The sequence below is a fragment of the Bifidobacterium bohemicum DSM 22767 genome (genome assembly GCF_000741525.1).
In the GTDB taxonomy this organism is placed as follows: domain Bacteria; phylum Actinomycetota; class Actinomycetes; order Actinomycetales; family Bifidobacteriaceae; genus Bifidobacterium; species Bifidobacterium bohemicum.
In genome coordinates, this window is the sequence record NZ_JGYP01000002.1 from 1 (window position 1) to 57,671 (window position 57,671).

Genomic DNA, 57,671 nt, shown 5'->3' on the forward strand with positions numbered 1-57,671 from the left:
GGCCTCAGCATAACGGACCTACATCAGGAAGCGGAATTCACCCGCCATTGTCACTCCGTAGGAATGTCAGAATTATCCGCATCTTGGCCGCCGGCATTTTGTGCGGGATCCTCGGCACCTTGATCGGCTTCGGATTCCAATTGTCCCGATTCGCCCGAAGCTGTGTCCGAGGACGCCGATCCGGAGGCTGGCTGCACAGAACCGGACAATGCCACGTCATGAGCATCATCGGAATCGGCGGATACCGTGGCAGTACCTCCATCCGTTGGGAAGGCTTCTTCGAAGGGCTCACCCTTGAAGGTGAACTCACCCAAAATACCCTCACCTTCGGCGTCGACGGTCACCTTCTCGCCGCTGTTAAGCTCCCCCATCAGAATCTTCTCGGAGACGGCGTCCTCGATATCGCGCGTGATGACACGGCGCAACGGACGAGCACCAAGCAACGGGTCAAAGCCCTTTTCGGCGAGAAGATCCTTGGCGGCATCGGTCAGTTGAAGCGACATATGACGCTCGAACAGCCGATTGTTGAGCTGCTTGAGGTCCAAATCGACGATCTGACGCACTTCCGGTTCGGTGAGCTGCCGGAAGACGATGATGTCGTCCAAACGGTTCAGGAACTCCGGCCGGAACTGCTGCTTGAGTTCACTGGTGACCTGCCCCTTCATCCGCTCATAGCTTGTCTCGGTGTCGGTGCCGGAGCTGAAGCCGGTGTTGGCCGCCTTGGCGATATCCTTGGTACCGAGGTTGGTGGTCAGGATGATGATGGTGTTCTTGAAATCCACCTTACGACCCTGACCGTCCGTCAGATGGCCGTCATCCAGAACCTGCAACAGCGTGTTGAAGATATCCGGATGGGCTTTCTCGATCTCATCGAAAAGCACCACGGAGAACGGCTTGCGGCGCACTTTTTCCGTGAGCTCTCCACCCTCTTCGTAACCGACGTACCCCGGAGGGGCTCCGAACAGGCGCGAGGCCGCGAACTTCTCCGAGAACTCGGACATATCCACGCGAATCAGGGCGTCCTCATCGTCAAAGAGGAACTGGGCCAAGGCTTTGGCGAGCTCGGTCTTGCCCACACCGGTCGGACCCGCAAAGATGAAGGAGCCTGCAGGCCGCTTCGGGTCTTTCAAACCAACACGTGTACGACGAATGGAACGGGACAACGCCGAAACGGCTTCATCCTGTCCGATGATGCGCGTATGCAGCTCAGACTCCATACTCAGCAGCTTCTTGGACTCGGCCTGCGTAAGCTTGAAGACGGGAATGCCCGTAGTCGAAGAGACAACCTCGGCAATCGTATCCTCGTCAACGACCATTTTGACATCACTGCCACCCTCGCGCCAGGTCTTCTCCCTTTCGGTGCGCTCGGCTTGCAGCTTATCCTCCTGATCACGCAATTCGGCGGCCTTTTCGAAGTCCTGGTCTTTGATGGCCTTGTCCTTCTGGTCGGAGATCTTGGCGATCTTGACATCCAAATCCTTGAGCTCTGGCGGGGCGGTCAGTCTCTTGATACGCAGCCTCGCTCCGGCCTCATCAATCAGATCAATGGCCTTGTCCGGCAGGTTCCGATCCTGAATGTAACGGGACGAAAGCTCGGCGGCGGCCTGCAACGCTCCGTCCGTAATGGTCACTTTGTGGTGGTTCTCGTAACGGCTGCGCAGACCCTTCAAAATCTCGATGGTGTCGGCGATCGAAGGCTCCTCCACCTGAATCGGTTGGAATCGCCGTTCAAGGGCGGCGTCCTTCTCGATATACTTACGGTACTCCTCTGTGGTGGTGGCGCCGATGGTCTGTAGTTCACCACGTGCAAGCATCGGCTTCAGGATATCGGAAGCGCCAAGCGCTCCGTCAGCGGAGCCCGCACCCACGATATTGTGAATCTCGTCAATGAACAGCACGATATCGCCCCGGGTCTTGATCTCCTTCAAGACCTTTTTGAGACGCTCCTCAAAGTCGCCACGATACCGCGAACCAGCCACCATGGAAGCCAAATCAAGCGAATACACTTGCTTGTCCTTCAAGGTCTCCGGTACGTCACCGGAGTGAATCTTCTGCGCCAAACCCTCGACCACGGCGGTCTTGCCTACACCTGGTTCGCCGATCAGCACCGGGTTGTTTTTGGTACGGCGAGAAAGCACGACCATCACGCGTTGGATTTCCTTGGCCCGCCCGATCACCGGATCAAGCTTGCCATCAGCCGCCTCAGCCGTAAGATTGCGGCCGAACTGGTCGAGGATGGCGGAACCTGACTTGTTGGACTTTTCCTGCACGCCGCCGGCATTGGCCAATTCGCCCTTACCATTGCCGTCACCGTTTGCGGAGTTGCCACGGATAAGGTCGATTGTGGAGCTACGCAGATCACCCAGGTCCACACCCATCTTGATGAGCACTTGCGTGCCGACGCCTTCGCCTTCGCGGATCAGGCCCAAGAGAATGTGCTCGGTGCCGATATAACTGTGTCCCAACTGCAGTGCCTCGCGCAGGCTCAGCTCAAGTACTTGGCGGGCATGAGGCGTAAACGGCTTATGACCGTCGGGGGCAGAGTTGCCTTTGCCGATCATCTCCTCGACCTGTTTACGCGTGTCCTCGAGTGTGACGCCCTTGGCAGCCAGTGCTTTGGCGGCAATGCCTTCACCCTCGCTGATCAAACCAAGCAATAGGTGCTCAGTGCCGATATAATTGTGTTGAAGGGACTTGGCTTCTTCCTGCGCCAATACGATTACGCGTCGGGCACGGTCGGTAAACCGTTCGAACATACTGATCCTTCCATTTAAGATAATCCCCTGTATTCTACCGATTTACAGTGACGTTTATGCCAAACGACAGGCCGATTGCGCTCTGGACGCAACGAGGGCGAACAACCCATGCACTGCCTGAGACAATCCTATCAGCCGTCTGACCTGGACGACAAAGACGATTCGGTCTCGGTCTCGGTCTCAGCATCAAGTTCTGACGATGCTTCAAGCTGAGCCGAATTCTCAATGCCGTCGGCGTTATCAACATCCTCAGTGCCGTTATTATCCTCAGATTCTTCAACATCCTCGGACTGCTCGATGAGCTCGACTGGACCTCGCACTTCGCGCGGACTCTGCTTAATCACATCGATGTTCAAATCATCAAAAGCCGGGTCCGACTGCACCCACAGATGGCTGGGTTCGGGCTGCTCAATCTCTGAATGCTCACCACAACCATGGTCAATCGAGACCACCCTGCCATCGTCCAGGCTCCACCGGTTGGCACACACTCCGAACATCGTTCCAAGCTGACCCTTAAGGCCGATGAAGAAGGCACATGAAGAACACAGATTACCATCGGCGGCCTTGGTGGAAAGGGACTTCGGACCATGCTGGCCTTGATACCAACGTTTTGCGGTCTCTTCGCGACCGATTGCGCTCATGACATGGCAACGCGACAAATCGAACTCGTCCACGGCTGCATTCACGTCCGTTGCCTCGACCTGCTTGGCCGACGCGTCCACATCAACGGCAGCGTCCTGTTCGGCCACCGCCAAGGGTTCCGACGCCCCTTCAGGTTTGACGGTTGAGCCGGTCTCATCAGCTTCGGCTTTATTGGATAGGGAACGTTCACCGGATGCCTCGGCATCGATCAGAGATGCGGATTCATCCGATTGATGATCCTGCGAGGTCCAGGCAGAAGACCGATCCGCCTGAACGACAGGAACGGGCTGCTTCGACCGAACGCCGTTCTCCATCCGTTTGTCGTTAGGATCCGTGCCAATCACGTCCGTCACGGACAAATCGGAGGCGAGCAGTCTGTCCTTCCACGGCACCCAATCTGGAGCCAACAGGGCGTCCTTGGTGGGCACAAGCGACGATTCGTTGACGGTCCAACGTTCTTCGGCCTCATCCCGATACAACGTGACGGCCCACTGCCAGCCTTCATAACCAACCTTCCGACTAACGAAGCGAAAATCACTCACATTGTCGCCAAGGTCGATTATCTCAACAAAGTCACCGACCTCTTGCGGGTCGTCAGCTGACGCCTCGGCCACTGAACGAGCCAGCCGCCTGGGATCCTGCCGAACCTGGAGATCCTTGGTATTCTGCGAATCCTCTTGCAATTGCCCAATTCGAATATCTGCCATGGGTATGATTAATCCTCAACATCGAAATCGTCCGCGACCGCACGTAGCAGAGTCGCCAGTTTTTTACTCTCCGCCCCGCGGGGATAGTGATGGCGGCGCAGTGAATTGCCAGCCGAGTCAAGCAATTTGATCAAATCCTCGACAATGGCCGCCATATCGTCCGGAGCCGGTCTGGTCGCGCGAATGACCGACGGCGCCGGTCCCGGCACAACCACATCCATCGCCTGTGGACCCTTGCGCCCATCAGCGACCGCAAACTGCACCTTCGTGCCCTTACGAAGATTCGAGACGCCCTGAGGCAATGCCGAAGCGGGCAAAAACACATCAGACCCGTCATCTCCAGTCAAAAAACCATAGCCCTTTTTCTGGTCAAACCAACGTACTTTTCCGCTGGGCATCTGCCACCTCACTGCCTCTTCTGCGCCAACCGTCACAAGCACGGTCGAACGCCCCATTACTCCGTAGAACCTATTCTAGTCCAACGGCGAGATGGGAAGAATGACCGTGAGCGTAAGTCCCCCGCCCTCCTGCGTGGTTCCGGCCGCGATGAAGCCATGATGGGCACGCACCACGGACTGTGCAATGGACATACCAAGACCGGTACCGCCTTTCAGGCGCGCACGCGAGGGGTCGGCCGTATAGAACCGTTCAAAGATCTGTGACTGGCGTTCTACCGGCACACCTGGGCCGTGGTCGATGAAGGTGAATACCGCATAGTCCACCCCCGCTTGTGTTGAACGCGCCACCTCCACTGCTTCAAGGAAATGATGCAACGACTGGGATGCCGCAGGCTTACGTTGCAAGGACTGCGGACTGATGGAGGCGGACATCTTTTCAAGACCGACTTCCACCGGCGAATCGGAGGGAGTGTAACGGTGAATGTTGCCAACGATATTGGTGATGACCTGCCGCAGACGCGAGATATCCCCCTTGAGCCTGACCTGGGGCAGGCGCCCATCGACAAACATTAACCGGCCGGGGACTTTGGGATTTTCGGAGCCCGCAATCGCAAGCCTTCCCTGCTGGATCATGCGATTCGGGTCCAGCGCATGCAGATCATCTACGGCATCCTCCAACAGCTGGTCGAGATTCACGTCCTGTGTCAGATCGATGCCACGGCCCTCGTCAAGCCGCGCCAAAGAGAGCAGATCCTCGACCAACAACGTCATGCGTGAACTCGAGGCTTCAATATGCGCGATTGATTCATCGGCACGTTCAAGCGCCCCAGGCAGATCTCGTTGCATCGTATACAATTCGGAATAGCCATGAATCGTCGCCAGCGGCGTGCGTAGCTCATGACTGGCGTCAGAGACAAAACGCTTCATCTTTTCGGTCGTCTCCTCTTGCTCTTGGAAGCTGGATTCTATTCGGGCGAGCATGGAGTTGAGCGACGCGGCCAAAGAACCGACCTCCGTGTTTTCGGGGGCCGGAGGGACACGCTGACTGAGATCCCCCGCGGCAATTTTGGCTGCGGTTTTTTCGATGCGTTTGAGAGGAAGCAGGGTGCGTTGGATAATGAAAGTCGCCACAATGGCGCCCAGCACCACTATGATGATACTGACAAACACCGAATATTGCGTCAGCTTTTGGATCAGGTCGATCTGGTCGCCCATTGACACGCCGATATATACGATCAGTTTGGTGACATTGGTGCCGTCCGGACCGCGTTCCTTGCCTTCGAGGGCCAACACACGCCACGGTGCGTTTGCCATTTCTATCGTGCGTTTGTCGGCGCCGGACGCGTTGGCGACGGTACGCACCTTCGCCGTTGTCGTAAACGGCTCGCCAAGCTTGACGCCATCCATCGAACCACTGGCGGGAAGAACAGGCTCAGAAACGACGCTATTGCGCAATACCGGCACCAGAGGAGTACTGATGATGTGATTGTCGACATCTCGAAATTGCATGAAGTAATCGTTAAAGCCGATGTTCGCTTCGGAGTTATCCCGACTGCTCAGGTAATCGACGTTGCTATATACCAACGGCGCCTGGTCGCGCAGCTGTTCGTCCATCCTGTCAAGCAGGTAATCCCCCACGAGTTGCCGAATGGTCAAGGATATGCCCACGGTGCCGATCATCAGCAATACGATGGTACAAGCCACGAGTTTTGTGGTCAGCGGAACCGCGTCAAGTCCAGCAAGCAACTGTCGTTTCCAGGGGTTGGACCGCCGAACGTCTTTGGTCGAGGAATCATCCCCATGAGACGGTGAAACCCGCACGTATGCTTCAGGTGCACCGTGAGTCTTGCCCGATAGTCGATCCGAGGCCTCGGACTGAGCCTGTTCGCTCCGATTCATTGATCCGAGGCCGTTTTGGGTTCGCGGATCATGTAGCCGATACCGCGCTTTGTTTCAATCAGAGGAATCACCTTGTGCCGCTTACCGTCGTCGCCCATAAACTCGATTCCGTCGATTTTCTTACGAAGATAGGAGATGTAGGATTCGACGATGGCCGCGTCCCCACCCCAGTCATATTGCCAAACATGATCGAGAATCTGTGCCTTCGACAGAACCCGGCCCTCGTTATCCATAAGATACCGTAGGAGTTTATATTCAGTGGGACTGAGTTCTATTGTCTGTCCTGCCCTGGAGACGTCGTGTGAATCCTCGTTGATTTCGAGATCACCGACACGGATGACAGGGTCATCTTCAACCTGTTCCCTGGTTCGACGCAGGATGGCACGAATCCGAGCCACGACCTCCTCCAAGCTGAAAGGTTTCGTGACGTAATCGTCGCCGCCTACGGTCAATCCCATGATCTTGTCCTGTGTATCGTCACGTGCGGTCAAGAAAAGAACCGGGGCGTCGATACCTTCCTGCCGGATACGGCGGGTTACAGTAAATCCGTCGATATCCGGCAACATCACGTCAAGAACGATGAGATCAGGCACCACCTTTTCGATGACTTCTATGGCCTCCGAACCGGAAGCCGCAGTCGACACCTCGAATCCCGCAAAATGCAGGGACGCAACCAAAAGATCACGAATCGAGGGCTCATCGTCCACTACCACAATGGATGCTTCTATTGGTTTTGTCATGGCTCCATTCTCGCTTCATCGTCTGTGTATTTCCTGAACATTCTCTGATTGTCATCAGCACACAACAGTAAGACCAGTACGCTTACTTCCTGCTGCGGTTAACACTGTGGCGGCCACGACCGTTCCTTCGGCTCCTGCTAACGAGCAATCTGCCGGCAATCACCCCGACAAGGAGAATCACGGCCAGACACACTACAATGATGATGATCCGACGGGTAGTCTGCCGTTGATGATGAATCGTCTGAATCTCTTCCATAAATGCAATTGCACAGCCAGGCCAATCCGGGGACTTGTCTTTTTGCAAGGGATTCAAAGCCGCCTGCGACATCTGATCGACGTACTTTTGATTCTGCAGCCATCGATCGGAATTTTCCGATACGGCGACCACCAGTCGACCGTCATTCGAGGCAACGGCAAGCATGACCGTATTAGGGTTGGGTTTGGTCGACTGAAGCACGTCAGCAACCCACCGATCCGGATTCTTCGCACCCTCGAAACTGGCTAGAAATAGCAGACGGACATGCACACCCGTCTGCTGGTAGGTAGAGGATATCTCATCACTTATCCTCCCGGATTGCCCCCCCAGCACATTCTGAGTGTCGGTTACGCTCCCATTGGTCATATTCCCATAGGCGGAAGCGGCATAGGCGGGCCGGTCAGGCGGCACAATAAAAGCTAGCAATAGTATAAAAAGTATGATAAACAAGCCAATAACCTTGTTTATTCCACGCCCCCTGGAGGACACACGGCAAAGTTCTACGAGCTTCTGCGTTTCCAGTCCAAATCGCGATTCCAACGACTTGTCGTTGTCATAATGTGTGAGCATCACATCATCCTTCATTCATCTACATGAACAAAACCCAGTCTACCGCCAAACCACACCGGGAGCACCAATGCGCACGATTCCTCCAACCGACGCCCTCGAGGCCTTTGTGAATGCCAACGATAAGCAATGATTGTACATACAACTGCATTCACCGGACATCACCGTCAGCAATGCAAGGCTGTCCACGGACAGGCTAATCCGGAACGGTTTGCAGATTTTCGCACACAAATCAAACAACCAAACCACAAGCGCAGGCCGGGTTCGGCATGCGCAAACGATCAAACCAAATCCCAGCTGAGCCGGATTCATCGTTGGCGGCAAGACATGCATGAATATTCACATCAACTTTGACATCATTACGCGTCAAGAATGATCAGGAACGACCAACAGTCCACAAAAGACCAACCATCGGCAATGAGAATCACACGAACCGAGTTCGCACAACCAAATCTCATCAACCTTGATCTTGCGTATGGAACGCTGTTGGACATGGACGCTACGGATGAATTCCTCATGAACGACAATGGTCGTTGTCGGAGGTTTGACCCCGACAACGACCATTGCTTTATGAATGGACGGGAATCATCCTTGGCCCGATCTCACCTCTGAATCGGTGACGAGCGGTGATGAACATTGATATCATTGGCCTTCCCGAAGTCACTGACCGCCGGGTTCCGATTACGACGATATATGACGTATGTCGTTTCCAGAGCGGCAGCGATTACCACAACCAAAAGAAGGAGGTACGATAACGGTGCCATACTACGATTGATGGCTGAAGCACTATCTACGGCAACGGTTTTTTCACTGGAGCATGGACTATATATCGGTTCAATCCGCCCTCTTGCGATGTCCGGGTCGGCACTGAAATCAGAAATCACACTGTCATTGCCAACAGTAACCCAAGCGGCGCAATGATTAGAACCGTTGCTGCCCTCATTCTTCGAGCCACCCTTAACATCATGGGAATCAACGGCTAAATCAGACGGAGTCGCCATACCCTCTTGAGTATTTGCGGCACTGGAAGACATTCTCATCGAATGGCGACCAGCAGCGATGCCGTTTGCGGGCGCCGCAATGCTCACGGACATCGGGGAGAAGACCCTGAACCGAATGTTGTTTCCATCGTTCGCAGACCCACTTTGTGTTTGCACCTGTTGATTGGTACCGGTTTTAGCGGACGATGCCTCACTTTTCGAGGTTCCGTTTGCTTTATGGGAATCGGTCGCTTTACCGGAAGCAGCAGATTTACCCGAGCTACTCGCCTTACTGGAATCGGTAGATTTTGCGGAATCAGTCGATTTACCAGAATCATCGGTTGCGGCAGCTTTATGTTTCATACTTACCGTAATTACTCGGTCAGTGGAACCGACCCGGCCAGACAATTCGGCGCCAGAGCACTTATCGAGAACATCCGTTGAAGGGTTAGAAATGCAACCAACGAATTCCCAGCCCTCGCCTGGAGTGACTGTGAAAGAGTTTTCAGCAGCATTAGCGTCTATGACGCCCTGCTTACTGAACTTGTAGGCCGGCAATCCCTGCACAGCAATAATGCCGGGGGAAATCGCGCGACCCGTATCAGCATCGATGTACTCGAAACTCACCATGGCAGCAGCCTTCTCATAGGTGACGTTTTCTGTACGCGACGCCTTTGAAGAATCAAACAAATCGTTGATATTCTTAGTCATATACTGCTTTAGAGGAGTAACTTGATGCCAAGTTCCAGGCATATTCGCCAACTGCGCAGAGTCAAGGTACGTCTTAGAACCCAAAGTCAAGGAAGAAACGCCCTGTAATCCGCCATCTGCGATTTGCGTGACGTTCTTGCCACTAAAGTTCCAATTCGAAAGATCCAAAGCACCGTTAACCGTCGAGTACACGAACATCTGATACATGTTGACTGCGGGGTTCATATATTCACCCCAGCCGCTCAGATTCAGGGCGCCAGAGAACTGACCATACGCAAACATATCGCCCATATCAGCGACGTTACGGGTGTCCCAACCACTCAAATTGACTGCACCTGAAGCATGTACCCCTAGGAACATGCACGACATGGTCGTCACTTTGCCTGTATTCCAAGAACTCAAATTCAATGAATTAATTGACACGTCGTCTACAAAAACTTTAGACATATCGACGACGTTACCAGTCTTCCAGTTATCCATGCCGGATATGGTCGCAAGTTTCGGATCACGGGCAAACGCTTCGGACAAAGTATTCAACTCGGAGACGTCGATATTCTCCAAACCAGTCACCTGCACCAACTGATCCATGTAACCCAACGCGAATCTGTCGCTCGAGGCCAAAGTGATAGGCTGATCGACGGAAATCGCCACGATCCTCTTCATGTAACCGGTCGGTCCATCACCATAATTTGTGCTGATCAGACCTTCCTTACCGCTGACGTGCCCTACGAGACCAACGCCGGGTTGATCAGCAACACACCAGCCTTGACCGGAAGCGACCGCGGTTACCCCGGCGCATACACCTGTCGCCGAAGCCGAATCCCCTTGGGATGAAATACGGGAACCGGAATCAGAGCCAGACTCCGAAGCTTGAGTCTGCTTTTTGCCCGCAGTAGACTTGGCGTTGACATCGCTTGACGACGGTCCAAAGTCACCGTTTTTTGCCTGGTTTTTGACGCCTGTCGAACCTAAATCACCGCTTGTCGAATTCTTTACCAAAGTGTTGTCTGGATTAGTTGAGTTTCCCTCGTCCGCAGAGGCTGGAATCGATGCAAGCAAACCTGCCAGCAACGCCAGAGCTCCGACAGAGGCTAAAGCAGTGCAGGAATAACGCCACTTCTTTGATTGACAGCGTATCATTGACCCATCCTTCCTAGTTTCTTACATTGTAGCATTTGCCAGGAACCAATGTCCCACATGCATTGCTACTAGTGGCGAAATAAACTTAATGAACAACCACCAGCAACTATTGTTGCCCGCCTGACCGATTTGAGTTGCAAATGGCGCACGCACCTTCCATTTTCCGAGACATTCCCTGAGGGCACAACGATATGTATCCCATGGACGGCTTAGCCACTCGCCGACGCCATGCCTCCTCTATCCGCCGAAATCTCATAAAAAACGTTGTCGACACATTCAAAGGAACGAATCGACAACGTTTTATAGACTTACGGCACGTACAGCACCGTTGTTATCAGCTATCAGCTAATGATCAGTAGCCCATATCAGCGCTCTGGCCAGCACCAGCCGCAGCCGGCGGCTCAGGCTTGTTGGCCACAACTGCTTCCGTCGTCAAGAACAGGCCGGCGATGGAGGCAGCGTTCTGCAGTGCGGAACGAGTCACCTTCAGCGGATCGGCCACACCTGCGGCCAACAAATCCTCATACTCATTGGTGGCGGCGTTGAAGCCCTGCCCATCAGGGAGCTCACGAACCTTGTTGAACACGACGTCTCCCGAAACACCGGAGTTCTCGGCAATCTGCTTGATCGGAGCCTCGACGGCGCGGAAGACGATGGCCGCGCCAGTGGCTTCCTCACCCGACAAAGCCTTGACGGCTTCAGAGTCCTCGGCCTTCTTCGCTGCCTGAACGAGCGCCACGCCACCTCCAGGCAACAGACCCTCCTCAATGGCGGCCTTGGCGTTACGCACTGCGTCTTCAATGCGGTGCTTGCGCTCCTTGGCCTCGACCTCGGTCGCGGCACCTACCTTGATGACGGCGACACCACCGGCCAACTTGGCCAAGCGCTCCTGCAGCTTCTCGCGATCATAGTCGGAATCAGTGTTGTCGATCTCGGCACGAATCTGAGACACCCGTGCATCCACGTCTTCCTTGGATCCGCCACCGGAAACGATGGTGGTCTCTTCCTTGGAAACGATGACCTTCTTAGCGGTGCCGAGCACCGACTGATCGACGGAGTTGAGCTTGAGACCCAAGTCATCGGAAACGACCTGTGCACCAGTCAGAATCGCGATATCCTGCAGCATGGCCTTGCGACGGTCGCCGAAACCTGGAGCCTTGACGGCGCAGGAGTTGAAGGTGCCACGAATCTTGTTGAGAATCAGTGTGGGCAGAGCCTCGCCATCGACATCCTCAGCGATAATCAGCAGCGGCTTGCCGGTCTTCATCACAAGTTCGGCAATGTGAACCACGTCCTCCTGGCTGGACAGCTTGCCGCTGGTCAACAGGATGTACGGATCGTCAAGCACGGCGGTCTGCTCATCGTTGTTGGTCACGAAGTACGGGGAAATGTAACCCTTGTCGAAGCGCATGCCTTCGGTGAAATCAAGATCAAGACCGAAACGGTTGTTGTCCTCGACTGTCACAACACCATCCTGACCAACCTTGTCAAGCGCCTCGGCGATCTTCTCGCCAATCTCAGGATCCGCAGCGGAAATCGTTGCAGTCGCCGCAATCTGATCCTTGGTTTCGACGTCCTTGGCGACCTTGACCAACTCGTCCACCACTGCTTGCGAAGCCTTCTCGATGCCACGACGCAGCGCGATCGGGTTGGAGCCCGCAACCACGTTCTTCAAACCTTCATGCACCAAAGACTGGGCGAGCACGGTTGCGGTTGTGGTACCATCACCTGCCACATCATCCGTCTTCTTCGCCACTTCCTTGACCAGTTCCGCGCCGATACGCTCGTAGGGATCCTCAAGATCGATTTCCTTGGCGATGGAAACACCATCATTGGTGATGGTGGGGGCGCCGTACGACTTATCAAGCACCACATTACGACCCTTGGGGCCAAGCGTGACCTTGACGGTGTTGGCGAGCTCATCGAGCCCTGCGAGCATTCCTTGACGAGCTTCCTCGTCGTATGCAATCATCTTTGCCATTGTTCCTCCACATATGGCTCTACGACTATTATCCTGTGACTCACGACCCAAGCGGAACCGGCCGTCAGCTGCAGGTTATCACTCTCAGGTCTAGAGTGCTAAATACCAGATTAGCACTCTGACGGCGAGAGTGCCAAAAACTCGTAAATTGCGCTGATGGCTTGAAAGTTCCAAAACAAAAAGGTTCACTCAATAGAGTGAACCCCTCGCAACGATATCGCGCACAAGACGCGAACAGAATCTCTCAGAGCTTCGTCACAGTCGTGGCTTGCAGACCCTTGGGACCCTGCTCGAACTCATATTCGACCTTGTCGCCATCATCAAGCTTCTTGAAGCCATCGCTCTGAATCACCGAATAATGAACGAACACATCTTCACTCCCGTCATCGGGGCTGATGAATCCATAGCCTTTACCGGCGTTAAAGAATTTCACGGTACCTTGTGCCATAATAACCATTCTCTCTGTTAGCTATGTGAAGTCATATGAGGAATCCGGCCAATTCCGGATACCACACCACACAACTTATTACCATTATAAGCTTGACCACAGTCAAACGGAATACAACACGCCGACAAAGTCAAAAACTTCCGACCGATTCAGTACCGGAAGAAATGGAACTCAATTCTTAAGCACGACAACAATCGGGTGCGCAATGCCGGTCTGCTGCTCGACCTTGCCGATGCCAAGGCTGGTGGCTATATCCTGAGCGGTGGCCTTGTCGGCCTCGCCCCCGTACCACACGACGCTTTCATCGGGAACCTGGCCGGAAGGATTATCGGCCGAAACGTTCGTGTAACCCGCCTGGTTCAGTTGCGTTTTCTTTTCAGCGGCATACCCATTGATACCTGAAGCGTTGACGACCTGTACATCCGTCTGCTTATTGACGGTCGCAACAGGTGTCTGTTGCTGGGTCTGGTTGGAATCAGCCGACGCGTCGTTCTTGTCGGTGCCCTTCTCGTTGCCTCCCTTCTCTTTCTTGGCAGAATCCTTCTTTTCAGATTTAGGCTCTTCCCTCTTCCTAGCAACCGTCTGCGATGACGCTTCAGGCCGGACAAACACCTTCGAGAGCTCACCAGAATAGAATCCCCACACAAGCAAACCCGCCAGAACGGACACGATCAAAAGCACAATGAAAGGAATCGCCTGACGCAACAGCGAGGGGGAACCACGATGTACTCCAATAGGCCCCTCAGGAGGATTATCAAAGATGTCTTCCTGAGAAAAATCACCTAAATCTCGCTTATTCTGTGTCATGCCGGTTCCTCTCCTGACGATTGCCGCCACACAATCGATTGCTTCGATTGTATGCAATACTATGATAACAAAATGTCTAAACCTATTACATATAGGCCAGAACTTAAGGTAACAACCATGAACACAACGACAGTCAAACCATTGAAGGAACTCATCGACCCGGGCTGGGCCCGAGCGTTATCCGCCGTGGAGCCGGACATTCACCGCATGGGCGACTTTCTACGGGCCGAGCATCGCGCAGGGCGACAATATCTGCCAGCCAGTCACAACATTCTCCGGGCTTTCACCATACCTTTCGCCTCCATCAAGGTCCTTATTGTCGGACAGGACCCTTATCCGACCCCGGGGCATCCCGTCGGCCTCAGCTTCTGCGTGGCCAAGGACGTGCAGCCGGTGCCACGCAGCCTACAGAACATCTATCAGGAGCTGCATGACGATCTCGGTGTGCCGATTCCCAGCAACGGAGACCTCACTCCTTGGTGCAGCCAAGGTGTCATGCTGCTCAACCGCTGCCTGACCGTTGGAGTCGGCCGACCGAACAGCCATCAGGGCAAGGGCTGGGAAAAAGTCACGGACGCGGCCATTTCGGCCCTGAACGACCGCAGGGACGCCAGTGGACGACCACTGCCGCTGGTGGCCATTCTTTGGGGTCGCAACGCACAAAGTCTGGAGCCGAGATTGGGCAATGCCTTCATCATCAAATCGCCGCATCCTAGTCCCCTTTCCGCTTCTCGTGGATTCTTCGGTTCCCGTCCCTTCTCAAGGACCAACGAGGCGTTGAGGCGCATGGGGACAGACCCGATCAACTGGACGCTGGAAGCAAATTCGACGGCACCGGACACTACAATGCCTTTAGAGCAACGATAACAGCAAACCACCAACAAGAACGAAGCTTATGACGAACCTACCCCTTCCACCACAGGCCCCACAACAGGCCGCAACATCCGCAGGAGCACCACTGAGCGATGCCGGACGAGCCAAGGTCCTGACAGACCGAATTCGAGCCCGATTCGGGGCAACGCTCATCGGACAGGACATGCTACGCGAGGCACTGATCACCACAATGATTGCAGGCGGTCATATTCTCATAGAATCCGTGCCTGGATTGGCAAAAACAACTGCGGCACAGACGCTGGCGACCTCCGTTTCAGGCAGTTTCAAAAGGATTCAATGCACATCGGATCTGATGCCGTCCGATCTTGTCGGCACACAGGTCTTTGACTTCGCCCATCAGCGTTTTACCACGCAAATCGGTCCGATTCATGCAAATTTTGTGTTGCTTGACGAAATCAACCGCTCGAACGCCAAAACCCAATCGGCCACGCTTGAAGCCATGGCCGAAGGAGCCACCACCATCGGCGGACAACGCATCGCGCTTCCCAAACCTTTTATGGTGATAGCTACACAGAACCCGATCGAGCAGGAGGGCACATTCCCGCTTCCCGAGGCACAGATGGACCGGTTCATGCTCAAGGCGGTGATGACGTATCCTTCCGCGGAAGAAGAGCAGCGCATGCTCGCACTGTTGTCCAGACGAGGTACCGATGCCATCGATCCGTCAACCATGGGGCAAGGAAGAATTTCGATCGCGGACGTGGAATTCCTGCGCGACGCGGCCAGACGTGTACACGTCTCGGACTCGATCATGAACTACGCCGTCGATCTGGTCGCAACCTCACGTGGGGCCGGTCGTCGACCGCTTCCGGCTCTGGCTTCACAGGTGAGGCTCGGCGCCAGCCCGCGTGCCTCGATCTCTTTGATTCGCATCGGTCAGGCACAGGCGTTGATCAACGGCCGTGACTATGTGATTCCCGAGGACGTGAAGGCTTTTGTGCACGAAGTGCTGCGTCACCGCATTCTGTTGACCTTCGAGGCCCAGGCCGACGGCGTAACGGCCGACCAGATAATCGACTCCATCGTTCAGACGGTTCCGGTGCCATGAGTTCTTCCACAACCGGCGCCGCAGCGGTTCGCAGGAAGATCGAGTCGCTTTCGACAATGCTGAATCTGCCGACCGCACGGCGTGCGCTCGGTCTGATGGAGGGCGAACACCGCACCGCACGGCGCGGCGGTGACGACGACCCAATGAGCATCCGGGATTACACCGCAGAGGACGAATCACGACTGATTGATTGGAAAGCCAGTGCCCGTAACGGCAGACCTATGGTGCTTGAACGCGAACATCTTTCGACATCCCGCATTTATCTGATGCTGAATGTCGGAGTATCAATGAACGGAACATGCGAAAACGGAGAGACCGCAGGTGAAGTAGCGGCCAATGCCTTGTGCACGTTCGCCGCTCTGAGCGCAAGACGACACGATGAGATCCATTTGGTCTTCGCCGATGGCGTAACCATTGCCTCAAAGCCGTTCAGAGGCGGGTTGGGAACCTTCGAGCGAGAGTTGGACGGCAGACTAGACCAGGGCTTCACCGGCTCCGACAACATCGCGGCGCTTTTCGACTACGCAAAAACGTTGAATGACCACGGGTCAATCGTCGTGATCGCGACCGAGGAACACGAGCTGGACTCTGTCGAACCCACTGCAATACGGCGTGTCGCAGCTGATCACCCACTGGTGGTGGTCAGCGTGTCCACGCTCAATCCTTTCCGTCGCCACCACCTCGGAGCCGTGACGGACGGGTCGAGCGGGAGACGTGTCCCGGCGTTCCTTATCAACGAACAATCAGCAACGGCACACGACGCCCATCGGGAATATCTGGCCAGGCGACTGGAAGGCGAGTTGAAACGAAACGGTGCCAGACTCATCCGTGCAGGTTCCAGTCAGGCCATGCTATCGAGCTTCGTAACTACTCTTTCCAAGGCTTCAAACTGGGGCGGAACAGGTCTGGAGCGGAACGCATGAACCTAACCAGTCTCCAAACAAGGTCCATCATGGCTCAGCCGGAACAGCCAATGGGAACCCTCCCCGTTCCGACCGTGCTCATCGCTTTGCTCATTGTCTCAGTCGCCTTGACGTTGGCAATGATTGTTCTGACCATTTTCCTCTCACGCCCCCGAAAGCGGCGTGAATCTTATTCGCACGGCATGCACACGGACATTAACGCAAGGCATGAGTGGCTCGAACGCGTGCAACGCACCGTCGACCGTTTTTCTCAAGGGGTTATCACACGCGACGAGGCCTTTGCCGAACTTGCCCGCACGGCGCGAGACTACGCCGGCGAACGAACCGGCAAAGATTTAAGCACTCGTACGCTTACCGACCTGAATCGGGGGGATGGAGCCGACGGCGACACAAAGGCACTGGCACTGCTCCGGCAAACGATCTCCGCGCTCTACCCTCCTGAATTCGCCGACGTCACACGGAATATGCAGGCCCGGGACACTACGGTTGCGGAGGCCGGAGAGTGGGTTTCGAAGCTGATTGAAAGGTGGCGACGATGACATTGACATGGCATTGGCCATGGGCCGGTTTGGCGGCGCTGGCCGTTACGCTGGCAATCGTTGCGCTCTGCATGTTCTTAAGCGCACGTGGCGGAACCCAACGCCACGGATTGCCCGTCTATGGTCTAGACTCCGACCTGAACACCGAACAAATAGACGAAAGTCTCCACCGTTTCCGGGTCTACAACAGATTCGCCACAACGCTACTTGTCCTGGCGCTGATCACGGCGATGACCTTGGTGGCACGCCCCTCGGTCGTCGATGAGAACGACGAGAGAACCAATCCGCGAGACATCGTTCTGTGTTTGGACGTCTCCGCATCAATGCTCGCCTACGACCACGAGGTGCTCAGCACTTATCAGCAGCTCATATCCGGATTCAAGGGGGAACGCATTGCGTTGAGCCTGTTCAACTCGACTTCTCGCACTCTTTTCCCTTTGACGGACGACTACGACCTAGCATCAGGCCAACTGAAGAAAGCCAGTGAAATCCTGCGCAAGGTTTCAACTCAGGATCGCATCGACAAACTCAGCGATCGGACGGCTCAGGATTTTACCGATCTGATCGAGGGCACGCAGAATCGAACCGACAAAACTAGCCTGATTGGCGACGGCTTAGTCAGCTGTGCCGCAATGCTCCCCGGATTCATATATGGCAAACCCTCTAAACCCGGCAAGGCCTCGATCATGCTGGCAACGGACAATGTCTCGGGAACATCCAGTTACACACTTGGATCGGCTCTGGACCTCACCAGCAAGGCGAATATCAGCGTGGACGGCCTATACGACGGACCCATGGGCTCAGAAAACGATAAGACCACAATCGAAATGCGCCAAGAAATCGAAAAGCACGGCGGCACATATTCTTCGGCCCATTCAGGCCAGTCCGTCGACAAAATGATGCGCTCCCTTGAAAAACGAAAGTCGGAGCAGGACGAGCACAATCGCCTGTCATCATTGATCGACGCTCCCGGATGGTTTACGTTGATCGCAGCTGCGTTCCTAGGGCTTTGGATCGCCGTGGCATGGAGGATTCAACGATGAAGACATTACGATTATCCCCTGCACTGGGCTGGCCGGCAGGCATGGCTCTGGCATTCGTCATGACGATTTTGGCCGCGGCGATCGTCATCGTTCACATCCGTCGGGCACAAGGAGTCAACGGTACCGACGAAACACTCATCTCTTGTATACGTCGTTCGGTATGTTGCCTCATCATAGCGGTAATGGCTTTGACGCCGAGTGTCGCGGAGATGACCACTTCAAAAGCCGTGAACGCGACCGACGTGGTCGTAGCCACCGACGTAACGGGTTCCATGGCGGTCGCCGATGCGCAGTATGGTTCCGATACGGTCATAACCAGAATCGATGCCGCGAAAAAAGCCGTGAACGACCTTACGGAAATATATAGTGGCTCCAGTTTTGCAGCGGTCAGCTTCGGTGCCGGCGGGCGACTTGACGTTCCGTTGACCCCCGATATCGGCGCGATACGCAACTGGTCCCAGGCTTTGGTGCCCGAGCCCACCAAGGTGTCTTCGGGCTCAAATCTTGACGCCCCGCTTGACGCATTGCTACGCGAGCTCAAAGCAATTCGAACGGCACACCCTCAAGACACCATCGTCCTGTATATCATCACCGACGGGGAGCAGACCGCTCGTGAAACACGACGCACTTTTTCATCTCTGCGGCAATACCTTAACGATGCCTTCACCATCGGAGTGGGTTCGGACAAGGGAGGCACCATTCCGGAATCGGGCGCCGGGACAAATGCGCAGGACGAAAACACCTCCAACGAAAGCAAATGGGTGATTGATCCGAGTACTGGACAACCCGGCATCTCAAGAATGGACAAGAAAAACCTGACCGAGATAGCCGATGAAATGGGTGGCAAAGCGCTCATTGTAAATGCTTCTGAAACGTTGAAGACATCCGATCTGGCTAAGGCTTCAAAACGCTGGCGAGTAGCCAACGGGCCACGTTCCCGCGAACGTGTCGCTCCTGTAGTCTGGCCGTTGGCAATCGTATTGGTTGCCTTACTGGCATGGGAACTGGGCGCGTGGATTGTGATGGACAGGAGACTTCTGTGATCTGGAACCCTACCGTGAAAACCGACCAAACCAAGCCGGAAGACATGGTCGATCTGCCCCGGGCAAAGCCACATCGCCGCGCAATCGCCCCACTCTGGCTGAGAATCATCTGCATAGCGATGGCTGTAGTCTTCCTTGTGACGGCGGCCATAACAGGATTGAACCTCTACGCGATCAATTCCTATAACGAGGCCACAGCGACACTGAACGAAACCATTAAGCTGGCAAAGAAGCCGGGAACCGACCCGAAGACAATCGAACTACGTCAACGCCAGACCGACGAACTGTTTGACCGGGTGGGTAAGCTCAGCCCCGTACTCGTAGGCAGCGTCAGGCACGCCATCTCAACGAACACCAAAGTTTCGACCAAGCTCACGACAAAGACTCGACAACGAATCGCGACTATTGAAGAAGCCCGACATAAGGGAGCTTTGGCAACAAAAGCACGGTCTTCGAACCAAGCGGACGGAGACGGAGCCGGCCTGACCGACGAACAGCGCCACGCCGTTGAGCAGACGTTGAAAGCCAATCAACCCTCCTCATCGAACTCGCAAAACCAAAACAAGGACGAGTCAAGTGACACACAGCATAAAGACATCAAGCCTTGGTAGGCCGTATCGCGGACAGCGACCGGTTTACGGCAGGAAGTAGGGTTAGGTATATGCAGCTGACCAACATCACTCCCCCGATTGCCTTAAGCCCACTGGATGGGCGTTACCATTCACAGACCGCGCCATTGGTCGAATTTTTGAGCGAACCTGCCCTTAATCATGAACGCATCGTAGTCGAGATCGAGTGGATGATCATGCTTGCCAACGGCTATGGCGAGCATAGAGGCCAATCACTGATCGATGGGGTCAGACCTCTTTCCGATGCGGAAATCTCCTATCTTCACGCCATCCCGAAGGATTTCGGAAGCGAAGGAATCGCCCGTCACGCCGCCTATGAGGCTCAGACCCACCACGACGTCAAGGCGGTGGAATACTACATCGACGACAAGCTTGATGAAGGCATAGAGCGTCTCGGACGGGACACAGAGCTGCCGCATCTGAAAACCTTGGTTCATTTCGCATGCACGTCGGAGGACATCAACAACCTTTCGATAGCCCGTTGCGTCAAACACGCGGTTGAACAGGTCTGGCTGCCCGGCGTGCGTCAGGTCAACGACTATCTGTGTGATAAAGCCGAGGAGTTCAAGGATCTGCCGATGCTTGCCCTGACGCACGGGCAACCGGCCACACCCACAACACTAGGCAAGGAATTGGCCGTCTTCGCCTACCGATTGAACCGCCAGCTTGATCATATCGAGCATCAGGAGTATCTGGGCAAAATCAACGGAGCCACAGGAACATTTGGCGCGCACACCGTCGCCTGTCCTGACGTCGACTGGCTTAAGGTCTCGCGTGTGTTCGTCACCGAACGTATGGGACTTACCTGGAACCCGCTGACCACGCAGATCGAAAGTCACGACTGGCAGGCCGAGCTCTATGGCGCCATCAGTCATACGAACAGAATCCTCCACAATCTTTCCGTTGACATGTGGATGTACATCTCACGGGGCGTTTTCGCCCAAGTGCCCGTCAAGGGCGCCACCGGCTCCTCGACGATGCCTCATAAAGTCAACCCGATCCGTTTTGAAAACGCAGAGGCGAATCTCGAATTATCATGCGCATTGCTTGACACATTGGCTTCGACACTTGTGGAAAGCCGTTGGCAACGCGACCTGACCGATTCGACAACCCAACGCAACATCGGCTCAGCACTCGGCTATTCATTGCTGGCCATCAACAACCTTCTGGCCGGACTGAAATCCGTACACCCCAACGAGCAGGCGATGCAGGAGGAGCTCGACGAAAACTGGGAGGTTCTCGGCGAGCCGATCCAAACAGCCATGAGAGCCCAGGAGCTCGCGGGCAGGCCAGGCATGGGCCGCCCATACGAAAAGGTCAAGGAACTGATGCGCGGACACAGTATTTCCAAGAAGGATATCGAAAGGTTCATCGATGACCTCGATTTTGACGAGGCAACCGCAGCAAGACTGAAAGCCCTGACCCCCGCCACCTATATAGGCCAAGCCGGGATGTTGGCGGAATTCGATCGACGATGACCACGTCCAAGAGCATTCAACCAACCAGTGCCTCCACAACGCCGAACAACGGGAAGGTCGGCGCCGTCTCCGAACCGCGCATTAACGATATTGCGCCGCGCCGCACACGTAACTTCAACGATTTACTGCATGCCGTCATAGCGCTCATCGTCGGAATCATAGTCATTCTTTCCGCGGTCTACCTCAACGGACTGACCAGCGGAGTCGAGGCCGATGCCCACAACGCAGGTCAGTTGATGAACTGGCTATACGACGTTCCCGCATCGATGCTGCAGCAACTGGCAAGCTTCTTCATTGTCATCAGCGTCTTGGTCCAACTTATGGTCAACCGTGAATGGCTGCAATCGGCGGCTTCGGTAATCGCCCTTTTTCTGGGATACACCGCGGTGTTGTTCATCTCGCTGATGATCGTACGCGTGGACATGCCGGTGCTGACCGCCACGATCCGCTCCCCTGGAGCCGGAGCCGGAGCGTCCCTGGTGCCCGATGTCTACGCCGGAATCGCGGCCTTCCTGACGGTAGCAGGACCAAGACGCACGCGTTCGACCGTGAAGTGGGGTTGGAACATCGTATGGACCGTGGCGATCGTCTTCGTTATCGTTTCGTGGCATTCCGTAACCGGTGCCATCGTCTCATTCACTCTTGGTCGCATCATCGGCCTATTAGTCCGATTCACGGTCGGTACACAAAACCAGGGACTTTGGGGCAATGGCATCGTCCAAACGCTCAAAGGAATCGGTCTGAACCTCACCGAGCTGTCACGGCATCCATCCGCCCCGGTCGTCTCGGGCGTGCTTGAAGCCGTTCTCGAGGACGATCTGGTTGAAAGTTCACGCGTCTACGAAGCCACCAACGAGGACGGCTCACGCTACATCGTTTCCGTGCTTGATTCGCAACCGCATTCCGCCGGATATCTCAATCAGATCTGGCAGGCTCTGCGATTCACAGGCGTGACCATGCGTCGTGACCGCTCCGCCAGTGACGCGACACATCATCATTACACCATGTTGCTGGGGCTGGAATCGTGTGGTTTGCACACCGTCGAACCTTACGGGGTCGCGGACAGCGAAGAGTCCTCGGTCCTCGTCTTCGATACTTCGAGCACGCTGAGCCGGTACGATTCCACGAATCCCACGGACCAGGACCTAGCGGATTTCATGCGGTATCTTGATACGGCAAATCACCGTGGATACACGCATCGACGCATCACACCGGACACGCTCGCAACGCTGAACGGAACCGACCCGAAAACCGGTAAACCAACCGCGATACGACTGATTGCAGGCTGGCAGAACGGCGATTGCGCAAGCCTGCAGGCCAATGTTGCGATGGACAAAGTGCAACTGTTAGTATTGCTGGCCACGCTAACAAGCCCTTCACGGGCCATCCGAGTGGCCCGTCAGGTGTGGGGAACCGAAACCCTGACCGCTTTGACACCGTTCGTCCAGAAAGTCGCCATCCCTTCGGCCACGCGCACTTTACCGGGGTGGAACAAGCAGCTGCTTGGCAAAGTACGCGACGGGCTGACGGCCCTGACCTCCGAAGACGAAGATGCACAGAACGAACCAGTGACTTTGGCTCGTTTCAATTTCAAATCATTCTTCTCGTTAACCCTCGCCATCGTCGCAGTAGCCGTGATTTTCACTCAGCTCAGACCGGATGAAGTCATCGCTGCCGTGCGTAACGCCAAACCGGGGTGGGCTTTGGCCTGCATGGGATTCTCGCTGGCGGCTTGGGCCGGTGCCGCACTGGTGTTGGGCTCGTTTATGGACAAGGACAAACGTAATCCCTTCGCACTGTTCTGCTCGCAGGCCGCTTCCGGCTTTACCGCCGTCTCGATGCCTGCCGGCGTAGGGCCCGCCTTCGTCGATCTGCAGTTCCTTCGTAAAAACGGATACCGCAGCACTGCGGCCACCGCCATCACAACGGCCAGCTGGGGAGTTCAGAGTATCGGCACGGTTGTCATCATTTTGTTGTTGGGGCTGATCACCGGAAGAACGACCTTCTCCGGGATGATTCCGACCAATACGCTTGTCGTGGTCATCGGTGCCATTGTTTTGGCGCTCTGCATTTGCATGGCGATTGGCCCATTGCGCCGTCTATTGATTGACAAATACCTGCCGCTGGTACGCTCCTATGCGCGACAGCTTGTGGAGGTTCTCGCCCAGCCGACCAAACTGACCGGTGGGGTGATCGGATCAACCACACTCAACATAGCCACGGCTTTGGGTTTTTGGGTCGCGCTTCTGGCTTTTGGTCACACGTCAAACCCAATTGAAACCGTCTTTGTCTTTTTGCTGGCCAATACCTTAGGCAGCGCCGCCCCGACACCCGGTGGCCTCGGGGCGATCGAAGCGGCCCTTACCTTCGCCTTCACTTCCATCGGAGTGCCACCTGCGGTCGCTCTTTCAGCGACGCTGCTGTATCGTGTCTGTTTCTATTGGTTGCGTATTCCGCTCGGCGCACTGGCTATGAAATGGTTAGATCGACACAATCTGATGTAATACCTGCGCAATCACCTGCACTCCGTTTCCTTGTCGTTTCAGGCTTTGCGGCTAAGTCCAAATGTGACCAAAATGTGACGAACGGGCGAAAAACATTGGAAACACGCGAAACTTGGCTGGATGATGGGGTATCATGTGTCTTGAAGATGGCTTACACAGTAAACGTGAAGCCCCTGAAACAAAGGATTGCTTATGGCATACAACAAGTCTGATCTCGTTTCGAAGATCGCTCAGAAGTCCAATCTGACTAAGGCCCAGGCCGAGGCTGCCGTCAACGCCTTCCAGGACGTCTTCGTCGAGGCTATGCAGTCTGGTGAAGGCCTGAAGCTCACTGGCTTGTTCTCCGCTGAACGCGTTCGTCGTGCCGCCCGCACGGGCCGCAACCCACGCACCGGCGAGACCATCAAGATTCCTGCGTCCTACGGCGTTCGCATCTCGGCCGGCTCACTGCTCAAGAAGGCCGTCGCCTCCAAGTAAGGCAGTCAACTCGATTCAAGGTCTCCGTTCGCTATTACGACCGGGGACCTTTTTATTAACACCTGTCTAAAGTAATACCGGTACCAAGTGCAGAAACCTTGGCAACAAGGCCGGACGTTAAAGAATGGAAAAGCCCGATGACTACGAACACCCGCGAATTGGCGTTGAAGGTGGCACAGGTCACGCAGGACGCTGGCCGGCACGCTCTGCATGACCAGATCAATCCGCATAACCTTGAAGGCTTCTTCATTCCCTCCACCAGCATGCAGCTTTCAAGCAATATAGACGACAAATTGGTGGCGTTCATCGAAAATCGCATCAAGTACCTCGAACCGTTCAACGGACTGTGGCGAAACCGTCCTGAGGACGCCAAGCCGGGTGAGCGCTACTGGTGCGTGGGCTCGATAGACGGCGTGATTAATTTCGTGCGCAATATGTCGGAATGGACCATCACCGTCTCGTTGTTCGAATTCAACGAAGAGGGCTCTGCGCAACCGATACTCGGAGTCGTGCACGCCCCGGCTTTGGGATTGACCTACCTTGCCGCTCAGGATCAGGGCGCAATCCGGATCCAGCAGACTCCGGTCGGCGAAAGGCGCATTAAAGTGATGCCTTCCACGACCATGGAACTCGAGGGGTCAATCGTCAGTTTCGGCATGTCACACGTGGCATCCGAATCCGAGCGGGCGTTCCATGTGTTGGGCGACATCGCCGGCCGCCCCGCGGATGTCAAACGAATCGGCCCGGTCTCCTTGGACTTGTGCAAAGTCGCGGACGGCACCTATGACGCCTACTTCGAGCCTCACCTGCATCGCTGGGACATTCCCGCGGTTTCGGCGGGGGCCATCGTGGTTCGTGAAGCCCACGGCAAAGTGACACGGTGGAACGGCGAGGAGATTCACTGGCGCAGTGAGAACGATGTGGTCGCCACCAACGGACTGGTGATCGATCAGCTGCAGCCGTATTTAGTCAGTGCGGGAGTCTAAACGGACATGGTGCGACCTCACACCGTTGTTTACGGCAACAACCTCATCGTAAGGCCTACCACCACTGACACGTATCCGCCGAATAATCGACCGGGCAACGGCAACGCCCGCTACCGACTTGCAACAAAGGAGACCGACCATGCCGCAACAATTCATTCAACCACAGCAGAACCACGAAACCGTGACCGACCCGATTAACCGAGGACAGACAGGGGTCGGAACCGAACCGCTCACCGATGTCCTCGATGCCGTACTCGACGACATTTCCACCGCCCTCGATGAAAATGCGGAAGAGTACGTCTCCAGCTTCGTGCAAAAGGGCGGGCAGTGATGCCCCAACTACGCGACAGCTCCAGCGAAAGACTCCGCGACGAAGGTGAGGTCTGTCCAGGTTACAACTCATTCGATCGTATTTGCGGGCTCGAAACCGAGTATGGACTTGCTGCTACTGGCACAAGGCGACACTGCGAAGCCAGCGAGGCGGCCATGGCAATGTTCCGCCCTGTGGTGATGAAGGCTCGCTCGACTAACACGTACTTGGAAAATGGCGCACGGCTCTACCTTGACGTCGGTTCACACCCTGAATACGCCACAGCCGAGGCACGCGACCCGATGGACGCGCTCAAGCAGGATCTGGCGGGCGAAGCGATTATGCGCAATCTTGCCTCTTCGGCGCAACAAGAGCTGAGGACTTCATACGGTGCAGGCACGACCGTACACGTGTTCAAGAACAATGCGGACTCTTCGGGGCACTCCTTCGGCTGTCATGAGAATTATCTGGTTCGCCGTTATGTCCCGCTTTCTGCAATCAAGTCGCAATTGCTGCCTTTCCTGATTACCCGACAACTGTTCACCGGGGCCGGCTGCGTGACTTCTGACGGTTTCGAAATCACCCAGCGTGCCCGCTTCGTTGAAGATGGCGTCTCCTCGGCCACCACACGCGTGCGTCCTATGGTCAACACCCGTGATGAGCCACACGCCGATCCGAATGAATTCCGTCGTCTGCACGTGATCATCGGCGATTCCAACCGATCCCAATGGGCGACGTTCATGAAACTGGCAACCACGCATCTGGTCTTGTGCGTTATTGAGGAAGCCGCCAGAACCGGCAAACGCTCGGGGTTGGAGGATTGCGCATTGAACAATCCCGGCGCCGCCAATCGCGCACTGAGCGCAGACCTCACCCTCCACGCCGCCGATATGGATCCGACCGACGCTGACGCTTTTCTCTCCGGCATCGACCGGTTCGACAATGCTACGCATCCCACCCATCATAGCGGTTCGGAAATTCACGACGTCAACCATCACACAACCGGCAGGAAAATAACCGCACTGGAAATCCAATACCGATACTGGTCCGTGGCTTCACGGTTCGTGAACACCCACCGACAGGCCATGACACAGTCACTGCCGCACTCCGACTGTGACGAGGTGCTCGCCGACTGGAAAATGACGTTGGACGCTTTGCAATCCGGGGACTTGAGTTTCCTGCGTTCGAAAGTTGATTGGATCGCCAAATACGAATTGCTTTCCGAGCTACGCAACCGCGGTTCGGACATATCCTATGCACGCCTCAGGCAGCTCGATATGGACTATCATGACATCAGCGCGGGCGTGACCTATCCCTCGCTTTGCCGGCATGGTGTCATCCACACGCTCGTGAGTGCCGACGCCGTCCGATCATCGGTACAGACACCACCGAACGACACCCGCGCGGCACTGCGTGGCGCCTTTATCACCGCGGCGAACGCGTGTGGAGGCGAATATGCCTGCGATTGGACGGATCTCAAGACAAGCAGACCCCAACGCTTGGAAGCACAACTGATTGATCCGTTCAGCACCGAGCCTCCGGCGGATTATCAAAGGCTGATAAATAGCCTGCATGTTCGACCGTCGCACCGGTCATGACCAGCACGGTCACTCCGACCCGGCGCAATCGATCGCAGTCAAACCCGCATATTGCTCGAAACCACCTATTGCCCACCGAGCCGACTCAATCGACCCAAAGTTTGAGCCGCACTCAGCCCCTCCTCTACCGCGCTGATGATGACGGGACGACAGCGCTCCTCGGTCCAGAGCAACGGATCGGAAATATCCAGGCACAACATTCCATGCGGATGCCGCGAATAGTCACGCACCGTGATATGGGACCACGACATCGCCACGATGTCGTGCGGAAACCTGTTCAACAGTTCAGCGCGCAGCCATGCGCGAGTATCCCTCGGCGCTTCACGGGTTGCTTGCACAACATCCTGGCCGGCTCTTGCGATTGCTTCCTTCTGGTTCAACGTCTGACCGTTTTTCTGCCCGCTGCCCGAAGCACCGCTCGGAGAATCGGTCAGGCCTCCCTGAGCCACTGTCTGCACCGGTAGACCTGATTCAACATCCAAACGCTCGGCTTGGCTTTGCACTTTGCCATAGATCGAGGTGGCCGGATCGAGCGAACCCCAGCCCAAATCAAGTGCAGCCAGCCGTATATCGCCCCACTTGACGCCGGTCCTGCGACGGAAACGTTCACACAACTGCCATTTAAGCAGCCATTCCAAACGCGAAGCCTGTTCAGTCATATTAAGGCGCTGCTCGTCATCGGCGTGACGCACAGCGGCCACGTCGGAGAGCGCCTGTCGCCACATGGCCATGATGCGTCGAGTCTGCTCATCCGGCCAGAGCGGGTCTCCGCGACTGTCCGTGCCGTAAGCGACCGCGCCTTGAGCCGCAACGGCCGTAAGCAATCGTACCTGAATCTGCCATGCGGTGGCGGTCCTTCCACTCTCCAATGCCACAGATCCCGCCAACGTCAGGTCATGCGAGACCTGGTGCATCGCATCGACCGCATCGGCAAACCGGAACTCGGCCGCCAGATCGTCAACGGGAATGACCGGTATCGATCCCGGGCTTGCCTGCCCGTCGGCGAAACCAGACGCTGCCGTGGCGGTGGCGAGGGATGAGTCGCATTGTTGCTCAAGCAGCCACAACAGCATACTGGTGGTGCCGAGTTTCAACGCCTGCGGCACGTCCATACGGTTGGCGTCCCCTACAATCACATGCAGACGCCGTTCATCGCGGGTGACATGCGATTCGTCACGCGCGTTGACGATGGGCCGGTCGAACGTGGTTTGAAGTCCCACCTTGGAATGAATGTAATCTGCCCTTTGACTGAGTTGAAAACCAGCCATTTCACTGTGCTCGCCAAGGCCCACACGGCCTGAACCGGTGTAGATTTGCCGAGTGACGAAATGCAACGTCATCAACGCAACGATGCGATCAAAAGGTACATCGCGAAGCATCATATAATTCTCATGCGTGCCCCAGCTGGCTCCTTTGCCATCAACATTGTTCCTGTATAGCACAATATGTGAGTCTTCGGGGCGTGCCCGATTCGCCTTGCGAACCGCTTCAAGCATGATTCGATCACCGGCATGGTCATAACGTACCGCTTCGAAGGGGTCAAGCGTCTCCGGTGCGGAATATTCAGGATGGGCATGATCGACATACACTCGTCCACCGTTGGAGGCGATCACGTTGACGATCCGGCGCTGCGGTTCATCGGTAAGCATCTCCGGTCTGGCCGCGGCGCGCGGCAAATGCGTACCGCGGGCGTCGTTGAGCGGATCTTCCTGACGGTAGTCCCAGCGGATCCTGCTCGTGCTTTCATTCGCCGCGGCGGCCACCACATCGAACGACAGACGCACCGGATCATAATGCTCCGCTCCCTGCGCGGATATCGCATATTCCGTTTCCGTGCCCATCATACGCAACACAGTCATGTCTCATACCCTCCGAAGACGCACGGCACGACCGCCGGCGACACCATTGATTCTGGACCATTGCACCGGGTCGGCGTTCAACACCGAGTCACGAGCCTCGATGAACTCCTCCTCGACCGCGTCATGAACCGCGAATCGATTGATCGCCATGGGTCGTCCTTGAACAATCGAATCCTTAACGACCCGCGTTTTGGCCCTATCAATGATGTTCTTCAGCATCGCACCACTGACGACCTCGGCCATATGGACGGCGGACCACACGCCCTCCATATCACAGACGTCCGCGATATGGCGGTTCGGGCCGTCGGAATATACGTCGTCGACCAAAGCCCGGGCCAGCTGATCGGCGTCATCGCCATCCTTGAAGGGCAGATCGTCAGTCAGGTAATGCGATACGATCTGTTTGGCCTGCTGCTTGTCGGGTCTTCCGACATGTATTTTGACGTCCAGCCTACCCGGCCGGAGCACGGCCGGATCGATCATATCGACACGATTAGAGGCGCCAATCACCATCACATTGTCCAGGTTTTCCACACCGTCGAGCTCTGCGAGGAACTGCGGCACGATGGTGGTCTCCACATCACTTGATACCCCGGAACCCCTCGTTCGCAACAACGAATCCATTTCGTCGATGAACACGATGACCGGTCGGCCTTCGTCGGCGCGTTCACGCGCCCGCTTGAAAATGAGGCGAATAAGCCTCTCGGACTCCCCCACGTATTTGTTCAACAATTCAGGCCCCTTGACCGACAGGAACACGCCGGCGAATGCCTTACCGACGCTCTGTTCTCCAGGTTGGGCGAGCGCATTGGCAACCGCCTTGGCGATAAGCGTTTTGCCGTTGCCGGGAGGCCCATACAGCAACACGCCTTTCGGCGGCTTCAGGTCGTAACGTCTGAACAGCTCGCGATGTAGATATGGAAGTTCGACAGCGTCGCGGATACGCGCGATCTGCCCATCGAGTCCGCCGATATCCGCGAATGTGACGTCGGGGGTCTGTTCGAGCACCAGGTCTGTGGCGTGCTCACCGGGGAGAACCTCAAGCGCAAGACGGGTCGAACCGTCCACCAGCACATGCGTTGAGACGTCAATTGAGGTTCCGATCAACGCACCGGTTCGCTCTATCAGTGACATGTTTCCGGACTGGTCGGAGACCATGAGACGTCCGTCATCGAGCACCTCGCGCACTGTGCGCACCACACCGGTGACATCAACCCCACGCTGTTCGACCAGGACCATGCTCTCATTGAGCAAAACGACGCTACCCGCTGAAAGGCGCGCAGCCTGCACGTTCGATGCCACAGGTACGATAAGCCTTCTGCCCGCGAAGATGACCTCGGCGCTGGCATGTTGCACACCCTGCTCATCCGTCGACGAGGCATCAACCCGCACCATCGTCGCGAAGTTCAGCGGCGGATGCGCCATCTGCACCAGCTGCGATTTGGCTTTCTGAAGCTCACTGCCGGCACGGTCGAGCGCCTGCGCCAGCGCATGGTTCTTCTGGCGCAGTCGATCATTGTCCAGCGCCAACTGCCGGTCATTACAAGGCGTCCGCCCTTCAGCCATCCGCATTCTCCTCTGATCGCACAAGCCATTTTTCAATTTCGAATATCGTAGGTCTCCAAGCGAATGCTGGCAGCATCACTCCCCGACAAATGAGCCGGGAGGATTCCGCAGACACCGTTGCAACGCATCGCAAATGGCAAAGTCGGACCCGGAAATCATGATAACCTGTCAACCTGCTCAGATGAGCACGGCGGAGACCGACAGCCGTGCTCCACGAGCCCAGTCAGCGGCCCGCATGGCCTTTTTGCCTTGGGCCTTGACCATTTCAAGCTCCAACGGCGTCGAGACGGTGCCGACCCACACATGCTTTTTGTCGGCCACGATCCTGCCGGGTTCCAGATCGGTGGGCGCACCCTGGTCTTCCGGATTCGCCGGCCGAGCCTTCAGAATATGGAACTGCTCGCCTTGTTCACCCTCTGCTCCTCCACTGGCTTTGGCTTCCAGCAGACACCATGCACCCGGTTCGGGCGTGCAGGCGCGAATCTGGCGATCGACGGCGAATACCGGCACATCGAAGCGCACGTGGGCATCATCATGCTCGATCTTGTGTGCCACCTCGTAAGAACCCTGCGGCTGGTCACGGAATTCAATCCGCCCCTCGGCCATTGCCTCAAGCGCCGCGGGCAACAGGCGGGAACCGTCTTGAGCCAGCCGGTCAAGCAACTGCCCCGAGGTCTCATGGGCACCGATTTCAATGGTCGATTGCGCCAAGATCGGTCCGGTATCCATGCCGGCGGTCAGTCTGAACACCGTCGCCCCCGTAATGGTGTCCCCGCTCCACAGCGACCGTTGCACCGGGGCGGCCCCACGCCACTGCGGCAGGAGCGAGAAATGCAGATTGTACCACCCCAGCGGCAACGCATCGAGTACGTTCTGTCTGAGGATTTTGCCGTATGCCACCACGGCTCCGGCCTGCGCTCCCGTCGCTTTGAGTTCGTCTACGAAGCCAGGATCTTTCGGATCGCTTTCCAACACGGGGATACCAAGTTCCGATGCTGCCTGCTTGACCGGGCTGGCGATGAGCCTGCGGCCACGCCCTTGAGGCGCATCGGGCCTGGTGAGCACCGCGACCACCTCAAAATGCTCGGCATCCTGTGCCAATGCATTCAGAGCAGGCACCGCCACCTCGGGAGTGCCGGCAAATAATACTTTCAACATGTCCTCTCCTCCGCTTCCCATCGTACTCTCATCTTGCGGAACCATGCGTTACATCCAGCGTCAATCAAGAGGAATATTGATTCCCTGCTCAACAAGCAAACGCCGTAAGCCTTGGGCGTCCTTGAATCGCACGGCACGAATGCCCGCCTCGTTCGCACCCTCGATGTTCGCGGCCTTGTCGTCCACGAAAACAGCGGTATTCGCAGGAATGGCGAATCGACGCAAAGCATGTTCGTAGATGTCGCGGGAAGGCTTGCTCATCTTGACGTAGCCGGATACCACCGCGTCGTTCAGCTGGCGCAGGATGGGGAAATCCTTGACGAACCGAAATGTTTCAAATCCCCAGTTCGACAATCCCCAAATGCCTATGGACGCACCTTTCAAATCGTCGATCAGCTCGCTCATACCCGGCATCTGGCCGACCGGGCACTGGTCGAAATGTTCCAGATAGTAGGCGAACATTTCAGCCCATTGCTCGCCATGCTGTTCCCGCACCATTTCGATCGCCTCGGCTCCGGTGCCGCCTTCATCCATGACATCCGACGCATCGCGGTAGCCGGAACGGTCGTTGTCGAAGAACTGGTCGGTCAGCTCTTTCGAATACCCGGACAGCAACACCGGTTCCGGATCCAAATCAATGAGCACCTGACCGAAATCGAAAATGACGTTCTCGATAGGCTTGCCGTCGGCATCGTAAGCCGGACCTGATGCCATCACTTCGTTGTAGGCCATGTCCATCTCTTCAGGGCAACCACTCATCTTCGCTCCTTCATAGCTATGGTGCTTTGTGTCCCATGGTTTCACACCTCACCGACGTTGAATTACAATTATCTCAATGACGCGGCCAGCCATCTGACCGATGTGACAAGCCATCGAATTTTCGACGACAAGTGCGCATCTCATGTCAGGTCCTTGGGGTCCAGCTGGAATCGAAGCTCGCCCGGGCTTCGTGTGGCGACGTGTCGGGCCACTTCGGCGTGCAGACGCTTGGCAAGTTGGGCGCGCAGGTTCTGGGGCACGCGGACCACGGCTTTGACTCTGTCACGGGTCTCCTCAAGCTCACGCGCATCCAAGGTGCGCGGCTGCGCGATAGGCACCGGGCCAAGTACCGCAGGCATGGTCGGCGCCGGCGGGTCATCCAAGGCCGACACGGGGCGTCCATCTTCCGCGGCCGACTCATCCGCCAGGTCCGATTCCAGCCCCGGCATCGGCAGACTCGACCATTCGCCGCCTTCCGTCACGCCGATACGCCGCAATGTCTCGATGACCGCCTCACGACGCCCCCAGACGCACGCGGCAGCGACTGTGGGAGGCAACCCCGTTTCGGCACGGTCATTGAGCTCCTGTCGTGCGAGCAGACGGCAGTCCCAGTCGATCAATGACTTGGCCAGAGCCGGGTCGCTCTCCCCGATCAGCAACACCTGACCTCCTGCGTGCCTTGGCGCACATAAGGCCGCCGCACGCATCCACGCGGTAAGCGTGTCAATACGCGCATCAACACCGGACGCATAAAGACTCGTCCAGGCATCGAGAATCGCCACGGCGGCATATGATTTGCCGCGCACACGTGGCTCGGCACCGGGAGTCGCGATGACGATGACGGGACGATCCGATATCGACTGCACGATCCCGCCGGGTTGGCTTGGACTGGAAAGCACCATCGGCACATTGCCGAACAGATGCCGCAACTGCTCGGCGGTACCCGTGGCCCCCACACGCACGACATTCATGCGCTCTGAACCGCATTCCGGGCACTTCCATTGAGCTGCGGGCGCACCACACCACCGGCAGCGCGGGGCCTGACCGCGAATCAGTTGCAAAGGCCCAGTACAACGTGGACAGCGAGCCTGACGATGACATTTCGCGCAGCTGAGCACCTCGGCCACCCCATCGTGTGGTATCGAAAACAGCACCGGACCCGTCTCCAATGCCTCGGACAGGATTCGCACTGCGCTGTGGGGCACACGGGCGCCGATCGTTGGATCAGCGAGCCTGGCAAGCTCATCACGATTGAACCAGCGTGCCCACGGAGCCAGCTGGTTCACCACCGCCGGGTAGGGGTGCAGGGCGACGCTCGCACCGCTGACCGGCGTTTCGCATACGTCAAAATCCGCGTACGGCATGTCTGCTTCCTGCTGATTCGTCATGCCTTCAGGAGAATCCTCCATACCATGCACGGATGTGGGGTGGTATATCCCCGAACGTACGGTACTTGCCGAAAGATCGGCCTCGCCGGTTTCCAATATGGGATCGAGCCTGCCGACTTTCCCGGCAACGCCGACGTTGGAAGCATCTTCCCGAAAAACGGCTATGGCTTCTGAACCATCGACGACACGACCAGCAACAGCCGCCGCGGCATTCCCGTCCGGTAATAAGGCATTGACCGCGGTTCCATGCCCCGTTCCATCATCGGAGACCTCCCACTGGCTTATGGCGCTGCGGGCATTGCCCATTGCCACGAACACGCCGCCGTGCAGCCGGGCACGCAGCCGCAAAACCCCACGCGCGGTCGCATAGGGCATCATGCCATCTGCGTTCTGGTAGGCCACATCGTCCACGATGGCGAACAGCCCTGGCCCTTCGACCGGCGCATACATGGCCGCCCGCACGCCGATCACACACCGCACCTGCCCACTGGCCGCTGCCAGATAGGAGCGGTAGCGCTCCGCAGGCGCAAGAGAAGCGGCCAAACACACAAAGTCGCCGTCATATCCGCCATTGGCCGACCCTGTGGGTGCGAATGGCCTGAGTCCAAGCATCCGTAAGGCTCCGGCAACATCATTGACCTCACGCATCGTGGGCAGCACCAGTACCGCAGACCTGCCCTCCGCAAGGCTCAATCCGGCCATCCAAGCCAGGTCGGCCGCCCAACGTCCCGTTCCCGGCAGACCGTCGATCACGTACGAGGCGAAACCACCACCGGACAATGAGTGCCGTAACGCCACGGCACCGTCATAGCTGGATACGAAACGCTTAGTGCCGCTGTCCATCGCCGCCGCGTCGAGCCGAACCTTGCCACGGCCGCCCTGCCATGCGCCGGCCAGAGCCAGGGCTTGTTCCTTATCGACCCGCGCCACACGCGGCGGCACGGCCAGTCGCAGAATGTTCGCCGGTGTGCCGCCGTAGGCGTCGGCGATGGCAGAGATATCCCGTCTCATGGAGCCTGAGACCAACGGTTCGGCGCTCAGGACGCGTTCGATATAACGCAGAGAGGAAGCGGGCGCATGGCTTTCATCAGAACGGCTCCAAATGATGCCATTGAGGCGCTGTCCGCCGAAACGGACACGCACCAGCACGCCGGGTCGAGCGGCCTGATCGTCCTTCGCGTCGATCAGATAATCGAAGGTCTGCCCCAAATGCGTGGCCTGCACGTCAAGCACCACCTGCGCCACGGGATTTTCGGCGGCCTGGGCATGGGTGACCCGCTTGCGGCGTTTGCGCGGTGCAAGTCCCGCCAGCGCCAGCTGTTCGGCCTCCGATTCACTCATATCGTCCACAATAGCAAGGGGGTCGACTCCCGCAAACTCATCTTTTCCGAAATACCGCCATACCGAGATACGACAAACCCCGGTTAATCTGCAATAGTCATAATATTGCAATATACTTGGCCGTGTTCAGATGAATATCTATCATAAAATCTGAACACTAATAACAACATCGAAGTTGATATGCATAACGGACATATCACAGTCCATGCGGCGAGGGGAGGAATTCCCATGCAAAGTCATCCGACGGTATCGGAAGCCATCGAGCAAACGCCGGCTCCCAACAATCCGAATAGGAGATGGAAACGGATTTCATCGGGCTTCGTCACTCTATCTGATGACCTTAGCGACGTCGTCGATGCGGTCAAACCCACAAAACCGTGGAAACGAAGGCTGATATGCCTCGTTTCCATTCCTTTATTCATCATCTTGTTCCTGATTATCAACATCGCCATAAGCGCCGCTGATGACCAGCCGATTCTGGAATTACTCACGAACGAAACAATTTGGGGTCGCAGCATCTTCGGTGGCCTGAACTTGTTCATTGTTTTATGGCTTATCGGAATGACCAGGAAAAGAATCAGAAAACTGGAAAAGATCGATTTCAACCATATGGACTAATCACCGACAATGATAGTGGGGTGCGGAACCGTCGAGAAGGTTACGCACCCCACAATCCTTAGTTTTCTGACGCAGTAAACGTCATGCCTTCGGCGCCTCGACCTGCGTGGGCAGGACTTCCGAATCCTTGACCCACCACGGACGCAGCGGATAGTGGTCGGTCATCTTCGTATCGTCCGGACGCACACAGAGGAATTGGTGAATCTGGATGTTGTTGAGCTCGAAGTTCAGGGCGCAACCGGCCATATAGAGTCCCCACAGACGCGCCTTTGGCTCACCCATCAGTTCGACCGCCCGGTCCCAACCAGCAACCAGGTTCTTGTTCCAGTGGTGCAGGGTCAGCGCATAGTGCTGACGCAGGTTCTCCTGGTTGACGACCTCGAAGCCCGTGTCATGAATGACGGTCTCAATCTCACCCGGGGAGGCCAGCTGTCCGTCCGGGAAGATGTAACGGTCGATGAACTCGCCTGCGGACTTACCCGTCTTTGAATTGACTCGGGTGATCTGGTGGTTGAGCAAACGGCCGTTGGGCTTGAGCTTGTCAAAAATCTCCTGGAAGTAGGAGGGGTAGTGCTTGAAGCCGACATGTTCCATCATGCCCAGCGAGCAGATGCCGTCGAAGTCCCCCTCGGGTACGTCGCGGTAGTCCATCTGACGCACCTCGGCCAGATCTTCGAGACCTTCGCGCTTGATCCACTCCTGTGCCCACTTGACCTGCTCACCGGCCAGAGTGACGCCGAGCACCTTGATGCCACGCTGCGCGGCACGAATCTCCATCGAACCCCAGCCGCAGCCGATGTCAAGCAGCCTGTCACCGGGCTTGAGGTTGAGCTTGTCGAGCACAAGGTCGAGCTTGCGCCACTCGGCGTCCTCCAGCGAGTCCTCGGGCGTATCGAACACGGCGCACGTGTACGTCATCGACGAACCAAGGAACAGACGATAGAATTCGTTGGACTGGTCATAGTGGTAACTCACCGTGGCCGAATCACCGGCCTTCGAGTGCGGCATCAGTCCTTCGGCACGTCGACGCCAACGGCTCGGTCCCTCAATCGAGGGCGGTTCCGGGTGACGGATGCCGTGCGAATATACGGAAGAGAGGATACGCGCCAAATCAGCAGGATTAGGTCGTTTCAAATCGGGCTTCAAGGCCATCAGCTCCTTGAACACGACATACGGGTCGCCCGGAATCAATTCCGGCGAACTGATGTCCCCCTGCAAATAAGCCCGGGCCAGGCCGAGATCGTTCGGATGATCGACCATGTAGTACACAGCACGGGAATTGTTGACATGGATATGCAAAGGCGCATCCTTCGGACCGAGCGACGAACCATCAAACGCCTCAAAGTTGACCTTCCCGTTGTCGTTCAGGAACAATCCGATCATTTCCGCTACGGACATCGAGGCCATGCGGCACCCCCTTTTCAACAATGTGTAAACCTATAGCCACTCTATTGCCCAGAAACGACACAGACACCTTTCAGCGCGCCGCGAAACGATTTCAAGCGAAGCTGGAGAACCAAAACGAAAGGCCGCAACCGCACACAGCGGGCACGGCCTTTTACCATGCAACACCGGCGTTTCTTGCCACCCCGGCATCCTGGTTCACTTCAAAACCGGTCAGTCCGCGGCGACGGCCGCCTTGAGTTCATCGACCTTGTCGGTTCTTTCCCAAGTGAAGTCCGGGTCGGTGCGACCGAAGTGGCCGTAAGCCGCGGTCTTCCGGTAGATCGGGCGAAGCAGGTCAAGCTCGTCGATGATGGCGGCCGGACGCAGATCGAAGACCTTGCGTACCGCCGCTTGGATTCGTTCATCGCTTACGCCCTGGGTCGCCGTACCGAAGGTATTGACGTTGATGCTCACCGGATCGGCCACCCCGATGGCATATGCCACCTGAACCTCGACCTTGCGGGCAAGACCCGCCGCGACGATGTTCTTGGCGACCCAACGGGTGGCGTAGGCCGCGGAACGGTCCACCTTGCTCGGGTCCTTGCCGGAGAAGGCGCCGCCCCCATGATGGGCCGCGCCACCGTAGGTATCCACGATGATCTTACGACCGGTCAGTCCCGCATCCGCGGCCGGACCTCCGAGAACGAACGATCCGGTGGGGTTGACGAGCACACGATAATCGTCGTGACGCACCGCGTCGCCGCACACCTCATCAAGCACCGGCTCAATGACATGCTCACGCAACTGAGCCATAAGCCAGTCATGCGCGACCTGAGGATCATGCTGGGTGGAAACGAGCACCGTGTCCACACGCACAGGGCGATCATTGTCGTCGTATTCGATGGTCACCTGCGTTTTTCCGTCCGGTCGCAGGTGCGGCACGATCCCCTGCTTGCGAACCTCGGCAAGACGGAAGGAAAGCCGATGCGATAGATAAATCGGCAAAGGCATGAGCACATCGGTCTCGTCGGTGGCGTAACCGAACATGATGCCCTGGTCACCGGCGCCTTGCGCCTCATAGCGCTCTTCGCGGGAGACTTCGGTCTCTTCCTGCGGTTTCAGGCGAGAGACACCCTGATTGATTTCGGGGCTTTGCTCAGTCAGCGAGACGAGCACACCGCACGAATCAGCATCAAGACCGACTTCCGAGGATGTATAACCGATATCGCGAACCACCCGGCGCACGATGCCCTGAATGTCGGAATAACCGGCGCTGGTGGCCTCGCCGAACACAAGGAATTGCCCGATGGCCGCCGAAGTCTCCACGGCCACATGGGAATGGGGATCCTGGCGGAGCATATCGTCAAGGATAGCGTCCGAAATCTGGTCACAGACCTTGTCAGGGTGACCTTCGGTGACGGATTCCGATGAAATCAAGCGAGGTTCTTCAGTCACTGCGATACTTCTTTCTTCCATGCCAGAGCCGCCAGAAAGACGGCCGACGTGTATACATACATCAGACAACTGTACGCCCACGGCCTTATAAAAACCATCGACGGTTCATTTCACGAACGAATCCTCACCGCACTGGGCAATGCATACAACGAAAAACGCCCGGTCGTCATCATCCGGCCGGGCGTTTCGCGATACGTTATATGTGGTTTATTGGCGACCTTCGCTCAGGTCGTCCTCACCAAGAGTCTCCTCAAGAAGACCATCATTGATTTCGCGGAAGGCGATGGAAAGCGGTTTGTCGTTATTCTGGTACTCCACCAACGGTCCGACGTTCTGCAACAGTCCCTCGTTCAGCTGCGTGAAATAGGAGTTGATCTGACGGGCGCGCTTCGCCGCGAAAATCGACAAGGAATATTTGTTGTCCTCAGAATGCTCCATAAGCTGGTCAATCGTCGGATTCGCAAGACCGGTCGGTGTAGGCTCAGTGCCAAATGCCATATTATCGCTCCCCTTACAAGAATAAGCTGCTCAAAACCCTTATCATACTCAATCCCTCTGATATTTCACTCCATCAATTGCCACGAGGCGACCATACGGATGCGCACACAACCGGCCAGAGCGCGGCCTCATGTTGATACATCACGACAAAGGCGACACTCGCATCCACCTTATCGCTTGTCCCACTTGCGCAGATTCTTCAAAGGGACATACCCAGGCTCATCCGGTCCGAACAACGTCTCGTCGTCGCGGATGACATACGATACTTCGGTTTTCCCCTCCAAACCGGCCATACGGGCGGTGATGAAGGTCAGCACATGGTCGTCGCTCCAATTCGTGACACCGTCCGCGGCACCGTCCGACCCGGCCATGTCGCGAGATTTGACAACAGTGGAGGTCCTGACCCCCAGCGTCACACGGCCGTTCTCATGCTGGATATAACGTGGTTCGACGTCAATCCTTACGTCACGCATATTCGGCATGCCCCCATCGGTGTAGCCCGACTCGCAATCCGCGGCCACGTCCCGCTGCCGTTGGTCATATCGCGAGAGCACGGACTGATCGTTTTCAAGCGTCGCCTTGAGCAGCCTGACATACGCGTCCAAAGACGTCTGTATGTCGGAGTCAAGGGATATGGTGCGCTGTTCTTCCCGTATCTCATGCTCGGTCCGGAGATCTTCTACTTTGACGACACAAACCAGCATCAGGCACAACGCGACGATTACGGCCAGAACAATCCACCCCGCACGGGCAATCCTGTGATGCAGATTTTCCATGCCCCCCCCGAACTTCGCTCATTCCTCAATCGCACAGCAACATGACATCATTTCAACATGCGGCAGCCGCAAGGCAGATCATACGCCATTGGACTTGGATGGAAACATGCAATGCGTTCACATACTATCATGACAGGCCGCATGTTCGCCACGGCCCGAGTTCAAGTGAGAAGTGCGATATCCCCATGAAACGATGGGATTGCTTGTGTTCCGTAGCCCGTCAACCGACAGCCGGGAGCCGAAGCACGAGCCCTGGTTCGCGTCGAAGGGGGGAACGAGGCGAACCGGCCCCACCGACTGGTCGACGGCAGGCCGAGGATGACCGCCTACTTTGCGGACCCATACCCCGAGCCGACAGCGGTGCAGCAACGAGAACCGAAACAGGCAAATCCGCCGCCACCCGCCCAACCGCACCGACTTCCCCACCCCTCACCCAAGCGGAGGATCGACACCAACCGTGAACGGGCTCTTGAGGAGGAAACTGAGCGCCAAGCCGAACTCAAAAACCGGTCTTGCCGCCAAAACACTTCACGAGATTGGCCTAACCCTACGCGACATCGGCAAAACGCCCGGTATCTCGCACCAGAGGGTTCACCAACTCGCGAAGGCTTGATATTGATAACACGGTACACCGTTGAATCATTCTTTGATGCCGTATTCCTTGGCGATGACGTCCCATAGCTCGGCGGCGGCGCGGTCGACGGCGTCGTTGACGATCACGACATCGAATTCGGGTTCGGCGGCGAGCTCGACCTTCGCGGTTTCAAGGCGTTTCTTGCGTTGTTCCTCATTCTCCGTGCCACGACCCACCAAACGCCGCACCAGCTCGTCGTAGCTCGGCGGCGCGATGAAGACCGAGACGATTTCAAGGTTCAATTCGGCGGCACGCTGCTTCACACGGCGAGCACCCTGCAGATCAATCTCCAGAATCGTCGGAATGTTCTTGGCCAGATGATCGAGCACCGGCCGTAATGGCGTGCCGTAATGGGCCATACCGTGCACGACGGCGGTCTCGAGGAACCAGTCCTGCTTCTCTTGGGCGACGAATTCGTCCTCGTCCATGAACCAGTAGTTCTTGCCGTTGACCTCGCCCGGTCTCGGGGCGCGGGTGGTGGCGGAGACGGAAACCCAGACCTCGGGGTGGTCTTTGAGGAGCTTGGCCTCCACCGTTCCCTTACCTACCGCAGTAGGACCGGTCAAAACAATAAGGCGACCCCTGCCCTGCCGGTCGTCAACCTGCTTGCCCTTGTCGGTCTCGTTGTTCACAGTGCGCTCCCCTCGATTATCTCCTGATGGTTCCCAGTCTAACCAAGCCACTGAATCGATTCGCCTCCCCCGGTCGGAGACGCTCAGTCCAGACGAGCCGGGTCTTCGGTATCGACCGCGGCGGCCACATTCCGAGGTTTGAAGTAGATGCGTTCGGCATTGTTGTAGAACACATCCTCAAGCTCGGACTCGGTGAAGATGTCCGTGGCCTCAAGCCATGTGGCCAAGTCATGGTAGGAGTTGAACGTCGAAGACCAAGGAGAATCGGTGCCCCAGAAGATACGCTCGGGGCCAAGGATCCTCTTCGCCAAGGCCACGTCCTTCTGACAACGTGGAAACGGGAAGTCGCGCTCGCCTTCGATGTCTTGGATCGCCGAGATTTCCGTGGAGATATTCGGATACGGTTCCCATTGACGCAGGACGTTTTCGAGCCGGTCGAGGTGGTCGGCGTTGGGGAACGAGAGATGGCAGACCACGAAATCTAGCTGCGGGTAAAGCCGCGCCAGGTTGGCTATGGCCTCAGGCTGATAGCTTAGCTGGGAGCAGTCACCATAATCAACAGTGACCACGAAACCCGGATAATCGGCGACGTAATGGAAGAAGCGACCCAAACGGGAATCCATGTCGAGCCTAACCGGAATATGGTAACCGCCCAGCCCACCGCCTTGGCTGATCTCCATCTTAACCGCACGAAAGCCGAGATCCTCCACATGCCGACGTACAGCCGTGATCGATTCACCGACGAATGGGTCGAACGAAAAGGCGCCGATGAAGCGATCCGGATACCGTTTTACCGACCGATAGGTGTAGTAGTTCTGGAACCCATAGAGGCTGCCTTGCAATAGAACCGCCTTGTCGACACTGTTCTCATCCATCACCTTCAGAGCAGATTCAGCCAGAAAATCATCGTCCCCCCAACCGTCAGGAATGAGTTTGACGAACGTGCCGTTGTCCCAAACGGCCCTGCCGCCACCCAGCGGATTGAGCCGCCCCTTTCCGTTAAACCCGGAGAGCGAACGGACCAGATGCAGATGTGCGTCGATTTTCTTCATATTTTCATGACTCCTTCGACTGCCATTATCCCCCAGGTACCGACTGGAGTCACTCAACGGCGCCTATCCTCTCTCGGAGGCGAACAGTTGGGCCGAATGCTCCTGTATGCTCATGATCTGGTAGTCATTCGCCTTCACCGCCTCGATGGCCAGCAGCACCGCGAAGAACTCCGTGATGGTGGTGAACTGCGGTACGTCCGCGATCACGGCCGAAGCTCGAATCGTGTATCCGTCCGAACGCGAGCCACGCGTACTCGGGGTGTTCAGCACCATGTCGACCTCGCCCTGCTCAATCATCTCAACCGCGTTTCTGCCAATGTAGTCACTGCCATATTCGGCTTTGAGCATGCGCTCGTCCTCGTCAGTCGTCGAAATCTTACTGACGACCCTGCATTTGATGCCGTAGCGACGCAGAACGGAGGCGGTGCCTTCGGTCGCGCAGACGGTGAAACCGAGCTCCTTCAAACGTATCGCGATAAGTGGCAACTGGCGTTTGTCGGTATCCGCCACGGACAGAAACACGTTGCCGTGCGTCGGCAGCCCACCCTCGTAAGAGGCAAGCTGGGACTTGGCGAAGGCGTGCGGGAAGTCACGATCGAAGCCCATCACCTCGCCGGTCGAGTGCATCTCCGGTCCAAGCAGTGTGTCGACGGATTTGCCGCCTTCGGTGCGGAAGCGCTTGAACGGCAGCACGGATTCCTTGACCGCCACCTGCTGACCGGGGCGAATGGTGCCGCCATCGCCCTTGGGCAGGAGCAGACCACACCGACGCTGTTCCTCGATAGTCTCCCCGACCATGATGCGCGCAGCCGCCTTCGCGAGCGCCACACCGGTCGCCTTGGACGCGAACGGGATGGTACGTGAGGCGCGTGGATTCGCTTCAATGACGTAGAGCGTATTGGCCATGTACGCGAACTGAACGTTCATCACGCCGCGCACACCGCAACCTTCGGCAATGGCCAAAGTCGCTTCGCGCAGACGCTTGATCTGGTCATCGGACAGCGTTGAAGGCGGCAACGTGCAGGCCGCATCACCTGAATGCACGCCAGCCTCTTCCACGTGCTCCATAATGCCACCGATATAGAGTTCGTTACCGTCGTAGAGGGCGTCGACGTCGATCTCAATGGCGTCTTGCAGGAACTTGTCGATAAGAAGCGGCGATGGCAGGCGGCCTGAGACCACCGTGTCGGCCTTGGCCTGGTCAAGAGCGCGATTGACGTATTTCTCGAGTTGGGCATCATCGTAGACGATCTCCATGCCACGCCCTCCAAGCACATAGCTCGGTCGCACCAGCACCGGATAGCCAATCGAGCGCGCAGCCTCGAGAGCCTGTTCCATGCTCAGGGCCGTGCCATATCGCGGTGCGTTCAGCTTCTCCTTACGGAGCACCTCACCGAACAGCTCTCGGTTTTCGGCCAGATCTATGGACTCCGGGCTAGTGCCCAGAATCGGCACGCCCGCGGTCTTGAGGCGGGCGGCCAATGAAAGCGGGGTCTGCCCACCGAGCTGCACAATCACGCCCTTGACGGCCCCTAGCTTCTTCTCGGCCTCATAGATCTCCATCACGTCCTCGAAGGTCAGCGGCTCGAAGTACAGCCTGTCTGACATGTCATAGTCGGTGGAGACCGTCTCGGGGTTGCAGTTGACCATGATCGTATCATAGTCCTTGCCCAGCTCCTGCACGGCATGCACACAGGTGTAGTCGAACTCAATGCCCTGCCCGATGCGGTTCGGTCCGGAACCTAGGATGATCACGGCCTCACGGTCACGCGGTTTGAGCTCGGATTCATCGGCGTAACACGAGTAATAATACGGCGTGACGGCATCGAATTCGGCCGCGCATGTGTCCACTGTTTTGTAGACGGGACGCAACCCATAACTGTGCCTTAATTCACGAATCGTGTTCTCGCCTTCGTCGCCAAGGTGACGTAGATGTGCGATCTGTAGGTCGGACAGACCGGCCAATTTTGCTTTTTTCAGTAGCTTGGGCCCAAGGATTTCAGTGAACCGCACCTCCATGGCCGTCTGGTTGATCAGGACGAACTGCTCGATGAACCAAGGGTCGATCTTGGTGGCTTGGAAAATCTGCTGAAGGGTGGCCCCACCCCATATGGCGCGCTGAATCTGCAGATACCGCAGTTCGGTCGGCGTGTGCATGTCTTCGAGCAGTCGGCTCACCTCTTGCCTGTCGGGACGCCTGCCATCCCAGGAAAAGCCCATGTGCCTCTTGTCGATGGAACGCATCGCCTTGCCTAGGGACTCCTGGAAGTTGCCGCCGAGCGCCATCGCCTCACCCACCGACTTCATCGAGGTCGTCAAGGTTGGGTCGGCGCCGGGGAATTTTTCGAAGGTGAAGCGCGGCACCTTCGTGACCACGTAATCGATGGTCGGTTCGAAACTGGCCGGGGTGGACTGGGTGATGTCGTTCTGGATTTCGTCAAGGGTGTATCCCAAGGCAAGTTTGGTGGCGATCTTGGCGATCGGGAAACCGGTGGCCTTAGAGGCCAAGGCCGAGGAACGCGACACGCGCGGGTTCATCTCAATGACCACGATCCGGCCGTTGTCGGGGTTGACCGCGAACTGAATGTTGCAGCCACCGGTATCCACTCCGACACCGCGGATGATGGCTATGCCGATATCACGCATACGTTGATATTCCCGGTCCGTCAGAGTGAAGGTCGGAGCCACGGTAATCGAGTCGCCGGTGTGCACCCCGACCGGGTCGACGTTCTCAATCGGGCAGACGACCACGACGTTGTCGTTACGGTCACGCATCAGCTCAAGCTCGTACTCCTTCCATCCTTCGATCCCCTCTTCGATCAGCACTTCGTTGGTCGGAGAATAATGGATGCCGGCTCCCGCGATGCGATGGAGTTCCTCTTCGTCGTGCGCGATGCCGGAACCCAGGCCGCCCATGGTGAAGCTGGGACGGACGACCACCGGATAGCCAAGCTTGGCGACGATCGCATCGACCTCTTCCAGGGTGTGCGCCACATCCGAACGGGCTGATTCCGCCCCGGCGGCCTCAACGACCTTTTTGAACTGCTCACGGTCCTCACCGCGGTCAATGGCCGCCAAATCGGCGCCAATCAATTCCACATGGTATCTGTCGAGAACACCGGCCGCACCAAGCTCCTCAGCCGCGTTGAGGGCGGTCTGCCCACCAAGCGTAGGCAGCAACGCATCCGGGTGTTCCTTGGCGATGATCCGTTCCAGGATGGAGGTTTCAATCGGTTCGATATAGGTCGCGTCGGCCATTTCCGGATCGGTCATGATGGTGGCCGGATTGGAGTTGACCAGGATGACCCGGATGCCCTCCTCCCGCAACACGCGGCAGGCCTGGGTGCCCGAGTAGTCGAATTCCGCGGCCTGGCCTATGACGATGGGGCCGGAGCCGATGACCATGACGGAATGAATGTCCTGACGTTTAGGCATTACTTGTTCTCCTTGTCGAATTCCGGGGCGGACGGGGTTGCTGCTTCGGTTGTGGCGAGATTCCTCCACGGCGAGGCCGATGAGGGAGCGACGAGGACCGTCGAAACAGGCCGACCGGCCTTATGAGCGGCCATCAGCGACACAAACCGGTCGAAGAGGTATGCCGCATCATGCGGCCCGGCTGCGGCTTCAGGGTGATACTGCACCGAGAATGCCGGGATGTCGAGGCATTGCAGTCCCTCGACGACATTGTCGTTCAAATCAATGTGCGAGACGAAAACCTTTCCGTACTTCCCCCCACCGTACGGCGCCTCCGTGGGGAAGCCGACCGGCGCGTCCACGGCGAACCCGTGGTTGTGCGCGGTGATCTGCACCTTGCCTGTGGTCATGTCCTTGACCGGCTGGTTAACGCCATGATGCCCGAATTTGAGCTTGTACGTGTCGAAGCCGAGCGCGCGTCCGAACAATTGATTCCCGAAGCAGATACCAAAGAACGGGTACCCCGCTTCGAGGACCTTACGCAGCAAATCGACCTCCGCAGGTGCCTCCTGCGGGTCTCCGGGGCCATTAGAGAAGAACACGCCATCGGGGTTCAGCTCCTGAATCCGTTCAAACGAAACGCTCGATGGCACAACATGCACCCGACATCCGCGCTCGGCCAACCGGTGCGGGGTCATGCCCTTGATACCAAGATCCACGGCCGCGACGGTATACAAAGGTTCCTTGCCCTCGTATCGACCACAGGGCTCGACGGTGTATGCCTCGTCAGTGCTCACTTCGTCGTAGAGCCGCGACCCCTCCATCTGCGGCACGGCACGCACCTGGGCAAACAGTGACTCCAACGGAAGCAGTGTCCCGGTCCGGGCGTCCACAAGCGCACTTCCGGAAAAGATGCCGGCACGCATCACTCCCCCACTGCGCAGGTGGCGCACCAGCTTGCGCGTGTCAATGCCACCGATGCCGACGATGCCATCGTTTTGCAGATCCTCGTCAAGGCTGCCCGTAGCCCGCCAGTTGCTCACGTTCGGACTGGCATCGCGCACCACATAGCCGGCCACCCACACACGGCCGGACTCCGGATCATCTCGGTTGACGCCGGTGTTGCCGATATGAGGGAACGTCTGAACGACGATCTGCCTGTCATAGCTTGGATCGGTGATGGTTTCCTGATAACCGGTCATGCCCGTAGTGAAGACGATCTCACCGAAGGTGCTGCCTTGAGCCCCGTATGGCTCTCCAACGTAGAGCTCCCCGTCTTCCAGCAGCAGTACCGCATCCTCTGCTGCAAAACGTTCAGGTGCGGTTTGGTATTCAGTCATCGCGTGTTCCCTTCTGCCAAGCATGTGAGCCTGATAAAAAATAACCGGGCCGGAATTGAAATTCGCGGCCCGGCCACCGAACCGCGGTCGAAACGTATTAACTGAACGATGAAACGCCTGTCACCGAATCATCGCCAATCGATTCATCGGAAGCCCCATCATCAATGATTGAATTATTTGGAATCGAGCGATCCTCGGTTCCCGTGGGTTCAATCGGAACATCACCGGTCTGCCCGACCACAGGATCGAAAACCAATTGTCCATCCGAAGTCTTTTCCTCGGCATCCACGTCACCCCCTTCGGCGGCATTGACGTCCTCAGCACCATCGCCTTGCCCGGAAACACCACCGGATTTGAGGAACCCCGGCGCAGTAGGCGAATTCTTACGGCGTTCCTCGGTCGCGCGTCGCTCTTCGCGCAGTCGAGCCTGCTCCCTTGCCTCTGCAATCTGAGTCAGAACGTCATTCCTCTTTGTCGAAACAGTGCTCAGAAGACCATGCACGAACGAAGGGGCGTCGTCGTCGGAATAGTCCTTTGCAAGGCTGAGAGCCTCGTCAATGGCCACCTTATCGGGAACCTCATCGTTGAAGAGAACCTCCCAAACGGCGATGCGCAGGATGTTCCGGTCAATCACGGCCATGCGCCGCACCGACCACTTGGTCGAATACTCGTCAAGAGCGTGGTCAATACCATGCAATTCGTCCGCAACGCCACGAACCATCTCGATGGCATAGTCAGGCAAAGGCGTCTCGGCTCCGGGATGCGCGATGCGTTCAGTGAGCAGCGACGAGATATCCTGACCTTTCTCATCCGCCTCATACAGTGTGTTGAGCGCCCGCTTGCGTGCCGTAGACCTTGCCATTTACCCCAATGCCTCTCGGATTTGTTCCGGACGCCTCAGCCATTCATGACCGTTCGCGTCCGAGACAGATATCATCATTTTCTTTCCAAGCCGCGAGTCAACAGGACGAATCGCGGCACATGCCCAGTACCCGACATCGAGACGATCGTCAGAACATTCGGGCGCAGGGCATTTCGAGTAGGTGTCAGCCGTTCTCGCGGCCGAGGTACGAACCGTCACGGGTATCTACCTTGACCTTCTCGCCTTCGCCGACGAACAGCGGCACCTGAATCTCGGCACCGGTCTCGACGGTGGCCGGCTTGGTGCCGGCGTTGGAACGGTTGCCTTGCACCCCGGGCTCGGTGTGAGTGATGGTCAGAATGACGCTGGCCGGAAGCTCCACGCTCAGCGGAGTGCCGTCGTGGAAGCTGACGATGCAGTCCGTGCCCTCAAGCAGGTACTTGGCCTGCTCGCCAACCAGATCCTTGGGGATGTTGGTCTGCTCGTAGGTGGTCATGTCCATGAAGACGAAGCTGTCGCCGTCCTCATAGGAGTACTGAAGGTTGCGGTTGTCGACGGTCTCGAAGTCCATCTTCATGCCAGCGTTGAACGTGCGGTCCACGATCTTGCCGGAAAGCACGTTCTTGATGGTGGTGCGCACGAAGGCCGGCCCCTTGCCGGGCTTGACGTGCTGGAACTTCGTTACGGTCCACAGCTGTCCGTCAAGGTTCAGTACCGACCCGTTCTTGATGTCATTGCTTGTCTGTGCCACGTTTCGTCACCTTAGTCTGTCTCATAAGCGCGTATTCCAACGCTGCTACATTCATAAAACGCCTTCGTCATTATGCCAGTGGGTAGGTACAGACACGGTTATACTGCGTCGAAGGTGGGCGATCCTCCAATTTCCTAGTCGATGCGCATCATATGAGGCGACAGTCCGGCCCAACAACCGAGGAGGCTCCGGACTTTCGGGATGAATCAACGGGAAGCTTCCGGCTATCCGCTTCCCACATCGCCATTGATTTTTTACCGGACACCTCTCGATCGACTTTCCCAGGCTATTTACGGCGCAACGACCAGCGTCCGGAGAATCGGTGAACACCACGGTAGTTACCGGCCAGTGCACCCAACGAGGTTGACACCGGTATGCCGCACGGGCATTCAGGATGGACTATGGTTTTCGATAGAACCTGCGCAAATCCGTTCGTCAAGAAATCGTGGACACCCTGCTCTTTGCTGGAACGGAGCATGAACGTTTATACGTCGCTCCCCTGATTCAAATCACATCCAACGCCGAGCTTTCCTAGCATCATAGGACAATTTGATGATGACCGAATGCGTGCCTCGTTACTCCTGATTTCACGAAGAAAGCCAAGAAAGGGGTCGACCCGCCAGCGAACCGTCTGTTCCTGTGAGAGCATATTTTTTTGAGAGCATATTTTTTAACACAAATATAAAAATGCCCCGCACCATACGAGGCGGGGGCATTTTTAAGTAAGTTGACAACCTACTTGCTGAGAACTACTCAATCACCTTGGTGACACGGCCTGAGCCGACGGTGTGGCCGCCTTCACGAACTGCGAAGGTCAGACCCTCCTCCATGGCGACGGGCTGAATGAGCTCGACGGTGAAGGTGGCATGATCGCCAGGCTGAACCATCTCGACGCCTTCCGGCAACGTGATGACGCCGGTGACGTCGGTGGTACGGAAGTAGAACTGCGGACGGTAGTTCGAGAAGAACGGCGAGTGACGACCGCCCTCATCCTTGGTCAGGACGTAGACTTCGCCCTCGAACTTGTGGTGAGGGGTCACGCTACCGGGCTTGGCGATAACCTGACCACGCTCAACGTCGTCGCGGTTGATGCCACGGAGCAACAGACCGGTGTTGTCGCCGGCCTGAGCCTCATCCATCTGCTTGTGGAAGGTCTCGATGGAGGTGACGGTAGTGGTCGTAGTCGGACGAATGCCGACGATCTCCGCCGGTGCGTTGACCGGAATCACACCACGCTCGACACGACCGGTCACCACGGTGCCACGGCCGGAGATGGTGAAGACGTCCTCGATAGGCATGAGGAACGGCTTGTCCAGGTCGTGAACCGGGGTCGGGATGTAGTCGTCGACGGCATCCATGAGATCCTTGACGGTCTGAACCCACTTGTCATGATCGGGAGCGTCGTCATGCAGGGCGCCGTAGGCGGAGGTGCGGATGACGGGGCAGTCACGGTCGAAGCCGTTCTCCTCGAGCAGGTCGCGAACCTCTTCCTCAACGAGCTCGATGAGCTCCTCATCCTCAACCATATCGCACTTGTTGAGCGCAACGAGAATCCTCGGCACGCCAACCTGACGAGCAAGCAAAACGTGCTCGCGGGTCTGGGCCATGGGGCCGTCGGTTGCGGCAACTACGAGGATTGCGCCATCCATCTGAGCAGCGCCGGTGATCATGTTCTTCACGAAGTCGGCGTGGCCCGGGCAGTCGACGTGAGCGTAGTGACGCTTCTCCGTCTGGTACTCGATGTGGGCGATGTTGATGGTGATACCACGCTGCTTCTCTTCGGGAGCCGCGTCGATCTGATCGAAGTCATATTCCGGGTTGAGATCCGGGAACTCCTCGTGCAACACCTTGGAGATGGCCGCGGTCAGGGTCGTCTTGCCGTGATCCACGTGGCCGATGGTGCCGATGTTGACGTGCGGCTTAGTCCGCTCGTACTTTTCCTTTTCTGCCATTGCTTTGTCCTCCTGGACGTTTTCGTAGTTAGCCCGTGCCCTAAAGCATGGGTACTCGCTACAGTTTACTGGGTTTCTGGGTTACTTGCCACTTCAGTGCCCTAACCCAGTCAGCGCTACAGAATAGTAACGCTGACTGGAGACAGACACGCCATTGAAGCAGTGATTTACTCGCCTCGCTGAGCCTTGATGATCTCGTCCGAGACCGCCTTCGGCACCTCCGAATACGAGTCCATCTGCATGGTGAACATCGCGCGGCCCTGGGTCTTGGAACGCAGATCGCCGATGTAGCCGAACATCTCGCTCAGCGGCACCTTGGCCTCGATGACCTTGACGCCGGTGGCGTCCTTCATCTCGGTTATGTTGCCACGACGAGAGTTCAAATCGCCCATCACGTCGCCCATATACTCCTCAGGCGTACGTACCTCGACGGCCATGATCGGCTCGAGGATGACGGGCTTGGCCTTCGGGGCTGCGGTCTTGAAGGCCATGGAACCGGCGATCTTGAAGGCGAGCTCCGAGGAATCGACATCGTGGATCTGACCGTCCGTGACGGTCGCCTTGACGCCGACCACGGGGAATCCGGCGAGTACACCGGACTCCATGGCCTCCTGCACACCAGCATCGATCGAAGGAATGAACTCCTTGGTGATGTGGCCGCCGGTGACCTCGTTGACGAACTCGTAATCCTTGCCCTCTGCAGGGTCGAGAGGCTCGAAGTTCATCAGCACCTTTGCGAACTGGCCGGAGCCACCGGTCTGCTTCTTGTGGGTGTATTCGAGGTTCATCACGGGCTTGCGGATGGTCTCGCGGTAGGCGACCTGCGGGTTGCCCACGTTGCACTCCACCTTGAACTCGCGCCGCATACGGTCGACGATGATGTCAAGCTGCAGCTCGCCCATGCCGGAGATGAGGGTCTGGCCGCTCTCCTCGTCGGTCTTGACCTGGAAGGTCGGATCCTCATCGGCCAACTTGGCCAGAGCAATCGACATCTTCTCCTGATCGGCCTTCGTCTTGGGCTCCACCGCAACCTCGATGACGGGATCAGGGAAGGTCATGGACTCAAGGGAAATCGGAGCCTTGTCATCGCACAGCGTGTCACCGGTCGAAACGTTCTTCAGACCGACGAGCGTGTAGATGTTGCCTGCCTCGGCAGCGTCGACGGGGTTCTCCTTGTCGGCGTGCATCTGGAAGATCTTGCCGACACGTTCCTTCTTGCCCTTCGTGGAATCGAGCACGGAGTCACCCGGCTGAATGGAGCCGGAGTAGACGCGCACGAACACGAGCTTGCCGTAGAAGGGGTGAGTCGAGATCTTGAAGACCAACGCGGCGAACGGGTCATCCGTGGTCGGCTTGCGATCGATCTCCACGGACTCGTCACCGGGCTTGAAACCGGCGATTGCGGGGACGTCCTCAGGGCTCGGCAGATAATCGACCACTGCGTCAAGCAGAGGCTGAATGCCCTTGTCCTTGAAGGCGGAACCGCACAGAACCGGGTATGCACGACGGGAGATGGTCAGCTCACGAATGCCCTGACGCAACTCCTCTTCGGTCAGTTCGCCGGCCTCAAGATACTTCTCGGTGAATTCGTCGTTGGCCTCCGCCACCTGATCCATCAAAGTCGCGTGATATTCCTCGGCACGCTCCTTGAGTTCATCAGGGATGTCAACGGTCTCGTAGTGGGCGCCCAGATCGGTGGTGACGTCCTTCCAGACATAAGCCTTCATACGGATGAGATCCACCATACCGGTGAAGGTGTCTTCCGCACCGATCGGCAGTTGCAGCACGAGCGGCGTGGCACCGAGCTTCTGCTTGATGGTATCGACGGAGTAGTAGAAGTCCGCACCGAGCTTGTCCATCTTGTTGATGAAGCAGATGCGCGGCACGCCGTACTTGTCGGCCTGACGCCACACGGTCTCGCTCTGCGGCTCCACACCTTCCTTGCCGTCGAACACGGCAATGGCGCCATCAAGCACGCGAAGCGAACGCTCCACCTCGGCCGTGAAGTCCACGTGACCGGGGGTGTCGATGATGTTGATCTGGAACTTCTTGTCCGTGTCATGGGTCTGACGGTTCCAGAAGCAGGTGGTCGCGGCGGACTGAATGGTGATGCCACGTTCCTTTTCCTGAGCCATGAAGTCCATCGTTGAGGCGCCTTCGTGGGTCTCGCCGATCTTGTAGTTCTTGCCCGTATAGAACAGAATACGTTCCGTACAAGTCGTCTTTCCGGCATCAATGTGAGCCATGATGCCGATATTGCGGACCTCATTGAGGTCCGAGAGCACATCGAGTGCCATAAATGTTCCTTACGCTTGTTTTGTTAGCTCTGTGATTACCAACGATAGTGCGCGAAGGCCTTGTTGGCTTCGGCCATCTTGTGGGTGTCCTCACGACGCTTCACGGAGGCACCAAGGCCGTTCGAGGCATCGAGAATCTCGTTGGCCAGACGCTCGGCCATGGTCTTCTCGCGACGCTTGCGGGAGAAGTCCGTGAGCCAACGCAAGGAAAGGGCGTTCGCACGGTTGGGCTTGACCTCGACCGGGACCTGGTAGGTCGCACCACCGACACGGCGGGAACGGACCTCAAGGGACGGACGGATGTTGTCAAGTGCGCGCTTGAGGACGGAGACGGGCTCCTGATCCGTCTTCTCCTTGACGATATCGAGCGCGGAATAGACGATGTTCTCAGCGATGGCCTTCTTGCCGTCGAGGAGGATCTTGTTGATCAGCTGGGCCACGACGGTCGAACCGTAGATCGGGTCTGGCAGCAGCTCGTGCTTTTTAGCGGGTCCTTTACGTGACATCTCTTACTTCGCCTTCTTTGCTCCGTACAGGGAACGACCCTGCTTGCGGTCCTTGACACCCTGGGTATCGAGCGCGCCGCGCACGATGTGGTAACGCACGCCAGGCAAATCCTTGACACGGCCGCCACGCACGAGCACGATGGAGTGCTCCTGCAGGTTATGGCCTTCGCCAGGAATGTAGGCGGTTACTTCGACACCAGAGCTCAGGCGCACACGGGCGACCTTACGCAATGCCGAATTCGGCTTCTTCGGGGTGGTGGTGTACACACGGGTGCATACGCCGCGGCGCAGCGGGCTTCCCTTGAGGGCCAGAGTCTTCGACTTCTTGGACTTGGCCTTACGTCCCTTACGGACGAGTTGTTCTATGGTAGGCAACTTCAGTTCTCCGATTCGTTATCCTAGTTTTCCGTGAAGCCGCCACACCGCGACCTTCACCGAACGAATCGGTAAAAAAGCCACAGTCCACCGGCCCGATGGCCCTTCGCTCTCCTGCCGCCGTATCGCTACGCGCAATCTTGCGAGTTCCGGGATATCCCAATCGTCCACGCCTATCACATAAGGCGTGCCATTGGCACACACATCCCCCTACTATACCAGTGGCTCGGACAAATCATTGCAATCCTCGGCCGCATGTCGGCGACCGGACAACACCCCGTCGGATATATGTCAAAAAGGAACTTCCGGCATCGCCCAGACCTGGTTTGGGGTGCAATGGAGGCCCGAAACAGTGAGGATGTTCCTCTTCAACCCATTCCTCCACTGCATTCATGCTCATTCCGCTTACAAAAACAAACCTCTCCCCTGAAATTTTCACCTGAAAGCCAACGTAATTCCTTGTGATGCCAGGTGGTGTACAGTGAAACCATCAGAGCCGATACGCGCCAAACCGCCGAGGCTGGGGAACCGGAGGACGAAGGGAGGTGACAGACATGGCAAAGGAGGCAGAAAAGAAGGACTTAGAAGAGGAGCCCAAGAAGCAGACCATCCATCGTGATTCGAAGAACGGGCAGTTCGTTTCCGAAAGCACCGCACGCCGCCGTCCAAAGACGACCCAGACCGAGCATCGCTGAGCGATAACCCAGGTATTACCACAGCCGCATCCCTTATCAATAAGGGTGCGGCCGTTCTGTATTTGAAGCCTCCCTCGAGTTGACCAGTCAAATGTGGAGTCATAGGCCGGGAAGACGCGGCGTACAGCCCAAGTTTCCAAAAACACCAATTTCGTCCTATACGCAAAAACCCCACTCCCCTTGCGGGAGCAGGGCTTCACGATGGGGTGGCCAACGCGGTTCGAACGCGCGACCTTCTGAACCACAATCAGATGCTCTACCTGCTGAGCTATGGCCACCATCGAAATGAGGAACCAATCCCGTTCAACGAACCGAACCGATATCCGCACAACAGAAAAGAACTATACATGATTATCTTGACGTTTGGTAACCGGCGCGTCGCGAACGGCAAATCGCTAGGCAGGACATGGCGACTTTGACCAATGCGCAGAAGCACGACAGCGGTGTAAATCATGTCAATCCCGCCCGGCACACGGTGCGGGAGAGCGCCGCTGCCCCACGACCTGACCGTGTATCGTCCGGAATCGGCCCGATGCGTCCTCGGAAAACAAGCACGGGTCGGCACACGCCGCCGGAGACCTCCGACACTCCCCCTACCTCACGTCAATGAGGCCGTGTTCACCCTTTTCGGCCAGACTCATCACATGATTGACGAAAGGATATTTGCCCGGCTTGTCGATCCTCAACTCCACGAAGCCGCCTTGTGCGGGCTGAAGCGGCAGAACCTGGGCAGCGGCGTTGCGCTCCTGACCGTCCGCAACGGTCGCGTCGGACCGCGAAAGCAGATAGCGTCCCTCACTCCAGACCGTGTCGAACTGCGTGCCGACGACATGGAACGAAAGCGGCATGTTCGGCCCGGCGTCCAATATCCATAGGCGCACACGACCACCCCTCTTCAAAGCCAAAGGATGAGAGTCATACTGGAAGGCACGACCGTCAAAAGCCGCGATGTCCGGCTTCATGCCGCTAACTTTAGTCGCATCGGCCGTTGCCCCATTACCGCCGAGGTACATCTCGGAACCGATGAGCAGATATTCGGCGTCGACGGCCGGCAGGTCATCCGGTTCGATGAGCACGGCACCATACATGCCGTTGGCGATATGGATGGACATCGGATCGCTGGAGCAGTGGTAAAGCCATATGCCGGCGTGATCGGCGGTGAACGTGTAATCGAGACTCTTGCCGGGTTCGATATTACGCATCATCTCCTGCGGCACGGCTGGGCCTGCGTGAAAATCTATCGAATGGCTCATGCTGCCGTGATTGACCAGATGAACATGAAACGTGTCGCCTACGCGTCCGCGAAGCACCGGACCCGGGCTTAACGGTTCGGTCGTCCTGTCGCGGGGATGGGATTGCTCGTCGTATCCCCATACGGTGCGCGTCAAACCGCGAGCCAGTCTCTCTTTGCGCTCCGTGATGTCGAACGTATAGCGGCGTTCATGCACGCCCGGCACCCCGGCGAACTCGTCCTGAGGAACGGATGCGTTCAATGGCCGAGAGGAGCGGGCGTAGTCCTGCAACGCAGCGACCGAAGAAAGATCGGAATGATCCGACGACAAGCCTTCTGATCGCGCCGTATCCTCTGAGCTTCCGGATTCCCGGGCAGCCGGGCGTCCGCCGACCGCATGGACGCCAAGCTCCATTCCCATCTGCCGATGCCCGGCGAGCGCACACCAGGCGACGGCATCCCTGCCAACGACCCCTACATCGAGCGTTACTTTCGCCCCGACCGGCACGTTGCCCGTCTGCTTGCCATTCGGGAAGGTGAGGTTGTGCCTTTGATCCCCGGTGTTGGCGAACACGACCACAAGCCTGTTCCCCGCCGGCAGCCGGATCGAGGAGGGAACGAACGACATGCCCCGCACACTGATCTGAACCGTCGTGGTTCGCCCTGTTGCGGCAATTCCCGCGGACAAATCACCACCGTCAGACGACGGATGGCCGGCATCACCAGCCGTCCGGTCGGCAGCCGAAAGCGTACCGTTGCCCGATAACGAAGATTTCGACAAACCATATCCGCCGAAAACAAAGAGAACCAGGATGACGAATACCGTACCAACGGCCATAAAGCGCAATGATCGAACACGTGAGGAATCCTTCCTGGCGGCCCGATTGTCCTGTGCCATCAACTCGGGTTTGGTATCGGTCCGGTTCAAATGCCCCATACGATGCCGCGGGGCGTGCGACCATTGGGGCTCGGCGGCCCGACGGAGGCGCTTCGCTTGAAGTATTCGACGTCCGAAGACGACGAGCCCCATATCGGACAGCAACATGCTCAGCACCCCAATGACGCTCACGGTGTCGCCGAATTTCCAGAGGGCTTGCGCCCCACGTACCGTGCCGGACAAGCGCAACAGCAATCCGCCCTGTACCAGAATCCATGGAGCCCATAGCACAGGATGGAACGGCATGGGTCTGCGCACCACGGACGGGATAATGACGTCCGCATGAGCGATGACCATGGTCATGATGAACCCCAAGGCCAAAGCATGCAGGCCCATATCGGTCCAGTACCCTCCCTCCTGAACTGGCGCGAACATCCACACCGCCGCGGCGAGCAGACCCCACGCATAGGCGCTAACCATGCACGTGCCCATGAACCCGGTGAGTCCTGAATTATGCCAAGTGCCAAGCGCCACATCATGTTGCAGCATGTAGGCGAGCAGAACCGCAAGCACCAATCCCAGGAACGGATAACCCAGCGCGGGGCGCAGGCATTGGACAGCCGAGGCCACGACGACGGCGAGGCACAACGCAAGCACGATGCCCTCGACATGGGGCTTGGAAAACACGGTGCGCGCCAGCTCGACCCGTTCGCCCACGATGGTCAAAACCAAGAACATCAGCCAC

43 protein-coding genes, 1 tRNA gene and 2 pseudogenes (1 of these 46 running past the window's edge) are annotated in these 57,671 nt (G+C 57.1%); 15 read left to right on the forward strand and 31 right to left on the reverse strand.

The window, feature by feature from the left end:
* Positions 1–50: 50 nt before the first annotated feature.
* The 10 genes from BBOH_RS02355 to BBOH_RS02405 form a co-directional block, all read right to left on the reverse strand.
* Positions 51–2,756 carry an ATP-dependent Clp protease ATP-binding subunit gene (locus BBOH_RS02355; protein ID WP_033521196.1) on the reverse strand — a complete coding sequence of 902 codons (2,706 nt, stop codon included), beginning with the start codon at positions 2,754–2,756 and terminating at the stop codon, positions 51–53.
* 131 nt (positions 2,757–2,887) lie between these two features.
* Complete coding sequence (locus BBOH_RS02360) at positions 2,888–4,105, reverse strand: DUF3027 domain-containing protein (RefSeq protein ID WP_074428474.1); 1,218 nt, start codon at positions 4,103–4,105, stop codon at positions 2,888–2,890.
* An 8-nt stretch (positions 4,106–4,113) separates the two neighbouring features.
* The gene (locus BBOH_RS02365) at positions 4,114–4,503 is read right to left on the reverse strand and encodes a cold-shock protein (RefSeq protein ID WP_033521256.1); all 390 of its coding nucleotides are present in this window, start codon (positions 4,501–4,503) and stop codon (positions 4,114–4,116) included.
* Between the two features lie 75 nt (positions 4,504–4,578).
* Positions 4,579–6,402, reverse strand: coding sequence for a sensor histidine kinase (locus BBOH_RS02370; RefSeq protein ID WP_044098168.1), 1,824 nt, complete (start codon positions 6,400–6,402; stop codon positions 4,579–4,581).
* Positions 6,399–7,142 carry a response regulator transcription factor gene (locus BBOH_RS02375; protein ID WP_033521194.1) on the reverse strand — a complete coding sequence of 248 codons (744 nt, stop codon included), beginning with the start codon at positions 7,140–7,142 and terminating at the stop codon, positions 6,399–6,401. Before BBOH_RS02375 ends, BBOH_RS02370 begins: the two co-directional genes overlap by 4 nt.
* Positions 7,143–7,224: 82 nt before the next feature.
* Positions 7,225–7,968, reverse strand: a complete 744-nt coding sequence (locus tag BBOH_RS02380) for a TPM domain-containing protein (RefSeq protein WP_052118159.1) — start codon at positions 7,966–7,968, stop codon at positions 7,225–7,227.
* A 599-nt stretch (positions 7,969–8,567) separates the two neighbouring features.
* Positions 8,568–10,796 carry a BspA family leucine-rich repeat surface protein gene (locus BBOH_RS02390; RefSeq protein ID WP_081930288.1) on the reverse strand — a complete coding sequence of 743 codons (2,229 nt, stop codon included), beginning with the start codon at positions 10,794–10,796 and terminating at the stop codon, positions 8,568–8,570.
* A gap of 352 nt (positions 10,797–11,148) precedes the next feature.
* Positions 11,149–12,777: a chaperonin GroEL gene (groL, locus tag BBOH_RS02395; protein ID WP_033521188.1), complete on the reverse strand. Its 1,629-nt coding sequence runs from the start codon at positions 12,775–12,777 to the stop codon at positions 11,149–11,151.
* A gap of 244 nt (positions 12,778–13,021) precedes the next feature.
* Positions 13,022–13,225 carry a cold-shock protein gene (locus BBOH_RS02400; RefSeq protein ID WP_033521184.1) on the reverse strand — a complete coding sequence of 68 codons (204 nt, stop codon included), beginning with the start codon at positions 13,223–13,225 and terminating at the stop codon, positions 13,022–13,024.
* 171 nt (positions 13,226–13,396) lie between these two features.
* Entirely contained in the window at positions 13,397–14,032 is a 636-nt protein-coding gene (locus BBOH_RS02405) for a LytR C-terminal domain-containing protein (protein WP_033521183.1), read from the reverse strand.
* A 117-nt stretch (positions 14,033–14,149) separates the two neighbouring features.
* Here BBOH_RS02405 and BBOH_RS02410 point away from each other — a divergent pair, with 117 nt between their 5' ends.
* The 13 genes from BBOH_RS02410 to BBOH_RS02470 all read left to right on the forward strand — a co-directional run bounded on the left by BBOH_RS02410 (position 14,150) and on the right by BBOH_RS02470 (position 27,504).
* A complete protein-coding gene (locus BBOH_RS02410; RefSeq protein WP_044098082.1) occupies positions 14,150–14,899 on the forward strand; it encodes a uracil-DNA glycosylase in 750 nt (249 codons plus the stop codon).
* Between the two features lie 28 nt (positions 14,900–14,927).
* Positions 14,928–15,974 (forward strand): AAA family ATPase, encoded by a 1,047-nt coding sequence (locus BBOH_RS02415; RefSeq protein WP_074428473.1) that lies wholly within the window; start codon positions 14,928–14,930, stop codon positions 15,972–15,974.
* The gene (locus BBOH_RS02420) at positions 15,971–16,897 is read left to right on the forward strand and encodes a DUF58 domain-containing protein (protein WP_033521181.1); all 927 of its coding nucleotides are present in this window, start codon (positions 15,971–15,973) and stop codon (positions 16,895–16,897) included. The genes BBOH_RS02415 and BBOH_RS02420 overlap by 4 nt, the downstream gene beginning before the upstream one ends.
* Positions 16,898–16,926: 29 nt before the next feature.
* Positions 16,927–17,436 (forward strand): hypothetical protein, encoded by a 510-nt coding sequence (locus tag BBOH_RS02425; protein ID WP_033521180.1) that lies wholly within the window; start codon positions 16,927–16,929, stop codon positions 17,434–17,436.
* Complete coding sequence (locus tag BBOH_RS02430) at positions 17,433–18,479, forward strand: VWA domain-containing protein (RefSeq protein ID WP_033521179.1); 1,047 nt, start codon at positions 17,433–17,435, stop codon at positions 18,477–18,479. The genes BBOH_RS02425 and BBOH_RS02430 overlap by 4 nt, the downstream gene beginning before the upstream one ends.
* Positions 18,476–19,522, forward strand: coding sequence for a vWA domain-containing protein (locus tag BBOH_RS02435; protein ID WP_033521176.1), 1,047 nt, complete (start codon positions 18,476–18,478; stop codon positions 19,520–19,522). Before BBOH_RS02430 ends, BBOH_RS02435 begins: the two co-directional genes overlap by 4 nt.
* Entirely contained in the window at positions 19,519–20,133 is a 615-nt protein-coding gene (locus BBOH_RS02440) for a DUF6466 family protein (RefSeq protein WP_033521174.1), read from the forward strand. The genes BBOH_RS02435 and BBOH_RS02440 overlap by 4 nt, the downstream gene beginning before the upstream one ends.
* Before the next feature lie 50 nt (positions 20,134–20,183).
* Positions 20,184–21,629: an adenylosuccinate lyase gene (gene purB, locus BBOH_RS02445; RefSeq protein WP_033521172.1), complete on the forward strand. Its 1,446-nt coding sequence runs from the start codon at positions 20,184–20,186 to the stop codon at positions 21,627–21,629.
* Positions 21,626–24,133: a lysylphosphatidylglycerol synthase transmembrane domain-containing protein gene (locus BBOH_RS02450; protein ID WP_081930289.1), complete on the forward strand. Its 2,508-nt coding sequence runs from the start codon at positions 21,626–21,628 to the stop codon at positions 24,131–24,133. The genes purB and BBOH_RS02450 overlap by 4 nt, the downstream gene beginning before the upstream one ends.
* 192 nt (positions 24,134–24,325) lie before the next feature.
* Positions 24,326–24,610, forward strand: a complete 285-nt coding sequence (locus BBOH_RS02455; RefSeq protein WP_033521170.1) for an HU family DNA-binding protein — start codon at positions 24,326–24,328, stop codon at positions 24,608–24,610.
* Between the two features lie 137 nt (positions 24,611–24,747).
* Positions 24,748–25,596: an inositol monophosphatase family protein gene (locus tag BBOH_RS02460; RefSeq protein WP_033521169.1), complete on the forward strand. Its 849-nt coding sequence runs from the start codon at positions 24,748–24,750 to the stop codon at positions 25,594–25,596.
* Between the two features lie 139 nt (positions 25,597–25,735).
* On the forward strand, positions 25,736–25,927 hold the full coding sequence (locus tag BBOH_RS02465; RefSeq protein WP_033521167.1) for a ubiquitin-like protein Pup: 192 nt from the start codon (positions 25,736–25,738) through the stop codon (positions 25,925–25,927).
* Positions 25,927–27,504 carry a proteasome accessory factor PafA2 family protein gene (locus BBOH_RS02470; protein WP_033521165.1) on the forward strand — a complete coding sequence of 526 codons (1,578 nt, stop codon included), beginning with the start codon at positions 25,927–25,929 and terminating at the stop codon, positions 27,502–27,504. The genes BBOH_RS02465 and BBOH_RS02470 overlap by 1 nt, the downstream gene beginning before the upstream one ends.
* A 65-nt stretch (positions 27,505–27,569) precedes the next feature.
* On the opposite strand, the gene dop is transcribed toward BBOH_RS02470, so the two are convergent.
* The 5 genes from dop to BBOH_RS09190 form a co-directional block, all read right to left on the reverse strand.
* Positions 27,570–29,363 carry a depupylase/deamidase Dop gene (gene dop / locus BBOH_RS09020; RefSeq protein ID WP_033521163.1) on the reverse strand — a complete coding sequence of 598 codons (1,794 nt, stop codon included), beginning with the start codon at positions 29,361–29,363 and terminating at the stop codon, positions 27,570–27,572.
* A gap of 3 nt (positions 29,364–29,366) precedes the next feature.
* Positions 29,367–30,935: a proteasome ATPase gene (arc, locus tag BBOH_RS09025; protein ID WP_044098084.1), complete on the reverse strand. Its 1,569-nt coding sequence runs from the start codon at positions 30,933–30,935 to the stop codon at positions 29,367–29,369.
* A 171-nt stretch (positions 30,936–31,106) separates the two neighbouring features.
* The gene (fmt, locus tag BBOH_RS02485) at positions 31,107–32,087 is read right to left on the reverse strand and encodes a methionyl-tRNA formyltransferase (protein ID WP_033521162.1); all 981 of its coding nucleotides are present in this window, start codon (positions 32,085–32,087) and stop codon (positions 31,107–31,109) included.
* Positions 32,088–32,147: 60 nt separating this feature from the next.
* Positions 32,148–32,846, reverse strand: coding sequence for an HAD family hydrolase (locus tag BBOH_RS02490; RefSeq protein ID WP_033521160.1), 699 nt, complete (start codon positions 32,844–32,846; stop codon positions 32,148–32,150).
* A gap of 140 nt (positions 32,847–32,986) precedes the next feature.
* A complete protein-coding gene (locus BBOH_RS09190) occupies positions 32,987–35,575 on the reverse strand; it encodes a primosomal protein N' (protein ID WP_033521159.1) in 2,589 nt (862 codons plus the stop codon).
* A gap of 228 nt (positions 35,576–35,803) precedes the next feature.
* On the opposite strand from BBOH_RS09190, the gene BBOH_RS02500 reads away from it, so the two are divergent.
* On the forward strand, positions 35,804–36,193 hold the full coding sequence (locus BBOH_RS02500; RefSeq protein WP_033521158.1) for a hypothetical protein: 390 nt from the start codon (positions 35,804–35,806) through the stop codon (positions 36,191–36,193).
* 81 nt (positions 36,194–36,274) lie between these two features.
* On the opposite strand, the gene BBOH_RS02505 is transcribed toward BBOH_RS02500, so the two are convergent.
* The 14 genes and pseudogenes from BBOH_RS02505 to rpsL all read right to left on the reverse strand — a co-directional run bounded on the left by BBOH_RS02505 (position 36,275) and on the right by rpsL (position 54,123).
* Positions 36,275–37,600, reverse strand: coding sequence for a class I SAM-dependent methyltransferase (locus tag BBOH_RS02505; RefSeq protein ID WP_044098085.1), 1,326 nt, complete (start codon positions 37,598–37,600; stop codon positions 36,275–36,277).
* A 210-nt stretch (positions 37,601–37,810) separates the two neighbouring features.
* A complete protein-coding gene (gene metK, locus BBOH_RS02510) occupies positions 37,811–39,034 on the reverse strand; it encodes a methionine adenosyltransferase (RefSeq protein WP_179855842.1) in 1,224 nt (407 codons plus the stop codon).
* A 207-nt stretch (positions 39,035–39,241) separates the two neighbouring features.
* On the reverse strand, positions 39,242–39,532 hold the full coding sequence (rpoZ, locus tag BBOH_RS02515; protein WP_033521155.1) for a DNA-directed RNA polymerase subunit omega: 291 nt from the start codon (positions 39,530–39,532) through the stop codon (positions 39,242–39,244).
* Positions 39,533–39,702: 170 nt separating this feature from the next.
* Positions 39,703–40,308 (reverse strand): hypothetical protein, encoded by a 606-nt coding sequence (locus BBOH_RS02520; RefSeq protein WP_033521153.1) that lies wholly within the window; start codon positions 40,306–40,308, stop codon positions 39,703–39,705.
* Between the two features lie 639 nt (positions 40,309–40,947).
* Positions 40,948–41,574, reverse strand: coding sequence for a guanylate kinase (gene gmk / locus BBOH_RS02525; protein ID WP_033521152.1), 627 nt, complete (start codon positions 41,572–41,574; stop codon positions 40,948–40,950).
* A gap of 83 nt (positions 41,575–41,657) precedes the next feature.
* Entirely contained in the window at positions 41,658–42,626 is a 969-nt protein-coding gene (locus BBOH_RS02530; RefSeq protein ID WP_033521151.1) for an amidohydrolase family protein, read from the reverse strand.
* 63 nt (positions 42,627–42,689) lie between these two features.
* Entirely contained in the window at positions 42,690–46,061 is a 3,372-nt protein-coding gene (carB, locus tag BBOH_RS02535; RefSeq protein WP_033521150.1) for a carbamoyl-phosphate synthase large subunit, read from the reverse strand.
* Between the two features lie 131 nt (positions 46,062–46,192).
* A pseudogene (gene carA, locus BBOH_RS02540) lies at positions 46,193–47,380 on the reverse strand (glutamine-hydrolyzing carbamoyl-phosphate synthase small subunit); the annotation flags it as partial.
* Positions 47,381–47,666: 286 nt separating this feature from the next.
* Positions 47,667–48,242: pseudogene (gene nusB / locus BBOH_RS09195) on the reverse strand (transcription antitermination factor NusB); the annotation flags it as partial.
* Between the two features lie 184 nt (positions 48,243–48,426).
* A complete protein-coding gene (gene efp, locus BBOH_RS02550) occupies positions 48,427–48,993 on the reverse strand; it encodes an elongation factor P (protein ID WP_033521149.1) in 567 nt (188 codons plus the stop codon).
* A 749-nt stretch (positions 48,994–49,742) separates the two neighbouring features.
* Positions 49,743–50,945 (reverse strand): elongation factor Tu, encoded by a 1,203-nt coding sequence (gene tuf / locus BBOH_RS02555; protein ID WP_033521147.1) that lies wholly within the window; start codon positions 50,943–50,945, stop codon positions 49,743–49,745.
* A gap of 167 nt (positions 50,946–51,112) precedes the next feature.
* Positions 51,113–53,242, reverse strand: a complete 2,130-nt coding sequence (fusA, locus tag BBOH_RS02560; RefSeq protein WP_033521145.1) for an elongation factor G — start codon at positions 53,240–53,242, stop codon at positions 51,113–51,115.
* Positions 53,243–53,277: 35 nt separating this feature from the next.
* A complete protein-coding gene (gene rpsG, locus BBOH_RS02565) occupies positions 53,278–53,748 on the reverse strand; it encodes a 30S ribosomal protein S7 (protein ID WP_033521143.1) in 471 nt (156 codons plus the stop codon).
* 3 nt (positions 53,749–53,751) lie between these two features.
* Complete coding sequence (gene rpsL, locus BBOH_RS02570) at positions 53,752–54,123, reverse strand: 30S ribosomal protein S12 (RefSeq protein WP_033521141.1); 372 nt, start codon at positions 54,121–54,123, stop codon at positions 53,752–53,754.
* 554 nt (positions 54,124–54,677) lie between these two features.
* On the opposite strand from rpsL, the gene BBOH_RS08730 reads away from it, so the two are divergent.
* Positions 54,678–54,818 (forward strand): hypothetical protein, encoded by a 141-nt coding sequence (locus BBOH_RS08730; RefSeq protein WP_156097520.1) that lies wholly within the window; start codon positions 54,678–54,680, stop codon positions 54,816–54,818.
* Between the two features lie 202 nt (positions 54,819–55,020).
* Here the strand turns inward: BBOH_RS08730 and BBOH_RS02575 are convergent.
* Positions 55,021–55,096, reverse strand: a tRNA-His gene (locus BBOH_RS02575).
* A 315-nt stretch (positions 55,097–55,411) separates the two neighbouring features.
* Positions 55,412–57,671: the 3' portion of a multicopper oxidase domain-containing protein gene (locus tag BBOH_RS02580; RefSeq protein ID WP_161786409.1), read on the reverse strand. 614 nt of this gene lie beyond the right edge of the window; the window shows 2,260 of its 2,874 coding nt (coding positions 615–2,874); its start codon lies beyond the right edge, outside the window — the gene reads right to left on this strand; the stop codon is at positions 55,412–55,414.

Coding starts and splice junctions, on each gene's coding strand:
- BBOH_RS02355 (WP_033521196.1), bottom strand. CDS start 2,756: ATGTTCGAACGGTTTACCGACCGTGCCCGACGCGTAATCGTATTGGCG.
- BBOH_RS02360 (WP_074428474.1), bottom strand. CDS start 4,105: ATGGCAGATATTCGAATTGGGCAATTGCAAGAGGATTCGCAGAATACC.
- BBOH_RS02365 (WP_033521256.1), bottom strand. CDS start 4,503: ATGCCCAGCGGAAAAGTACGTTGGTTTGACCAGAAAAAGGGCTATGGT.
- BBOH_RS02370 (WP_044098168.1), bottom strand. CDS start 6,402: ATGAATCGGAGCGAACAGGCTCAGTCCGAGGCCTCGGATCGACTATCG.
- BBOH_RS02375 (WP_033521194.1), bottom strand. CDS start 7,142: ATGACAAAACCAATAGAAGCATCCATTGTGGTAGTGGACGATGAGCCC.
- BBOH_RS02380 (WP_052118159.1), bottom strand. CDS start 7,968: ATGCTCACACATTATGACAACGACAAGTCGTTGGAATCGCGATTTGGA.
- BBOH_RS02390 (WP_081930288.1), bottom strand. CDS start 10,796: ATGATACGCTGTCAATCAAAGAAGTGGCGTTATTCCTGCACTGCTTTA.
- groL (WP_033521188.1), bottom strand. CDS start 12,777: ATGGCAAAGATGATTGCATACGACGAGGAAGCTCGTCAAGGAATGCTC.
- BBOH_RS02400 (WP_033521184.1), bottom strand. CDS start 13,225: ATGGCACAAGGTACCGTGAAATTCTTTAACGCCGGTAAAGGCTATGGA.
- BBOH_RS02405 (WP_033521183.1), bottom strand. CDS start 14,032: ATGACACAGAATAAGCGAGATTTAGGTGATTTTTCTCAGGAAGACATC.
- BBOH_RS02410 (WP_044098082.1), top strand. CDS start 14,150: ATGAACACAACGACAGTCAAACCATTGAAGGAACTCATCGACCCGGGC.
- BBOH_RS02415 (WP_074428473.1), top strand. CDS start 14,928: ATGACGAACCTACCCCTTCCACCACAGGCCCCACAACAGGCCGCAACA.
- BBOH_RS02420 (WP_033521181.1), top strand. CDS start 15,971: ATGAGTTCTTCCACAACCGGCGCCGCAGCGGTTCGCAGGAAGATCGAG.
- BBOH_RS02425 (WP_033521180.1), top strand. CDS start 16,927: ATGGCTCAGCCGGAACAGCCAATGGGAACCCTCCCCGTTCCGACCGTG.
- BBOH_RS02430 (WP_033521179.1), top strand. CDS start 17,433: ATGACATTGACATGGCATTGGCCATGGGCCGGTTTGGCGGCGCTGGCC.
- BBOH_RS02435 (WP_033521176.1), top strand. CDS start 18,476: ATGAAGACATTACGATTATCCCCTGCACTGGGCTGGCCGGCAGGCATG.
- purB (WP_033521172.1), top strand. CDS start 20,184: ATGCAGCTGACCAACATCACTCCCCCGATTGCCTTAAGCCCACTGGAT.
- BBOH_RS02450 (WP_081930289.1), top strand. CDS start 21,626: ATGACCACGTCCAAGAGCATTCAACCAACCAGTGCCTCCACAACGCCG.
- BBOH_RS02455 (WP_033521170.1), top strand. CDS start 24,326: ATGGCATACAACAAGTCTGATCTCGTTTCGAAGATCGCTCAGAAGTCC.
- BBOH_RS02460 (WP_033521169.1), top strand. CDS start 24,748: ATGACTACGAACACCCGCGAATTGGCGTTGAAGGTGGCACAGGTCACG.
- BBOH_RS02465 (WP_033521167.1), top strand. CDS start 25,736: ATGCCGCAACAATTCATTCAACCACAGCAGAACCACGAAACCGTGACC.
- BBOH_RS02470 (WP_033521165.1), top strand. CDS start 25,927: ATGCCCCAACTACGCGACAGCTCCAGCGAAAGACTCCGCGACGAAGGT.
- dop (WP_033521163.1), bottom strand. CDS start 29,363: ATGACTGTGTTGCGTATGATGGGCACGGAAACGGAATATGCGATATCC.
- arc (WP_044098084.1), bottom strand. CDS start 30,935: ATGCGGATGGCTGAAGGGCGGACGCCTTGTAATGACCGGCAGTTGGCG.
- fmt (WP_033521162.1), bottom strand. CDS start 32,087: ATGTTGAAAGTATTATTTGCCGGCACTCCCGAGGTGGCGGTGCCTGCT.
- BBOH_RS02490 (WP_033521160.1), bottom strand. CDS start 32,846: ATGAGTGGTTGCCCTGAAGAGATGGACATGGCCTACAACGAAGTGATG.
- BBOH_RS09190 (WP_033521159.1), bottom strand. CDS start 35,575: ATGAGTGAATCGGAGGCCGAACAGCTGGCGCTGGCGGGACTTGCACCG.
- BBOH_RS02500 (WP_033521158.1), top strand. CDS start 35,804: ATGCAAAGTCATCCGACGGTATCGGAAGCCATCGAGCAAACGCCGGCT.
- BBOH_RS02505 (WP_044098085.1), bottom strand. CDS start 37,600: ATGGCCTCGATGTCCGTAGCGGAAATGATCGGATTGTTCCTGAACGAC.
- rpoZ (WP_033521155.1), bottom strand. CDS start 39,532: ATGGCATTTGGCACTGAGCCTACACCGACCGGTCTTGCGAATCCGACG.
- BBOH_RS02520 (WP_033521153.1), bottom strand. CDS start 40,308: ATGGAAAATCTGCATCACAGGATTGCCCGTGCGGGGTGGATTGTTCTG.
- BBOH_RS02530 (WP_033521151.1), bottom strand. CDS start 42,626: ATGAAGAAAATCGACGCACATCTGCATCTGGTCCGTTCGCTCTCCGGG.
- carB (WP_033521150.1), bottom strand. CDS start 46,061: ATGCCTAAACGTCAGGACATTCATTCCGTCATGGTCATCGGCTCCGGC.
- tuf (WP_033521147.1), bottom strand. CDS start 50,945: ATGGCAGAAAAGGAAAAGTACGAGCGGACTAAGCCGCACGTCAACATC.
- fusA (WP_033521145.1), bottom strand. CDS start 53,242: ATGGCACTCGATGTGCTCTCGGACCTCAATGAGGTCCGCAATATCGGC.
- rpsG (WP_033521143.1), bottom strand. CDS start 53,748: ATGTCACGTAAAGGACCCGCTAAAAAGCACGAGCTGCTGCCAGACCCG.
- BBOH_RS08730 (WP_156097520.1), top strand. CDS start 54,678: ATGGCAAAGGAGGCAGAAAAGAAGGACTTAGAAGAGGAGCCCAAGAAG.